Source organism: Nocardia asteroides, assembly GCF_900637185.1.
Taxonomy (GTDB): Bacteria; Actinomycetota; Actinomycetes; order Mycobacteriales; family Mycobacteriaceae; genus Nocardia; species Nocardia asteroides.
In genome coordinates this window covers 3,582,640-3,640,310 of record NZ_LR134352.1, presented here as the reverse complement: position 1 = coordinate 3,640,310, position 57,671 = coordinate 3,582,640, and the positions used below count along the sequence as shown (strand labels likewise).

The window sequence follows — 57,671 nt, the reverse complement described above, 5'->3', positions numbered from 1 at the left end:
AGTCGGCGATATCGGAGCTGATCGGCCGGCGGGTCACCGCGGACTGCCCGAAGTCGCCGGTGGCCGCCTGTTCGACATAGTCGACATACTGCACGGGTAACGGACGATCGAGACCGAGCTCGTGGCGCGTCCGCTCGACGACCTCGGCCGAGGCCCGGTCACCGGCGAACGCTCGCGCGGGATCGACCGGAGAGACCTGTCTGAGCACGAACACGATCGCGACGAGCGCGAGCAGAACCAGGATCGTCGCGCCGCCGCGCCGGGCTGTGACTGCGAGCATTCGACGTCGCTCCCCTGCCGTCAGCGATCGGTGAGACGGTCGCGGATGACGTCGCCGGCGAGGTTCGCGATCGTGGCGAGCACGAAGAGTCCGATCGCGGGCATGATCGGTACCCACCAGGCGTCGAGCAGGTAGGGCAGTCCCCGCGCGCACATCGCGCCCAGTTCGGGTGCGGGCGCGGGAGCTCCGAGTCCGACGAAGGACAGGCCGGACAGCATCAGGATCAAGGCGCCGACATCGAGGCCGGCCGCGATGATGGTCGGCGGCCAGGCGCCGGGAAACAGATGCAGCCGGCCGAGTTCGACGCGGCCCGCGCCGGACAGACGGGCGGCGTCGAGGTGGGGCAGCGATCGGAGCCGGGTCACCTCACCTCGCACGATTCGCGCGTACAGCGGCCACCAGACCAGCGCCGTCGCCGCCAGCGTATGCGCGTACGACGGCCCGATCGCGGCGACGACGGCGATCGCGAGCAACGCGGCGGGCAGGGCGATGACGATATCGGTGACGCGCATCAGGATCCGGTCGACGATCCCGCCGAAGGTACCCGCGACGAGCCCGATCGTGCCGCCGACGGCGATTCCGGAGCCGATCACACAGAGGGCGCCCCACCAGCTGGCGCGCATGCCGATCAGGACGCGGCTCAGGATGTCGCGGCCGACCTCGTCGGTGCCGAGCCAATGCGCCGGGCTCGGTGGGGATGTCGGGGGCCCGACCGGGAGATCCGGGTCGTAGGGGGCGATCCAGGAGGCACCGAGCGTGACGACGATCAGCGTCGCGAGCACACACAGGGTGATCATCTCGCCCGGTTTCACACGTCGACGCAGCGCCACCGGCGCACCGACCGTGACCGCGCCGGCCGACGGCGCCGATGCCGGAACCTTCGTCGTGCCGCGCAGCTGTTCCGGTGCGCTGCCGACTTTCGGCACCGCGGCTACCAGCGACTTGCTGTACGGGTGCGACGGCTCTCGGGCCACCTGTTCGGCGGGACCGATCTCGACGATCTCCCCGCGATACATCACCGCGACACGGTCGGCGATGAAACGCGCCGCGGCCAGATCATGGGTCACGAACACGACCGTCAACCCGAATTCGCGCCGCAGCGTCTGGATCAGATTCAATGTCGACGCCGCCAGCGGTGCGTCCAGGGCCGACGTCGGCTCGTCACACAGCAGGACCGAGGGAACGACGATGGTCGCCCGCGCGAACGCGACGCGCTGACGCTGCCCGGTCGACAGGCCGTCGGCCCGCAGGTCGGCGACAGCCGCCGGGAGGCCCACCCGTTCGAGCGCTGCGATCACCCGCGCGCGGCGCTCGGCCGGTCCGAGCGTCCGGGGTAGCCGTTCACCGACCTGGCGGCCGACTGTCAGCCACGGGGTCAGCGATGCGCTGACGTCTTGGAAGATCATCTGCGTCGACGAGCCCGCCACCTCGACGACGCCGCTGTCGGGCTCGTCCAATCCCGCGATCAGCCGCAGCAGTGTGGATTTGCCCGAGCCGGATTCGCCGACCAGCGCCACGGCCTCGCCGGTTCCGACTTCCAGATCGAGGTCGCGCAGGACCGACAGCACCGAACGCCTGGTCGGACCGGTGCGCTGCCGGAAGCTCTTGCCGACCGCGGTGCAGCGCACCGCGGGTGCCGCGCCCGGCGCAGCGGGCAAGGGCGGAAACGCGGGAGCCGGCTCGCGTCTCTGCGCCCGGTCGACCTCGGGCGGAAGGAGGCACGCCGCGTGACCTGCGTGGGTAGCGGCCGGCGACAAGGGGATCAGCGACTGCGCACAGGCGTCGGTGCGCAGCGCGCAGCGCGGCGCGAACGGACAGCCGGGTGCGGGATCCCGGGGATCCGGCGGCATCCCGGTCAGCACCGGAATGCGGTGGCCCAGCGGCAGGTCGAGATCGAGTCGCGAACCCAGGAGGCCGACCGTGTAGGGGTGCGCGGGTGCGGAGAGCACATCGGCCGTGGCGCCGATCTCGACGAGGCGTCCCCCGTACATGACCGCGACCCGGTCGGCGACCTGCGCGGCGACGCCGATGTCATGGGTGATGAGCAACACCGAGCAGCCGAGCGCCGACCGCAGGTCCGACAGCAATGCCAGGATCTGCGCCTGCACGGTGACATCCAGCGCCGACGTCGGTTCGTCGGCGATGATCAGGTCCGGCCGCGCGGCGACCGCGATCGCGATCATGACCCGTTGCCGCAGACCCGCCGACAGCTCGTGCGGGTACGACCGCAGCCGACGGCCTGCCCGCGCGATGCCGACCAGCTCGAGCAGCCGCTCCGCTTCCGCGGTCGAACCCGCGACTTCCCGCACCTGGTCGCCGATGCGCATCGCCGGATTCAGCGAGGTCATCGGATTCTGGAACACCGCACCCAGATGGGCGCGCCGGACCCTGCGTCGCTCGGCGGGCGGGGCGGCGACCATGTCGACGCCGCAGACCTCCGCTCGTCCGGTGACGACGGCAGGCGGCTCCCCCACCGGCAGTCCGAGCAGGCTCAGCCCCAGAACGCTCTTGCCGGAGCCGGATTCGCCCACCAGGGCGACGATCTCCCCGGCCGCGATCTCGATGCTCACGCCCCGGACGGCACGCACCGCCACGCCCCGGTCGTGGAATGTCACCGCGAGGTCGCTCACCCGTGCCCGGGGCCCGTGGGTGTCTTCGCCACCGGCCGCTTCGTCGCGGAGGACCTTCACCTCGCCGTCACCTTCCGCAGCAGGTTCACCGGCACCATCCCCGTGCCGAGCAGCGTGTGGACGATCTCGCCGATGCCGGAGCTGGTCACGATGACATCGTCGATGTCGCAGAGATTGAGGACCCAGGCCTGACCGATCACGATCTCGGCGCCCTCGACCCAGTGTCTTTCGGCTTCGGCTTTGCCGCGGGATCGTTTTCCGGCGTCCATGACGGCGTCCAGAGCGGGATTCGCATAGTTGAACCAGTTGACGGGCGATGCGCCGGTGCGGAAGAAGATCCGCAGCGTGGTGTCGGCGTTGAGCGCATCGCCGCCGGAGCCGTGGACCAGCAGGTGCGGTTGCCGGTCGATCGGCATCGCCTGCAGTGCGAACACCTGCGCGGTCGGCAGCGCCCGCACCGTCGCGGCCAGCCCCAGCGCGGCCAGCTGTGTCTGGAGGAGTTCGGTGACCCGGGCGTCGGTGGCACCACCGGCCTCGTCGTAGGCCAGGTCGATCCGTTTGTCACCGTCCGGCAGCTTCGCGATCAGTGCCTTCAGTTCGGACACGTCGTGGTCGGGCGCATCCGGCGCCGCACCGTCGGGCAACACTCCGGCGGGATAGAACTGGGTGGATCGCGACACTGTCGACCCGTAGGCAGGCTCGATGAGCGCGGGCACGTCGATCGCCTTGCGCATCGCCCGCCGGAACGCGGTGTCGGCGAACGCGCCCTTCTTCCAGTTCAGGAAGATCGACGACTTGAACGCCGTCGGCCGTTCGGTCACGGTCAGTGCCGGGTTCGCCGACATCGCCTGGACGGCGGCGATCGGCAGACCCTTGGTGATGATGTCCAGCTGCCCCTGCTCGAGCAGCAGACGTTGCGTCGTGACGTCCGGGATGATCTCGATACGCAGCGTGGTGAATTCCGGTGTCGTTCCCCAGTAGCCGTCGTACGCGGTCAGCGTGTAGTGGCTGCTCGGCACGAATTCCGTGATCCGGTAGGGCCCGGTTCCCGCATCGTGCGTACTCAGCCAGCCCTGGGCCAGATCGCCGTTCACCTCGTGGGTCCGCACCGCGGCCGGGCTCACCGCCTTGAGCCCCCACGGGCAGGCGAGGTAGTCCAGGAACGGCTCCACCGGATGGTCGAGCACGATGACGAGAGTGGCGTCGTCGGGTGCCGACATCGAGGCCACGTCCGCGATCAGGTAGGCCGGCGCCTGGCCGACGGCGGCGCGCCGTTCGAAACTCTGGATGATCGTGGCGGCCGTCATCGGCGTGCCGTCGTGGTGGGTGACATCGGTGCGCAACATGAAGGTGTAGGTGAGGCCGTCCGCGGCGATCGTCCACGACTCGGCCAGACCCGGACCGATCTCGGGCGAATCGGGTTCGTAGGCGACCAGACCTTCGTAGACGCTCAGGGTGACCTGCAGCCCCTCCCCCTCGTAGAAGATGTCCGGATCGGGGACCTGCATGTCGGCCAGGAAGCCGAACCGGATGGTGTCACCGACCGGTCCGGTTCCCCCGGCTCCTCCCGAACATGCCGACAACAGCGCCGACATGCCGAGGGCTTGCGTTGCGGCGACGAGCGCCGTGCCCTTCAGGAATGTCCGTCGGTCCGCGGTCGTACGCATATCGCAACCCGCCTTCACCATCGTGGATCGCCAGTGCAGTCTTGTCCGCGCGCCGATACGTAGGTCCGCGCGGGCAACATCTGATTCGTTCGAGGTTTCGCCGTCTACCGTCGTCGCGCATGTTCCGAATCCCCAGTGTCACACAGGACTTCGCCACCTCACGACGAAATCGCCAGTCCCACAGGCAAACTCCCGACGAGCGGTTCATAGGCCTTGACGATCGCGCCACTCTCCGGAAAGACCGAAAGCAGCGCTGCGCACGTCCGACGGAGCTCTTCGGCCGCGGGAGCGAACATCGTTGCGATCGACGGCTATTGACAGTGCAGCTGTCGTGATGCGATGTTGATAACAGCACAGGTCCGCCTCACCTGAGAAGCGGACGGGAATTCGCATCAGCGATCTCGAACGATCCAACTCTGCCTCGAATGCGCATCCGGGCGGCCGGACACAATTCGAGGTATTTTCGCTCGGCAATCGTCGTCCGACAGGGGTGAAGGCGTGAGCAGCAACGAAACCGACGATACGGTATTCGATTTCGCGGTGGCACCCGGTGATCTCGACTACGCCGGGTACACGCTCATCGAGAGCTTTGACGACACATTCGACGACGAATTCCAGCCACCGGTCTGCGACATGGCCGACTTGAACGGCGGTGCGGCCGAGCAAGAGCGCTTCGTCCAGCTCCTGGGCTCAGCCATGGAAGACACCGGGATCGCAATTCTGGTCAACCACGGTATCGGCGCCGAAGAGCTGCGGACCGCCGACGCGCACGCACTGGACGTTTTCACAACGGTACCCGACCAGCGGAAATCGACCTTCGTCTCGACGGACCACGCCTATGGTGAACCCTATTATCTAGGATATGTGCCGCTCCAGGAGAGTATGCCTTCGCTGCCACACGCGGTAGAGGCATGGGAATTCGACAGATCCGCTTTCCGGGTCCCCGGGGAGGATGCGGACGCGGCCGTCGGCTGCTGGCCGGACGAGAAATTCGAGGTTACCTTCCGAAGGTTCTGGCAGGCGTGCGAGGAGCTGACACCACGACTCGGCCGGGCACTGTTCCGGTACCTGGATGTCGATCCCTCGCTCTACGACGAGAAGATCCTGCCCACGAACGACGTGCTGCGGATCAACCACTACCCGCCCGTCCGAGCCGCCGCCGAAGGTCTCGGCTCGCCGGCCCGCGTCCTCGCACACGAGGACTACGGACTCCTCAGTGTGATGCTCGGCAGTCCCGTCGAGGGGCTACAGGTGTATCACCCACGCAGCAAAACGTGGAGCAGGATCAGCACCCCGACCGACGCACTGATCGTGATCAGTGGGCAATGGCTGCGGTACGTCAGCAACGGCCGTTTCCGGGCCTGTACCCATCGCGTCAGCGTGCCACGCGACCCCGCCCAGCGAGCCGTGCCCCGGGTCACGGTCCTGTACACGCTGCATCCGTATGAATCGGCGATTCTCACCGTGCTGCCGGGGCGCCGGGCACATTATCGGCCGACCACCGGCGCGGAATTCATGACGCGCGTAGCGGACAGCCTGTCCGCACGATGCAATTCATCGACAGACAACGGGAACGGGCGGTAGTGATCGTGCTGTATCTTCCTCGGGCCGCGTTGGCCGCACTGTTCGGCCGAGCCCGGTATCGCGCCTTTCAATTCGAAGTGGAAGACGAGCACGTCGTGAGCGACGAACACGAACCGATGCGCCGCTATCTGGCCGGCCTGACCCCCCTCGATCCGGACGATTATCCGGTGCTGTGGAAAGAGTGGGAGGACCTGAGCGACGCGACCACCGCGCGCGGCGTGGCCATGCAGCGTGTCCGGGTCGTCACCGAGCCACTCACCGACTACATCCGCTTCTTGCACGCGGTCACCGACCGCAATCAGGCACACGGTGAGGAAATTCGCTGGCTTCCCCGTCATCGTGTGCGGCCGGACGACTACACCACCGACGAGTGGTGCCTGATCGACGACGACACGCTCGCCTGGACATTGTTCGACGATCAGGATTTCGTGGGCTACGGACTGACCCGAGATCCGATCGAAGTCGGACGCGCGATCGCCGTACGCGACGCACTGTGGAAAATGGCTGTCCCGCACACCGACTACATTCCGGGGGCAGGATAGCCCGCAACCAGGAATGCGGGAGCGGCCCGGCTCATCGGGCCATTTCCCCGCCGCCCTGGCGCCGAAACCGCAGCAGTCCGCGAACCAGTTCCCGCGCCGCCGCGACTCGATGACCGAACGAGCGCGGCGGCAGTGATCGATACACCCGAAGATATGCTTCGACCATACGGTCGGGATGAATTTCTCCGGCCACCGTCGACAGCGCGTCCGCGACGATCCGCGCCCGGATCCGCTCGTCGCGAAGTTCACGCAGACATCGGGGAATCTCGGAGAAGGCTTCGCGGCGGGCGTATTTCAGCCCGTTGACGCCATCGGCGACCATGCCGAAGCCGGGGCTGTCGGGCACGATCACCGGACAGCCGGCGGCCATCGCCTCGAGCACCACCATCGGCATCCCCTCCGCACGCGAGGTCGAGATCAGCGCGCCCCCGCCGGCGGCCACATCGCGATACAACCGCACCAGCGCAGCCTTCGAGCACACGCCGGGCCGGTAGTCCACCCGTCCGGCCAGCCAGTCGTCCAACCCCAGTGTGCGCGCGTTGTCGTCGGAATCGATGACCACGACGTCGAACTCCGCCAGGACACCGGAGGCGACCAGGTACAACAGCCCGTGGATGTCCTTGGAGGGCCAGTCGGTGTCCACCGCGCGCCCCACCCACAACAGCTGCGGACGCGGGCCGGCCCGGCCGGGCCCCGGCGTGCACACCGCCGAGTCCGGGGCATTGCCGATCACCTCCGGCGACGCGGCGGTCCCCGTGATCAACGCCGCGGCCGCCTCGGCCGATACCGCGGTGTACCTGTCGAACCGCACCTCGGTCACCTCGGTCGGGGTGCTGACGTGCGAGGTCACCACCATCGGCGCGAACAGCGCGGCCCACCGCAGCAGCGACCCGAGACCCGGTTCGGCGGGGCACGCCGACGTCGCGTGCACCACCGAGAAATCTCCTCGCGCGAGCCGTGCCGCCACCGGCACGGGCGACCCGATCCACACGCCCAGCGCACACAACGGCCCTACCCGGCCCGGGCCGCCCTGTGGCGCGTACACCCCGCATCGCACACCGCGCGCGGCCAGTCCGCGGATGAGCACCTCCAGGACCGCCTCCACCCCACCGTCCACGATCGTCACGACGAAGAGGACGCGCACCTCGGCGGAGGTCACGTCCGCAGGTCTCCGGTCGTGGGTGCGGAGGGTTCGGGTGTCTCCCAGAGCACAGGGCAGATCTCGGGATCGCTGTAGTCGACATCGCCGTTGGCCAGCTTGCCGCACAGCTGATCGTTGACGTGCGTCCGCAGTTTCCCCGTCTCGTCGTACACCCGTTGATACCGGTTCGCGCCGTCCTGCATGTGCACGATCAGCCCGACCCGCGCACGATCGCTCCGATTCGATCCGCTGCCGTGGATCGTCATACAGCTGTGGAAACTCACCTGCCCTTTGCGTAACAAGAGCGGAACGCGACGGACCGGCATTCCGGTGTGCTCGAGCATGCTGTCCGCCTTGGCCGGGTCCGGCCCGCAGAAGAAGGTGTCGTTGTTGCGAACCGCGCGGATCTGCTCGGTGTCCGGCCAGCGATGGCTCCCATCGATCATGACCACCGGCCCCATGGACTCGTCGCAGTCCTGTAGCGCGATCCACGCGGACAACATGTTCGTGGACGTGCAGCTGTGCCAATGCACTCGGTCGGCATGCCATTCGAGGGTGACTTCGGTGTGCGGGGGCTTGTAGATCAAACTGCTCAACCAGAGCCTCATCTGATCGCTGCGTGCCAGCCGGGCCGCGATGGCGCCGATGATCGGTTGCAGCATGAAACTGCCGAGCCGGTCACTGGTCAGGGCGACATGATCGTTGAACCGGACCTGATGTGCCGAGCCGACGGTCCAGTCGTCCATCTCGTCCAGTGCGACGGGTAGCTTCCGATCGCGTTCACCGTTCTGGTGCATGGCCAGGGCGGCCGACGCGGCGTCCACCTCGTCGTCGGTGAACAACCGCGGCGTGACGAACCAGCCGTGCTCCTGATAGAACTCGACATCGCTGTCCGTCGGCAGCAATTTCTCTTCGGCCGAAGACAATTCGAACACGGTACCTCTTCTCCACGACGGTGTGCTTGCGGGCAGTCGCCGGCCGTCAGTCGTCCCACAGCACGGGACAGATGGTCGGATCGCTGTAGTCGATGTCGCCGTTCGGCAGCCTGCGGCACATACGGTCGTTGGCGGTCGTGTGCAATTCGCCCGCCTGGTCGTAGACCCGTTGGTAGCGGTTCAGGCGGTCTTGCATATCGACGGTGGCGCCGATTCTGGCCCGCTGACTCAGATTGGGTCCGCTGCCGTGGACCGTCAGGCAGCTGTGAAAGCTGATCTGCCCCTTGCGTAGCAAGAGGGGGACGCGCCGCAGCGGCATGCCGGTGTGCTCCAGTCGGTCCTCCAGCATCGCCGGATCGGCGCCGAAGAACGTCCGGCCGAAACGGACCGCACGGATTTCCGGGGTGTCCGGCCAGCGATGACTTCCGTCCAGCATGATCACCGGCCCCATGGATTCGTCGCAGTCCTGCAGCGCGATCCAGGCGGTCAGCATGCTCGTCGAGGTGCAGCTGCGCCAGTAGGCCCGATCGGTGTGCCACCCGATCGTGGTGTCGCCGTCACCCTCTTGCGGCTGCTTGTACACGATGCTGCTCTGCCACAGCCGTATCTGGCTCGTCCGGGCCAGCCGGGCGGCGATCGCCGCGACCACCGGGCGCAGCATGAAGTCGCGCAAGCGCCGATTCGTCAGCGCCACATAGTCGTTGAACCGGATCTGCTGCGCCGCTCCCGGCGCCCAGTCGTACAGTTCATCGATCGCGCCCGGAAGTTCGTAGTCACGTTCGCGCCGGTGATGGGCCTCCAGCGCGGCCAGCGCATCGTCGACCGCTTCGTCGGTGAACACCGGTGGTGCGATGAACCAGCCGTGCTCCTGATAGAACTCGACATCGTCGTCGGACGGCAGCAACTCTCGTTCAGCCTGAGTCAGCTCGAACATCGGGAACCCTTTCTTCACATCGGCTCTACGACTGCCGTTGTCGAGCGGCCCTGCGGTCGACGAGGCGCAGCCGCAGTCCGCCCGGCACCAGGGAGACCGACAGCGGCGGGTGGATACGCCGGCCGCCGGGGATGGTCTGCAACCGCCACCGGCTCGCGATGACGGCCAGGGCCAGCACGGTCTCGGTCATCCCGAACGCCTCCCCGATGCACTTGCGGGCGCCGCCGCCGAAGGGCAGATGCGCGGTGGGCGAGGACATCCGGCGTTCGGGCAGCCACCGGTCGGGGTCGAAACGATCGGGTTCGTCGTAGAGGTCGGCCCGCCGGTGGATGAGGTAGGGACTCAGGGCGACGGTGCAGCCGGCGGGCAGCTCGTAGGGACCGAGCTGGGCCCGGGCGGTGACGACGCGGGTGAAGAACCACGCGGGCGGGTACAGGCGCAGGGTCTCGGTGACGATCCTGCTCGCCAATTCCAGCCGCTCGACGTCACCGTAGCCGGGCGGGCGTCCCGACAGCTCGCGGTCGAGCTCGGCGTGCAGCCGGGCCTCGATATCGGGGTGCCGCGCGAGCAGATACAGCACCCAGGCCAACGCCGAGGACGTGGTCTCGGTTCCCGCGACGAAGAACGTCACGACGGCGTCGCTGACTTCGCCGTCGGCCGTGGCGGCGCGGCCGTTCTCGCGATCGTGGGCCGTCAGCAGGGCCGAGAGCAGATCCCCGTTGTCGATGCCGCTCGCGCGCCGGTCGGCGATGATCCCGTTCATCGTCCTGCGCAGCCGGCGATTCGCCTGGTCGTAGCGTCGAGTGCCCGGTATCGGCAGCCGGCTGATCGGCTCGGGCAGCAGCGTGCGTCGAAAGGTGCCGTCGAAGGTCGCGGTGAGATCGCTGATCACCTCGTTCAGCACCGCGGCCGGGAGGGTACTGGAGAACATGGTGGCGCCGAACACCCTGGAGGTGATGGTGAACATCTCCGCGCACACGTCGAGAACCTGGCCGGACTGCCAGCCGTCGACGACGGAGCGGATGTGCGTGGTCATGGTGTCCGCGTAGCCGGCGACCCGTTGCGTGTGGAAGGCGGGCTGGGCCAGACGGCGCTTGCGCCGGTGCTCGCTGTGTGGACAGGTGGCGACGCTGTCGCCGAGCCACTCCCGCTCCCGTTCCAGAAACAGACCGCCCTTGTCGAAGGTCCGGTCGTCGACCAGGACCTTGCGGGTCAGCCCGGGATCACAGATCACGACAGCCGACTTCGGACCGAGCCGGATCCGCACGGCATCACCGTGTTCGGGGAGCTGGGCCAGAAAGGCGAAGGGCTGCTTCAGGAATGGCAACAGGTGACCGAGCACGGGCCGCGCGCCCGGCGCGGTCGATATCGGGCGGGAGAGCGCCGTCACCAGACGTCCCGATCCGCCGCGTCGACCTGGCGGAGCCAGCCGTACCAATCCTCGAGTCCCCAGGACCGGACGACGAGTCCGTCGGCGATCTCGTGGAATTCGTGGATCCGGATCCGGGCGGCTTTTCCGGTCGCGGGAATTCCGAGCCACTCACCCTCGTGGACGCCGCGCATCTCGCCCCGCACGGCGACCATTCCGTTGCCGTCCGCGCCCCGGCCGTCGACGATGGCCTGCACGACGATCGTGAAATGCGAGAAGGCGAGATTGACGGCGGCGACGAGCCGTTCGATCTCGGCACGTCCCGACGCCGGTCCGGGTGGGTCGTCGCCCCAGCCGGGTGCCATGACGTCGTCCAGCAGGCTGATTTCGCCGCTCAGACCGCGGTAGAGGGTATTGATCACGTCGTCGACCGATCGCATCGCCCACGAACTCCTTCCGCTTCTACTGTTGTTCGTGCGCGGCAGCGAGGAGCTTGTTGACGTATTGGAGTGCGAGCCGCGGGGTTCGGAGAATCTCCACTGTTTCGTTGGGTAGCAGCATCGGGATGCGGACGTGCCATTCCCGCTGAATCCGCTCGGCCAATTCGATCGTGGCCAGCGAGTCCAGTCCGAGCTCGGCGAAGGGTTCGTCGAGTGTCTTGTCGGTGAGGTCGACGTCTGCTCCCTCACATGCCCGGTACAGTCTGCTCAGGTCGTCGAGTTCGAAATCTCTCATCGGTGCTCCTTGTCGGAAAGCAGCTGTCTACCGGCCATCGGTTTCATGGCACGTGCACGCGGTACGGCGGTCGAGGTGTGCGAGATGGAGAATGTGCCGGGCCGCCACCTGCGCGACGCACAGCGCGACATGCTTGTAGGTGCCGAAGAATCCGCTCAGCAGGATGCTGGCCGAGTGGTTGTGGACCTCGTGCCACCAGTGCTCGGGCACGTACAGCACGTCACCGGCCGCGAGGTCGATTTCGTACACGCGCTCCTCTGGATTCACCGATTCGGTGCGTATCCCGGTCAAGGGCAGGGCCGACAGACGGGCCCACGGATCGTATTTCGTGGACAACGCGTCGGCCTTCTCGACGAACCCGGGAGGCGCCAGGCGGAAACGCTTGTGCCCTCGAATCACAATGGCGATATTTCCCAGCAGGTCGTAATGGGCGCCGGTGCGCGCCCCTGCCGGACCGACCCAGACTCCGGGAGGTGGGGCGACCACCCGCGGTGGGAAGAGCCCCTTTCGGGCGGATATATCGGCCCGGAGCTGGGGGAACCTGCGCACGAGGTTGAATTCTTTGAGGTAGAGGGTCTCCGCGGCGGCGTCGTCGCGAGCGAGAGACTCCATGTAGGTACCCAGCGTCGACTCGGTGAAATGTGTCGCGGCGCTCTCCCGGTCTCCTCGAACCAGTTCGATGGGCATATTCGGGCGCAGTCCTGCGAGAAAACCGAAATCCCATCGGTGCACGGCCGGCCAGTCGGCGGCGAGCCCGGGAAACAAGCCGGGCTGCCTGGCGGCGATGTATTCGCGCAGCGGTGCTGTCGCCGGTCGTAGCCGCAGCAATTTCTCACCTCTCCCTCGGCTCGCCTGCGGTGCTATCGCAGCCGCCGGTGAATGACGGCCCCGTAGTCCAGCGACTGCGGGTGGGGAAAGTAATGGGGTTTGATCGAGACGATCGTGGTGAAGCCGTTCAGGTAGTAGTAGCGCAGCTGCCGGTCCAGCGGTGTGCCGTCGTCGTTCGTCGCCCGCACATAGGCGGTGGGCGAGCCGTCCGGATTGGCCTTGATCCATTCGCGGAGGCCGGGCACGGTCGATCCGCCGTACAGGTGGCGATAGCCCAGGTCCGCCAGCTGCGGCAGGAAGGACCGGAACAGAGCCTCCGCCGCGCCGGCGCTGATGCTGGTCAGGCTCACCCCGAACAGGCAATCGGTGCTGCCTCGTGCGGGCAGCGGTGCGTAGGCGCACGCCTTCCAGTTGTCCGCGGCGCGCACCGTTTCCCCCGTGACAGGTCGAGCGAACATCGACGCGAGGAGCCTGTTCTCGTCCCGGGCGAAGGCCCCTGCGGAGTGTTCGGGCAGCTGTTCGATGCGGTCGAACAGTTCTTCCGCCGTAGCGGCCTGTTCGTGGTCCCACTTGGCGCGTTCCATGTCCACCAGTTGGTCCAGATCGGACAGCCGTAGGTTTCGGACCTCGATGGCGTTTGCGGCGTCGCCGCGGGCGGCGCGGTGTGAGACGTCTTCGTCTGTCGGCATGTGTTCATCCCTTCGAAAGCGTCGTCTCGGCTACGAGAGCCCGCGGTCGGCGATCGTGATCGAGAGCCTCGTCGAGGTAGACGGCGAGTCGGGTCGGCGTGGGGTGGGCCAGAATGTCGGCGACCGTGAGACGGACGCCGATGGCGCTGGTGAGGCGAGTCCGCAGCTCCACGTTGGACAGTGAGTCGAACCCGGCGTCGCGGAAGGTCCGGTCCGTGGCGACGGCGTCGGGATCGCGATGGCCGAGGACGAGTGCCGCGTGCGTACGGATGAAGGCGGTCAGCGCTTTGACCCGTTCGGCGGACGACATCCGCAGGAGTTCCCGGCGCAGGGAGTCGCGCACGCCGGAGCCGGAATCCCCATCGGCCTGCGTGGGGGTGGCTGGCCTGGTCAGTTCGGACACTATCGCGGCCGACGGAGTACCGGGGTCGGCCGGCTCCAGAGCCGTCGCGGCGAGCAGCGGCTCATCCAGTTCGAGTGCCGTGTCGAAAATGGCCAGTGCGCTCGCGGTGTCGAGTGGAGCGATGCCGTGCCGGGCCAGTCGCGCTCGGTCGAGGTCGTCGAGGTTCGAGGTCAACGCGCTGGACTGCTGCCACAGTCCCCACGCGATGGAGGTCGCGGGCAGACCGAGACCGTGCCGATGGTGCGCCAGCGCGTCGAGGAAGGCGTTCGCCGCCGCGTAGTTCGCTTGTCCGGCCGTGCCGACCACGTTGGCGATCGAGGAGAACAGGACGAAGGCGCGCAGGTGCAGGTGCGCGGTGAGCTCGTGGAGATAACGAGCGCCGATCGCTTTCGACGACAGCACCCGCTGGAGCCGATCGACGGTCAGGTCGGTGAACAGGCCGTCGTCGAGTACGCCCGCGGCGTGCACGACCGCGCCCAGCGGGTGCCCCGGCCCGATGCCGCTGATCACCGAGGACAGCGCGGCCCGGTCCGCGACATCACAGGCGACCAGGGTGACCTCCGCTCCCGTCTCGCGAAGTTCCGCGGCCCACTTCCGGACCTCGGCCGACTGATCACCGCGCCGGCCGAGCAGGACGAGATGGCGGCAACCGTGCGCGGTGACGAGGTGGCGCGCCAGCACTCGACCGAGACTTCCCGTACCGCCGGTGATCAAGACGGTCTCGTCGGGCGCGAGCGCGGTGGGCTGGGTCAGGACGAGCTTGCCGGTGCTGTGTCCCTGACTGAGGTGTCGCAGCACTTCCCGGGCGTGACCGACATTCCAGGTCTGAACCGGCAGCGGACCCAGGACGCGGTCGGCGAACAGCGTCCGGAGCTGACCGAGGATGGTTCCCACCCGAGACATCGGCAGTTCCGCGATCGTGAGGTGGTCGTAGGTGATCTCGGGGTACCCGCGCGTGGCGGTGGCGGGATCTCTGAGGTCGGTCCTGCCCATCTCCAGGTAGATCCCACCGGGCCGCAGGAGCCGCAACGAAGCGTCCACCGCGGCGCCGGACAGGCTGCCGAGGACGACATCGACACCGGTGGCGCCGGTGACTTCGGCGATGTGATGTTCGAACCCGAGGGTGCGGGAGTCGGCGATGCGCTCGCGCGGGATCCCCATCGCCGCGACGATCTCCCGCTTGGAATGGCTTGCGGTCGCGTAGATCTCCGCGCCGAGCATCGTGGCGATCTGGATCGCGGCCATGCCCACTCCCCCGGCGGCCGAGTGGATCAGCACGCGCGTGCCCGGTTTCACCTCGGCGAGTTCGACCAGGGCGTGGTACGCGGTGAGGAAGACGATGGGCACGCCCGCTGCCTGGGCGTGGCTCCAGTGCGCGGGCACGGTGAGGACGGCACGGCGGTCGACGACCACGACGGGACCGTAGCCCCCCGGGCGCGCGCCCGCGTGCAGGACGACCGCGGCGACCCGAGCGCCGAGCGCCACATCGTCGACCCCTTCGCCGACCTCGACCACGTCGCCGACCACTTCGAAACCGAGCGCGGTTTCGTCGAGCATGCCGAGCGCGACGAGCGGATCACGGAAGTTCACGCCGGTGGCCAGAACCCGGATCCGCACCTGGTCCGGCTCGAGCGGCAGCGTGACATCGGGTGCCGGCGCGGCCGCCACGCTGTCCAGCGTCTTGTCCGGGCCGGGCACCAGCCGCCATGGCTGCTCGACGGCAGGCGGGCGGAGCAGGTCGTCCGCGGCCGGTACGAGCCGCGGGACGAAAAGCCTCCCGTCGCGCAGAGCCAGCTGCGGATGACCTGCGGCGATCGCGTCGATCAGCGACCGGTGATCGACGGGGCCGGTGCCGACATCGATCAGCCGCAGCCTGCCCGGGTTCTCGGTCTGGGCCGAGCGCATCATGGCCGCGCAGGCCGCCGCGACGGCATCCAGTTCGCGCTCGGCGACGCTCGTGCTGTGGGCGCGGCGCGTGACGCACACGATCAGCGATTCCTGGAGCAGATCGTCGGACAGCAGCTTCTGCGCATCAACCAGCAGACGCGAAAGCTGGTCGAGCAGTGCGGCTTCGCTCGGCAGCTCACCGTGTCGAGTCGACGAACGAAGATCGAGCAGGACTACTTCCGGCACACCTCGCCCGTTCCGGAGCGCGCGGGACAGCGCGTCGGCAACGGGATGGGCATCCGCGCCGGGGAGGTCGCTCGACGGGCCGACCACCGCCCATCGCGCACCGTCGCCTTCCGCGCCGGTGCCCACGTCCACCGGCCGCCACCGGAGCCGGAACGCCTGGCGTGCGCCGGTGGCGAGCATGCTGCGCAGCCCCCGCGTCGTCACCGGGCGTAGGTGCAGATCCGCGAAGTCCGCGACGAGGTTGCCCGCGGGATCGGTGACCCGAACGTGGTACCCGTCCTGTCCGGCCGGGCGGATGGTGGCACGCAGCTCATCGGCCTCGCGCGGCAGGATCCGCGCGGAGCCGATGGCGTACGGCAGCGCGGTGCCGTGCTCGGATCCGCTCAGCAGCAGTGCGTGCAGAATCGAGTCGACCAGGGCGGGGTGGACGGCGAAGTCCTCGGTGCTCGCGCGCTGTCGCTGCCGGACTTCGACGTACAGCGTGTCGTCCGCGCGCCAGGCGGCCGTCAGGTTCCGGAAGGCGGTTCCGTAGTCGTAACCCCGGTCCCGGAGGGCGTCATAGCAGCGGTCGACGGATACCCCGCGACTGCCGTGGGGTGGCCAGTCTCGTTCCGGTAGAACGATTTCGGCGTCGTCCGGGCCGGTGGCCGTCGTCGCCTCGCCGTGGCAGCGCCACGGGCCCGTGTCGCCGCGGTCGCGGGAGTGCAGGGTGACCCGTCGTGCCCCGTCCCTTCCCGCGGGCCCGCACAACACCTGGATGTCGACGGCGGTGTCCGACAGCGGCAGCGGCGAGCTCAGGACGAGGCCGCGCACCCGGTCGGCGCCCACTCGCGTGGCGCACCAGGTGAGTATCTCGACCGTCACCGTGGCGGGCACGATCACCCGATCGAATACCGTGTGGTCGGCCAGCCACGCGTGTTCTGTCAGGTCGAGACGACCGGCGCAGACCACGCTGCCGTCGGCGAGGTCGGTGGTCGCGGTGATCAGCGGATGGTCGGCGATGTCGAACGATCCCGGCCGCGGATTCCGGGACGGCGTGGTCGCGGGAAGCCAGTAGGTCCGGCGTTGCAGCGCGTATGTGGGCAGATCGACCTCGTGGGCACCGGGATACAGTGCCGCCCAGTTCACCTCGGCGCCGTGGGCATGCGCGTCGGCTACCGCAGCGAGGAAGTCCGCACCTGATCCTCGCCCGCGGTGCAGCGTGCCGGTGACCCCGGCGTCGATGTCGACCGCGGCGGCGATCTCGGCGATGGCGCCGGTCAACACGGGATGCGGTGACACTTCGACGAATTGCCGATATCCCGCGGTCAGCGCACACCGGACCGACTTGTCGAAATGTACTGTCCGGCGCAGGTTCTCGAACCAGTACGCGGCATCCAAGCTCGTCGGATCGACGATCTCGCCGGTGGTCGAGGAGATGATGGGCACCGTCGCCGCGTGGGAAGCGATGCCGGCCAGGTCGGCATGGACGCGATCGCGCAGCACCTCCATGTGCGCGCTGTGGGACGCGTAGTCCACCGGAAGCACACAGCTTTCGACACCGGCTGTGTCGCAGTGCCGCAGAAATTCCGTCATCGCTCCGGCGTCGCCGGCGACCACGGTCGTCGACGGTCCGTTGATCACCGCCACCTCGAGCCGGTCGCTCCACCGGCACGACAACTCTCGCGCACGCTCCGCGGGCGCCACCAGCGCGGCCATCGCTCCGCGTCGCTCGACCTCCCGGAGGGCGGCGCTGCGCAGCGCGACCACGCGCGCGGCCTGGTCGAGGGTGAGCGCGCCGGCGACATGGGCGGCGGCGATCTCGCCCTGGCTGTGCCCGATGACGGCGGCGGGTGTGATGCCGAGGCTGCGCCACAGTTCGGCCAGCGACACGTACATCGCGAACAGCAGCGGTTGGATCACCTCGGCCCGGTCGACCTGCGCACTGCGTTCTCCGCGCAGCACTCCCATGACGTCGAAGCTCACGTGGGGTCGCAGCGCCTCGGCGCACCGGCCCATCGCCCGGGCGAAAACCGGTGAGTCGGTCAGCAGCCGGTCGGCCATCCCGACCCACTGCGCGCCCTGGCCCGGAAAGACGAAGACCGGGCCAGGCCCGTGCCGCACCTTCCCCACGGCGACACCGAGCGGACCAGATGCCGTCTCCGCGGCGAAGTCGTCCAACCTGGCGAGCAGTTCCGCGGTGCCGTCTCCGGTGACCACCGCCCGATACGCCAGCGCACTCCGGGTGGTCGCCAGCGACCAGCTCAGATCCACCGCCGAGACATCGCTGTGCGACCGGACGTGCGCGGCCAGCGCCGCGGCCTGGGCGACCAGGGCGGACGGTGACGCCGCGGACAGCGGCCACATCGGCAGCTGCCGCCGCAGCGGCGACGGCTCGGAATGGCGCGGCGGCCGAGGCCTGGCAGCGGTGGGCTCGGGCGCTTCCTCGAGGATCACGTGGGCGTTGGTGCCGGTGATCCCGTACGACAGGACACCAGCGCGACGCGGTTCGCCGGCTCGCGGCCAGGGGCGAGCCTGGTGCAGCAGCCGCATGCCTCCGGTCGACCAGTCGACACCGGGGAGGGGGTTCTCCACATGCAGCGTGGCGGGGAGCAGCTCGTGCTGCAGCGCGAGCACCATCTTGATGAGACCGGCCAGCCCGGCCGCCGCGAGGGTGTGGCCGATGTTCGATTTGACCGAGCCCACCCACAGCGGGTCGTCCGGAGAGTGGTGCCGGGCGTAACCGGCCTGCAGGGTCGCCGCCTCGGTCGCGTCGCCGAGCGGAGTGCCAGGGCCGTGCGCTTCGATGGCGCCGATGTGGCGGGGAAGCAACCCCGCGTCGTCGAGCGCGGCGGCGATCACCGCCTGCTGGGCCCGCCCGTTCGGCGCCTGCAGGGTGGCACTGGCGCCGTCCTCGTTGACCGCGCTGCCGCGGATCACCGCCAGCACCGGCTTCCCCAGGAGCCGGGCCCGCGCCAACGGCATGAGGATCAACGAGGCGACCCCCTCCGCGGGCGCGAAACCGTTGCCGTCGGCCGAGAATCCGCGGGAGCGGCCATCCACGGACAGCACCCGGTGCCGCGAATAGCGCGCCAGCATCGACGGATCCGAGATCGCGGTGGCGCTGCCGACGATCGCGACCTCGCAGTCACCCGACCGCAGTGCGCGTACCGCCAGGTGCACGGCGACCAGCGCCGACGAGCAGGCGGTGTCCACGGTGATGGCGGGCCCGTTCAAGCCGAGCGCATAGGCGATCCGTCCTGAGGTCGCGCTCAGCATCGTGCCCATCAGCAGATGCCTTTCCAGGCCCGGAATCCGGGAACCCGCCAGGCCGTAGTAGCTGTCGGTCGCGCCGACATACACCCCGGAGCGCACCGCGCTCAGCGACCGTGGGCTCGAACGCGCACGTTCCAGCGCCAGCCAGGAGCTTTCCAGCAGCATGCGCTGTTGCGGATCCATGGTGGTGGCCTCACGCGGACCGATCCCGAACAAGCCGGCGTCGAAGTCGCCGAGGTCGCGCAGGAAGCCACCCTGCCGGATGTAGGTGGTCCCCTCGACGGACGGGTCCTCGTTGTACACGCGGCCGAGGTCCCACCCACGATCCGTCGGAAGTCCGGAGGAGACATGCCGCCCTTCGGCGAGAACGCGCCAATACCCGTCCGGATCATCGGCTCCGGGAAAACGGCAGTCCAGACCGACGATCGCTATCGACTCGTTCGGCCCGGAGCCTCGGTGGTTGATCATCGCACCATTCATTCGTCGCGGGTACACACAGGATCGGAGCCGAATGCCGGAAAGAAGCTCAGGCGCAGCGCGTCTAGTCGTCGTAGTCCACGTACTTCCCGGCCAGCTTCGCCATGAAATCCATGGCGCCGATCGGGCGGTACTTGGGGGTGCAGCCGGGCCAGACCTCGAGTACCGACGCCTCGCGGGGAAGAACGAGATAGGGCACAGAGATCCGCGACACCGCCCGGTCCGCCGAATCTCGCGGCGCGCACACCCGATGCGAACACGAACGGAACCGATCGTTGCTGACCATCTGGAGCCAGTCGCCGCTGTTCAGGATCAGGGACCCGGGTGGCGCCGTGATCCTGCTCCAGGTCTTGCGCTCCGGGTGGAAGACCTGCAATCCCTCGATCGGGTTGGCGGGCAACAGGGTGATCAAGCCGTAGTCTTCGTGAGTCATGAACCGGCCCGTGTTCTCGATGTCGCCGGTTCCGGCCGGGAAGGCCGGGTAGTGGTTGATCCGCAGTACCCCGTACGGCGGCGAGAGTTCCTCGTCGTAGAGGGAAGGATCGATGCCCAGATACTCGAGCAGGGCCCGCACGAGCGGCAATGTCAAGTCCTCGCACGCCTGCCAATACGGCCGCAGCGCGGCTTCGAACTTCTCGTCCGGCCAGAACGTCAGCGCCTTGTCGTGATCCTCGCCGGTGACGCGGAAGGAATCGCGAAAGAACTCCCAGGCTTCCACCGCATTGGGGCGTGTCGGTGTCCACTGCTGGACAGCGAAGTATCCGCGACGGAACGCGCCCCCGTACACGTAATCGGTTGCGGCGAAAGCCAGCTTCCGCTGCTCGGGGACCGAGGTGAAGAGTTCCAGCGCGCTCGCATCCGTGGCCTGTAGCGAGGCGGCATCGATGCCATGATTGATCAGGATCGCGAGCCCGGTATCCGCCATGGCGCTGCCGAGTGTCTCGATGAAACGTTTTCGCGCGGTCGCGCTGCCCGTGAGATCGGAGACATCGCAGACCGGCGGCTCGAAACTGTCGTCGAATACGTCGTCGATACCTTCTTCGAGTGAATAGTCGAGATCCTTGTCCACCACACCGAATTTGCCGAGCGCCTTTTTGGCATTGCTGGTACCCACGTTGTCACCTCTGAGAAGATTCCCGCCGTCGGCGAGCGAATTCGAACCGAACAGGGCCGACGTCAGCGATCCAGATACCTGGCCGCGAGCCTGGTCATGAAATCCCGGCCGCTGATCGGTTGATACTTCGGTTCGAAGCCGGGCAGCACTTCCACGACCGATGTCTCGTGCGGGTGCACCACGTATGGAATGGTGAGCCGGGGCACCGCGCGCTGGGCGGGATCGCGCGGCACACTGACGCGATGGGTGCAGGAATGGAAATGGTCGTTGCTGATCATCTTCAGCCAGTCGCCGCTGTTCAGCACGAAGGACCCGGCCGGCGCGTCGACCCTGCTCCAGGTCTTGCGCCGGGGATGGAAGAGCTGCAGCCCTTCCACCGGCGTAGCGGGCAGGAGGGTGATCAAGCCGTAGTCCTCGTGCGCGATGACGCGGCCGGTCTTCCCGGACTCGGCCACGGCATCGGCGATCGGCGGATAGTGGTTGAACCTCAGCACGCTGTTCGGCGGGGACAGTTCGTCGTCGTACAACGACGGCTCGACGCCCAGGTATCGGAACATCGAGTGCACGAGCGGGAGCACCAGCCGCTCACACGCCTGCCAATACGGTCGCAGCGCGACCTCGAATCGCTCGTCCGGCCAGAAGGCGAGAGCCTTGTCCGCGTCTTCTCCGGGCAGGCGGAAGGCGGCTTTGTCGAGCTCCCACGCTTCTACCGAATTCGGTAGCGACGGCGTGCTCTCCTGCAGCGGAATGTATCCCATCTGCAGCGGCTCGCCGAAGGTGCAGTCCGTCGCGACGAACTTCAGCTTTTCCTCGAGGGGTGTCTTCGTGAACATCCGCAGCGCCGCGTCGGCGGCGGCCGGCAGCACCGCCTCGGCTCCGTGGTTGATCAAGATGGCGAGCCCGACATCCGCCATGGCGGCGCCGAGCCGGTCGATGAATCGATGCCGCGCCGCCGTATCACCGCCGAGGTCCGCCAGGTCACAGACGACCGGCTCGAAACTGTCGTCGAAAATGTCATCGGGACTTTCGATCAGCGAATATTCCAAACTATCGAGATCGTTCTCGACCACCTGGAATTCTGTGTGCTCCGCATCGGTGGTATTTGCGCTCACGCCGGCCCCCTACATAATAGTGATCTGGCGTCCGGGCATCGATCAACTCGACGTCTGGATCAACTCGAGAAGGATCGAATAGGCCGAAACTACTGCGTGAATCAAGATTGCCCCACTGCCGGTGGAACTGTCAACAGCCGTTCCGAGAACTGCCAGACGGAACCGAGTCCACCCATCGATAGCTAAATTTCGGCAATCCGACGGGGGTGTTTGCCGGAAACCTCCCGTCCGGTTCGCAATATTAGTTTGGCAAATTTTTGCACGATGACTGACGCAATCAGCGGGCGAATAACATTCTTCGGCACGTGGCACGGCGTTTTGCGCGTCGCCGGCATGCACACCGACGACCGTCGAGTTACCGGACCGCTGTTCTCCTCCCGGAGGACACGCGCCGATCGCGGAGCCGGGAACGACCCCGCCCGCCCACGAGTGCCCGGCGCATCGGGGATGCTACGGCGATACCCGTTGCGAGCGCAGCCGTTTCGGCGACCGGGACCCGACCTCGGTCGAAGCTGAAATACCCTGCAACACAATAGTTTCCGTCTCCGACGCCCCGCCCCTAGCGCTCGCCGACCTGGTACGTCGCAGCATCGGTGGTGAATTCGGCATGGCCGAGCCGCACCAAGTACCTGTCGATCTTGCGCACCAGGCTCGCATCGGCGGCCGCGCGCGTGACGGGTAGCCGGAGCAGGACGCGGTAGCCGAACTGGCGGCCGAAGGCGAACGCGAATGTCGTTGCCGCGCGGATCTTGTCGGCGACCGTGAGTGGGATACCCATGGCGGAGGCCTGCTCCTCGTCACCGGCCAGGGCGGCCTTGACGAAGAAGACTTTGGCGGTGCTGCGTTCCAGGTGATCGCGCAGGCGGCTGAGGCGGCTGCGATCGGGTTCGGTGTAGGCCCGCATAGTGGCGCGGACCAGCGCGCCGCAGGTCGCGTCGTCGTAGGACTTGCGCAACGTGGCCTGCCGGGTGCCCATGACGTCGACGATCGCGCCGGGGGTCGCGGGCAGCAGATCCTCGGGCAGTCCGAGTAGATGGCAGCGGTAGCGCGCGAATTCGACCTGGGCCTGTTCGTCGGGAGTGAAGTGGTCGCGGCCCTGTTCCAGTACCCGTAGAGCGAGCAGCAGGGTCGGGATGAGGCCGGCGGGCATCTGATCCGACTGTGGGATGGGGATGCCGTACACCGCCGAGTCCCAATCGCGGCGCAGGATATTGAAGCGGACCATCGAGTGCATGAGCCGGACCTTGGCCGCGGCCTTGAACCCGACACCGTGCCGGTCCAGCGCGCCGGGCAGGGTGGTGCAGGCGAAGAAGGAGGCGGTTTCCTTCATCCGCCGTCCCGCGGTCTCGGTGCCGAGGGAGCCGGTGATGGCCATCGGCAACGCCGCGTAGGCGTTGAGGAAGGTGCCGACGAAGGCTCCGCGGATCACGAACGGCATGAGGTGCGCGACCATGTTCCGTTCGATCCGGGCGCCCTTCTCGACCAGGTCCCGGTCGAGCCAGCCGGGGACGCGCTCCATGTCGGCGAGGAATGCCACCAGCTCGGCCGGCGGGTTCTCGACACTGTCGATCCCGCCCGCGCAGGCCTGGTCGAGCATCTCGACCAGGCGCCGGAATCCGTACTCGGGCATGAGTGCCGCGTAGGCGTCGGCGACGAGATCGCCGAGCATCGTGTAGGCCTCGATCATGGCGACGCGGTCGCGATCGGCGAGCAGGCGCGGGCGCAACACCGCGAGTTCGGCGCGGATCGCGCTCTCGGCGTCGGGTGCGTCGGTGAATCGTTCCGGGCGCCGGGTGAAATCGACGGCGCCGTACATGTCGGGCAGCAGGTGCTGCTGGAGGGCGATCCGTTCACGGATGCCGGCCAGGGAGGTGGTCATGGTCGATGGCCTTTCGCAGTGGTTGGTACGGCGGTCACAGGGTGAGTGAGTATCCGCCGTTGACGGGGATGGTTTGGCCGGTGATCCATCCGGCGAGGTCGGAGGCCAGGAAGAGGATCATGTGCGCGGCGTCGTCGGGCTCGCCGAATCGCCGGATCAGATACCCGGACAGCACTTTCGCGGCGAAGTCGGGGTCGGCGATCGCGTCCGCGATCGCGGGTGTCCGGGTGGCGCCCAGCGCGACGCAATTGGCGGTGACGCCGATGCGGCCGCCCAGTCGCGCGATCGACCTGGTGAACCCGGCGGCGCCGGCCTTCGCACCGGAATAGGCTTCCATGCCGTTGATTTCGCCGACCCGGCCCGCGTCGGAGATCACGGTGATCACCCGGCCGTAGCCGCCGGCCCGCATCAGCGGCAAGACGTGCCGTGTCGCGGTCATCACGCCGTGCAGATTGACGTGGAGGTACAGCGCCCAGTCGCCGGGGCCCTGCTCCCAGAACGGCCGCCGCACCTGCGGGGCGAGGTCGGCGCCACGGTTGCCCGCGTTGTTCACCAGGATGTCTATTGTGCCCAGTTCGGCTGCGGCGCTGCGGATCACGGCGCCGAGCCGGTCGAAATCGCCGACATCGGCCACCGCCGCGATCGCTACCGCACCGGTCGCGCGCAGCCGGTCGACGAGCTCGTCGGCGCGGCCCTGGTCGACGTCGTTGACGATCACCGCCGCACCGCGGGCGGCGGCCAGTTCGGCGACGCGGCGGCCGACACCCTGGCCCGCGCCGGTGATCAGCGCGGTGCGGTTGGTCAGCGTCAACGGATCGTCCGCTGTCGTCATCGGTGGTCGCTCCGCAGACGGCGCACCGGCTACTCCCCCGCTCGCAGGATGTGCACGGCGCAGACAGCGCCGAGGCCGACCATGTGCGCCAGCCCGGTCCGCGCGCCACGATGCTGGCGGGGGCCTGCCTCGCCCCGGAGCTGGGTGGTGATCTCCCCGATCTGGCCGACGCCGGTGGGCCCGATCGGATGCCCCGATCCCAACAGGCCCCCGGAGGTGCTGATCGCGACCCGGCCGCCGAGATCGAACTCGCCTCGTTCCAGCGCGGCCGCGGCCTTACCCTCCTCGGCCAGCCCCATCGCCTCGACGTACTGGAGTTCCTCGATGGTGAAGGCGTCGTGGAGCTCCACCACATCGAGATCGTCGGGCCCGATTCCGGCCTGGCGGTAGGCCGCCCACGCCGTTGCCCGGGTGAGCTCGGCATCGAAACTCCGTGCGCCGTAGAGCTCTTCGCTGCGCAGCACCGAGGACAGCACCCGTACGCAGCGCGAGCGATCCAGTCCCAGCGAATCGATCGCGTCGTCGGAGACGACGATCGCCGCCGCCGCGCCCTCACCGAGCGGACAGCACTGCAGTCGCGTCAGCGGACCCGCCAGTGGCGGACCGGCCAGGACCTCCTCGATGGTGCGTGCACGCGGCCGCTGCGCGTTCGGATTCCACGCCGCGTTCGCGTAGTTCTTCACCGCGACGGCGGCCAGCTGATCCGGGGTCGCGCCGTAGCGGTCGAGGTACTCCGATGCCAGCAGCGCGAAGTGCGCCATCGGCGGCACGTAGGCGGCCGCCGGAGTCGGAACACCGGTCGAGGCGGGCGCCCCGCCCGCGCCCGGGAGCTTGTCGACCCCGAGCACCAGCGAGATGTCGCTCGTCCCGGCGGCCACATCGTGGCAAGCCAGGCGAAAGGCGGTGGACCCGGACGCCGAGGCGTTCTCCACCTGCATCATCGGTATCCCGGTCACGCCGAGATGCTTGAACAGCGGCCGCGACGCCGCCATTCCCAGCAGCGCGGTCGCGGTGTACGCGCTGTCGACGGCAGCCCACCCGATGCCCGCGTCACCGAGCGCTTCCCGGACCGCGGTCAGTCCCAACCGGACGTAGGGCGTGTCGCCGGGCTTCTGATAACGATGCCAGCCGACGCCCGCGACGTACACCGGTCGCTGCTGCGCGAGGGTGATCTTCACCTGTCCCCCTGTGTGATCGGTGTGAATCGCAGCTCGGCGACCTGGACGCTGTCGCGCTCGAGCGTCACGGTCACGGCCCGCACCCGGGTATCGATCCCGGCGTCGCGGCCATCGATCAGTACCGAGCGCACCATCGGCCCCTCGTCGAGCACGATCGAGGCCAGCGTGTAGGGCGCGCCGACACGATGATTCGGCGCGAGATGGATGTCCGTGACGGCCGTGACCGTGCCTCTGCCCGCCAGCGCGATCCGCCGCACCCGGTCACCGTGGTCGCCGTTGTTCTCGGAGCCGTATTCCTGGAACGGATAGGACACGAATCCGTCGGAGTCACGCAGCCCGAACAGCCGGGGCACTCCGTCCTCGTCCACCTCGTAGAGGGCGGGCTCGGCCGAGATCGCGGTCATGCCGTGGCGCCCTTGTCCGCGACGTAGGCGGCGCGCAGTACCCGTTTGAGCGTCTTGCCCATCGAGTTGATCGGAATCTCGTCGACGAACTCGATCACCCTGGGCCACTTGTATTTCGCGAGTTTGCCGTCACAGTGGGCCAGGATCTCGGCCGTGGTCAGGGTCGCGCCGGGAACGGTCTGGACGAAGGCCATCGGTTGTTCGCCGTGGTCGTCGTGGGGCACTCCGATGACCGCGACATTGATCACCTCGGGGTGTGTCACGATCACGGCTTCGCTCTCGGCGGGATAGATGTTCACCCCACCGGAGATGATCATGTCGGTGATCCGGTCGGACAGGAACAGCACACCTTCGTCGTCGAGGTAGCCGACGTCGCCGGTGTAGTAGTAGCCGTCGGCGTCGATCTTCTCCTCCCCCAGTGGCCCACGTCCGATGTAGCCGCTGATGACGGCGGGAGTCTTGACGGTGATCTCCCCGGCGGTTCCGGCGGGCACGGGGCGGCGCGACTCGTCGACGATACGGACCCGTACCTGCCGGAACGGGAAGCCGGTCGCGGCGGGCTTGCGCCGCAACAGTTCCGGGGTCGCGCCCGCGATCATGCCCGCCTCGGTCGCGCCGTAGACCTCGTAGACGACATCGCCGAAGGCGTCGATGGCCTGTTGCTTGAGCTGCGCGCTGAACGGCGCCGCGCCGCCGCCGAGGAACCGCAGCGTCGAGGTGTCGTAGCGAGCGCGGAGCTCGGTGGGCAGTTTGAGGATGCGGTGCAGCATGGTCGGCACCGACACCCAGTGGGTCACCCCGTGTTCGGCGATCAGCGCCAGCACCTGCTCGGCGTCGAAGCGGCGCTGGAAGACCACCGTGCCGCCGGTCGCCAGGGCGTATTCGGTGTAGGACGGACCCACGCCGTGATGCATCGGCAGATTGATCAACGTCGTATTGCCGGGACCGCCCACGGCGAGGTCGAACTGCACCGAGGTCCGGTAGTCGCGCAGCACCCCCTCGTCGACATCGGTCAGGAAGCTCGCCAGCGGCGCGCCTTTGGGTGCGCCGGTCGTGCCCGAGGAGTAGATGATGAGCGGCGCCAGCGACAGGGCCACCCGGTCGCGCTCGGCGCCCTCGGCGATCAGGTCGGCCAGCAGTTCGGTCCCGTCGGCGGCGACGTCGACCGACACGATCACCTTCAACTCGAGCGCGCCCCAGGCCTCGACGACGGCCGAGGGCTCCGCGTCGTCGACGATGGCGGCCTTCACTTCGCAATCGGCGGCGATGTACCGGGTTTCCGGCGGCGAGAGCCGATAATTCACCGCGACGATGACCGCCTGCAGTTTGGCCAGCGCCAGCGAGACGATCAGCCATTCCAGGCGGGTGTGCATCCGGACCGCGACGCGGTCGCCCTCGGTCACCCCGCGCCGGGCCAGCGAGTCGGCGAGCCGGTCGGCTTGCGAGTTCCACGCGCGCCAGGTCAGGGTGCGGTCACCTTCGGTGGCGCAGACGGCGTCGAGATTCGCCGGCGCGTAGGCGGGCGACGGGGTCAGCGGGTGTGGGGACATGGTTGCTCCTCTTCGAGCGGTGTCGAGCGGTCGGGCGGGGTCAGGACAGGCCGCCGCGGGCGCCGCCGCTGACGGGGACGACCTGGCCGGTCACGAAATCGGACAGTGGGGAGGCGAGCCAGAGGATGGCGTCGGCGGCCTCCCGGATGGTTCCGGTGCGGCCCAGCGCCGCACCGAACATCGGTCGCGGTGCGAACAGGTCGCGTTCCTCGGCCGGGTCGAAACCCATTGCCGCGAGGGTCTTGTCGGGGACGCCGAGCGCCACTTCGCGGCCGTCGACGGTGATGGTCTGCCCGGCCGATCGCGGTGCGCCGAACCGGGTCTGGATCACGCCGAACGCGACGGCGTTGACGTTGACATTGGCGGCGCCCCACTCGGTGGCGAGCGTTTTGGTCAGGCCGATCAGACCCGCCTTCGCCGCGGCGTAGTTGGCGGCCCCGGCATTGCCGAAACTGGCGGCCAGGGAGGTGACATTGACGATCTTGCGATGCCGGACGACGCCGTTCTCCGCCTCCGCGCGGCCGGCGTCGCGGAAGTAGGGCGCGGCGGCGCGGCAGATGCGGAACGGTGCCAGCAGGTGGATGTCGAGCATCGCCTGGAACTGCTCGTCGGTCATCCGGTGCACCGGCGCGTCCCAGAAGTAGCCCGCGCTGTTGACGATGATGTCGATGCCGCGCCCGGCCGCGGCGACGGATGCGATGAGCTCGTCCGGCATGGCAGCGTCGGTCAGGTCGCCGGCGAAGGGCACCGAATCGTTGCCGATCTCGGCGGCGACCTCGGTGGCGAGCTCGGCGTCGAGATCGACGACGACCACCCGGGCGCCGTTGGCGGCCAGCGCCTCGGCGGTCGCGCGGCCGATGCCGTTGCCCGCGCCGGTGACGATGGCGGTTCTGCCTGCCAGCAAGGTGCTGCTGAGGGTGGGGGTGGTCAGCATGTCAGCGGCCTTTCCATTGCGGCGCGCGCTTCTCGATGAACGCGCGAATTCCTTCTCTGGTGTCGTCGGACCGGATCGCCGGGCCCGCGAACGCCATCTGGTGCTGCCAGGCCTCCGCGTCGGACCACTCGAAGCTGTGCGCCACGATGGCCTTGCTCGCCACCACGGCCAGCGGTCCCGCCGCCACGATCTGCTCGGCCAGCTCCGTCGCGGCCGCGACCGCCTGCCCCACCGGCACCAGCCGGTTGACAAGGCCCATCCGATGGAAGTCCGCCGCGGGCAACGGTTTTCCGGTGAGCGCCAGTTCCATGGCGATGTTGACCGGGATCCTGCGCGGCAGCCGGAACAGCCCGCCGCCGACCGCGACCAGCGCCCTGGCCGCCTCGGGCAGGCCCATCCGTGTCGCCTCGGTGGCGACGATCAGGTCACACGCCAGGCACAGCTCGAACCCACCGGCGAGCGCGTCCCCTTCCACCGCGGCGATCAGCGGCTTGACCGGCGGCTTCGCCATGACCCCGAAGCCGCCGCGACGTGCGGTCACCGCCATGTCCCCGTCCGCGGCGGCTTTGAGGTCCTGCCCGGCCGAGAAGGTCGGCCCGGCGCCGGTGATGATCGCGACCCGCAGCGTGTCGTCGGCCTCGTAGTCGTCGATGACCGCTTCCAGCGCCCGTGCGGTCGCGCTGTCGAAGGCGTTGCGGCGCTCGACCCGGTCGATCGTGATCAGCAGCACCCGGCCGCCGGATCGGCGCTCGGTGCGGATGACGCCCTCGGCGCTGTCGGTCATATGTCGTTCCTTCGTGGTTGTTCCCGGACACCGTGCTCGGCGTCACAGTCAGGCCAACCATAGTTACTTGCTGACCATCTAGCAAGTAACTATTCCGATGGCTGCCCGAATGCCGGAACCTCTTGCCGAACGGTCAGCAAGTACGCTGCTACGGTTTCGCCATGTCCGGAAGTCAGTCGAAGACCGCCACCGATCCATCGGCCGGCGCCGCCCGCACCCCGCGCCGCACCCAGCAGGAACGCACCGCGCAGGCGGAACGGGCCCTCCTGGACGCCGCGGCGGTGCTGTTCGCGCGGCGCGGCGTGGAGCGGACCTCGCTCGCCGACGTCGGCGTCGAGGCGGGCTACAGCCGGGGACTGGTCAATCACCATTTCGGCAGCAAGGCCGCGCTGATCGACCGATTGGCGCGCGACATCCAGACCCGGTTCGCCGCCGGGATCGTCGCCAGGATGACCGAATCCGGCGACGACGCGATCGAGACCGTGGTGAACCTGGTGCGGGATTACCTGTCGGCACTGGTGTCCCTGCCCGAGACGGGCCGGGCGTTCTTCGTCATGTGGTCGTCCGCGATCCCGGCCGACGCGGCCCTGCGCTCGGTCTTCGCCTCCGACGACGCGCTGTTCCGGGTGGGCGTCGAGGCCGTCGTGCGCGCGGGACAGCAGGAGGCGAGCGTGGACGGCGAGCTCGATCCGGCGGCGACCGCGGTCATGCTCGTCGGAATGCTGCGCGGAGTGGGCGCGCAGTACCTCATCGCGCCGGACGCCTTCGATCTGGCGGCGGCGATCGACACCGGACAGCGCATGGTCCGGCAGAGCCTGACCCCGCGGACTCGGAAATAGCCTGGACCGCAATGATTCCGGTGGCTTGCGACCACCGGAATATTCAGGGTTTCCGCGGGCATGCGCAGGTGCACCGATGAATTCTCGGTCGATCCATCGTCGACATCTCTGGATACACCACCGATGGTGGATTCAGTAGAGCAATCGACCCGGACAGTGGTTCCGCGGGTGATCTGGAGGCGCAGTGGGCGAGACCAGGGTGTTGGTGGCGGGAGCGAGCATCGCGGGGCCGGCGCTGGCCCACTGGTTGCATCGGTGGGGAGCCACGGTGACCGTGGTGGAGCGGGCCGCCGCACTGCGGCCCGGCGGCCAGGCCGTGGACGCGCGCGGAGTGACCAAGGAGGTCATCCGGCGCATGGGACTGGATCCCGCGGTGCGCGCCGCCTGCACCCAGACCATCGGCGCGCACACCGTGGACGCGGACGGCACCGTACTGGAGACGTTCCGGGTGGACGACGACGGTGGCGACGGGTTCATCGCCGAGATCGAGATCCTGCGCGGTGACTTGTCGCAGGTGCTCTACGACGACACCCGCGACCATGTCGAGTACCTCTTCGGCGACCGGATCGCCGAACTCTCCCAGGACGCCGCTGGCGTCGAGGTGGTCTTCGCGAGTGGCAACCGGCGGCGGTTCGAGCTGGTCGTCGGCGCCGACGGACTGCATTCAGGTTTGCGCGCACTGGTTTTCGGTCCGCACGAGCAGTTCGTCCGCCACCTCGGGCACGCGCTGGCCTTCTTCAGCGTGCCCAACGAGTTCGGGCTCGACAAGTGGCTGCTCGACTATCAGGAATCCGGGCGTTCGTCCGGGCTGCGGCCGATCCAGGACGCCACCCGGGCGATGGCCATGTTCTCCTTCCCGGCCGCCGACATCGACATCGACTACCGCGACGTCGAGGCCCAGAAGCGACTGCTGCGGGAGCGGATGGACGGCATGGGCTGGCTGACCCCGCGCATTCTGGCGCATCTGGACGACACCCCGGACTTCTACCTCGACCAGGTCGCCCAGGTCGTGCTGGATCGCTGGTCGCGGGGGCGGGTGGGGCTGCTCGGCGACGCGGCGTTCAGCTCCTCCCCCATGTCGGGCCAGGGCACCGGGCTGGCCCTGGTCGGCGCCTATGTGCTCGCCGGCGAACTGGCCGCCGCCGAGTGGAACCCCGACCTGGGTTTCGCCCGTTACGAGGCGCGGATGCGCTCGTTCGTCGAGGCGAATCAGGAGATCGCCCAACTGAACGCCCGCACTCGCGAGGTTCCCGGACCGGAGTCCGAGCCCGTCCCGGATTTCACCGGCGAGTGGTTCGCCGAGCTGGTGGAGCGTGCGATCAACGGGGTCGAACTGCCCGACTACACCGGAGTGCCGGACACGTCGACGGCCGACGCGGCGCTGTCAGACGGAGATCAGCGGCGGCGGACGACGATGTCGGGTGGGTCGGCCAGCGACCGCCCGACGACGCAGTAGCGCTCGGTCACCTTCGCGAGGCGGTCCAGGGCCGCATCCTCCGCGTCGGTGTCGACGAGGAAGGTGACGACCACGTTCTGCACCCCGATCGGCGCTTCCCGGTCGACACCGAGGGTTCCGCGAGCGTCGAAGAATCCTTCGGCTGTCCCCTCCACGTTGCGCAGCGGGATCCCGGTCGCTGTCGCCACCGAGTTCAGCGTGACCCCGGCGCAGGCGAGCAGCGCTTCGAGCAGCATGTCGCCCGAGCAGGCATCCGTTCCGTCACCTCCGGTGGCGCGGTGCAACCCGGCGCGACTCACGCCGGCGAACTGATCGACGTCGAAGGTGACCCCCGGTGACCCGATCCGGCCGGCCGCGCGCAGCGGGGTCAGCGCCGAATCGGGGTCCTGGCGATACTGCTCCTTCAACGGCGCCTGGGCGGCACGCAACCGGGTCGGGTCCATGATCTGACGCTAGTCCCGCACCGCCCGGATTTCGAGAACTGACAATGCGCGGTGCCCGTGACGCACTCGCTATGGTCGCGGTCGGTGCGGCGGGGGCACCCCGTCCATGATCTCGGTCCACCAGGTGTCCAGGGGGCTGGGTTCGGGCCAGTGGATCACGACCGGCTCGACAGCCGCGGGCGTGTCGGCGACGACGTTGTCAGTGGGCATGGAGCTACCTCGTAGTTGATCGGAAAGACGGTCAGGCGGCTCGCGCGCGGCAGTGGATCCGGCGTGACCGCGGTGACTGCGGGCGGACCCCGTCCAGCGGCGTCGGATCGGCGGCGGGCTCGTCGTAGGTCAGGATCCGGATGGCTTCGGGCCCGCGGCCGTTGTCGCCGGCGGCGAAGACCACGCGCTGCCCGGCGCGCAGGGTCTTGTAGCCCGGCGCGTCGATGGCGGTGAAGTCGCAGAACACCGCGGGCCCGCCGCGGTCGGGGATCAGGAACCCGAAACCCTTCTCGGCGTCGAACCAGTCGACCCGGCCGGGATGCCACGCCGGCGAGTCGGCGCAGGCATGGCGATGGGGATCCAGCTCGGCGGGAAGGTCAGTAGGCGAGGCAGGACAGATCGTCGTCGGCACTGGGAACACTCCATGCTTGATCGATACGGTCGGACAGGTCAGCGGTGTCGATGCTGTGCTCGGACGCACCGGCGTGCACCGCGGCGGCATCGAGGCCCAGCTCGCGGTCGGCGTCGGAGACGAAGGTCTGCTGGTCGGCGCGGTCGGCCGACGAGGCGGTCGGTAAGACGGTCATCGGGTCCTCCTGGACAACTCTGCCGGACGGGCTGTGCACGGTGGCCGAACCCGATCGGGTCCGGCCACCGTGTTCACTGGAGTCGAATCGAGCTCACTGGAAGAGTTTTCGGGGATCGGTCGATACCCATCACCTCGCTTTCGATACCGGGACGGTCGAAACCGGTGCGCACACCTCTCCGCTGAGCGGCGGAGGGCTGCGCTGGGTGGCGACCATCGCAGCCTCAGGCGTCGATGGCAGCCGGTTCGCGGTCGTGCGCGATTTCGATCTTGCGGGGTTTCGCCTTTTCCGCGACCGGGATCGACAGGCGGAGCACGCCGTTGCGGTAGTCGGCGCGGATACGGTCGGTATCGAGGCTCTCACCGAGGAACAATTGACGGCTGAACACTCCGCGCGGGCGTTCCGCGGCGATCATCGACCGGTTCGCGTCCAGGCCCTGCCGTGACGCACGCACCGTCACCACATTGCGTTCGACATCCAGGTCGAGGGAGTCCGGGTCGATTCCCGGCAGGTCGAACTCGACGAAGAACTCGTCGCCGTCGCGCCAGGCGTCCATCGGCATGGCCGCGGGCTGTGCTGCTGTGCCGAACGCCTGCTGGGTCCACCGGTCCAGATCACGGAAGGGATCGGTGCGCATCAACATGGTCGCCACCTCCAACTACTCCATTCTCGAAAGGATCATCAACAGATAACCTCTGTCGACTGACACAGATATTATTTAGCACTCGACCCAGAAGAGTGCAAGTGTCAGCGCTAAATAATCTGAGGGCGGCACATCACCCGCGCTGGACCGCTAGACGCGGCTTCGACCGGTGACCAGTCCCACCAGGAACAACAGGACGACCGCGCCGCCGAGGCAGGTGAAGAAGCTGAACCAGAGGCCGCCGCCCTCGACGTCCACGCCGAACAGTCGCAGCAGGAATCCACCGAGCAGGCCGCCGACGATCCCGACCACGATGTTGAGCAGGATGCCCTGCTGCGCATCGGTCTTCATGATCTTGCTCGCGATCCAGCCGGCCAGTCCGCCGATGATGATCCAACCCAGGATTCCGAGACCAAGCATCATGCTCTCCTATCTATGCCTGCGGTGTGCACCTCGTGTGCGTTCCGCTCGGCGACCGCATACCCCGGCTCCGGAGGCTCAATCACCACCGGACGGGTCCAGGCACCTCGTTCGGAACACTGCCGCTTCGGTTTCCGGGCAGACGGGCGGGGTATGTCCGAGCCGACCATCATCGGCCGAGACATCTCGTCCGTCGCCCGCGCGCACTCTGCGCATCGCCTCAGTGCCCGCTTCGCATGTCTACGTCCGTCATCTGTCGGCGCTCGACGGCGGTGACGCGGTGGTCCGGCTGACCGATCCGCCACCGGCCGACGGCCGAACGGTGCCGGGAGGATGGTGGCCGCCGGTGATGCTCGATCCCACCTGGATCCGCCGCAATCACCACCGTTTCGATGTCTTCCACGTGCATTTCGGTTTCGACACGGTGAGTCCGCGGACCCTCGGCGACATCATCGGTGAACTGCGCAGCCACGACAAGCCCCTGGTCTACACGGTGCACGACCTGCGCAATCCGCACCAGCCGGATCCGGCGGGACATCGCGAGCAGTTGGACGTCCTCATCGATGGCGCCGACGAACTGATCACCCTCACCAGCGGCGCCGCCGCGGAGATCGCGCATCGGTGGGGCCGGCGCTGCCAGGTGCTGGGTCACCCCCACGTGGTCGAGCGGGACCTCGTCACCGCACCGCGACCGCACGACCGGATGTTCACCGTGGGCGTGCACGTCAAGAGTCTGCGCGCCAACATGGACCCCTTCCCCGTCCTCGACGTCCTGGCCGACACCGTCGCGGACCTGCCGGACACCATCGTGCGTCTCGACCTGCACGACGAGCTGTTCGACAAGGGCAACCACTGGTACGACCCGGACACCGGCCGTCGCCTCCTCGACTACCGGCATCGGTCCGGCGTCGAGGTATACGTCCACCCCTACTTCTCCGATGCCGAACTGTGGCAATACCTTTCGTCGCTGTCGGTATCGGTGCTGCCCTACCGGTTCGGCACCCACTCGGGCTGGCTGGAGGCCTGCTACGACCTCGGCACCGGGGTGATCGCCCCCAGCTGCGGGTACTACGGCGAGCAGAAGCCGTGCGAGGTCTTCGAATTCGACGAAACACACTTCGATCCCGGCTCGCTGGCCCGCGCGCTCCGTGCCTGCCGGCACGCAGCGGCCGCCCCGCGGGCACGCTGGTCGGCGCGAGCCGAGGAACGCGCGGGTCTCGCGGCGGCGCATCGGGCGATCTACGAGAAGGCGCTGTCCCGATGAGCGACCGGCGCCGGCTGTCGATCGCGCTGATCGCCTCCAACCGGTATCCGATCAGGCAACCCTTCGCCGGTGGATTGGAGGCGCACGTCTGGCATCTGGCACGCGCGCTGCGCCGCCGAGGCCATCGGGTGACCCTGTTCGCCGCCGACGGCAGCGACCCCGACGCGACCGACGCGAACGTGCGCGTGCAGCCTTTCGACCCGAGCGCGGCCGCGAACGCGGATCCGTCGACGGCGCCGCGTCGATTCCTGGCCGATCATCACGCCTATCTGACCTTGATGACCGACCTCGCCGCGACCGGGCCGGACTCCTTCGACGTGGTGCACAATCACAGCCTGCACTATCTCCCGGTGGCGATGGCGCCCGCGCTCGAGATCCCGATGCTCACCACCCTGCACACGCCGCCGACACCGTGGCTGGAGTCCGCACTCGGTGTCAGCATGGGCGTCGGCAGCGACTTCGTCGCGGTCAGCCGGCACACCGCGACAGCCTGGCAACCGATCGTCCGCGATATCGACGTCATCGCCAACGGGATCGATCTGACCTGCTGGCCCGTCGGCCGCGGCGGCCCCGATCTGGTCTGGTTCGGGCGGCTGACGCCGGAGAAGGGCGCTCACCTGGCGATCGCCGCGGCCCGGCGGGTCGGCCGGCGCCTGCATCTGGCGGGCCCGATCAGCGACCGCCGCTACTTCGAGAACACCGTGGTGCCGTCGCTCGGCGACGACACGCTCTACCACGGTCATCTCGACCAGCCCACCCTCGCCCGGCTCACCGGTTCCTGCGCGGCGGCGCTGGTCACACCGCTGGGGGACGAACCGTACGGGCTGGTGGTCGCGGAGGCACTGGCCTGTGCGACTCCGGTGGCCGGGTTCCGGCGGGGCGGGGTTCCCGAGATCGTCGACACCGAGTCGGGGCGTCTGGCCGCACCGGGCGACCCGGACGCCTTGGCGCAGGCCGTGACCGAGGCGGTCGGGCTCGACCGCGGCGCCGCACGCCGGCGCGCGGTGTCGCACTGCGGCCACGACGCGATGGTCGAGTCCTACCTGCGCCGCTACCGTCATCTGATCGCCGCCGGCATCGCCGCACAACCGGCGAAGGCCGCGACATGATCGGCTACTACATCCACCACCAGGGTTCGGGTCATCTGGCGCGGGCGCAGAGTATCTGCGCGCGGATGGACGCGCCTGTGACCGCGCTGAGTTCGCTGCCGATCGCGCAATCCTCGTTCGACAGTGTGGTGCGGCTGCCGTCCGATGATCTCGCGGCCGAGCCGGTCGACCCTACCGCCTCCGGCATCCTGCACTGGGTTCCGCTGGGCGACAGCGGCTTACGGGAGCGGATGGCCGCGGTGGCGCGGTGGATCGATCGGGAGAATCCCGCGGCCCTCGTCGTCGATGTCTCGGTGGAGATCGCGCTGCTGGCTCGGCTGCACGGCGTTCCGGTCATCGCGATGGTGCTGCCCGGGCAGCGTATCGACACTCCCCACCGACTCGTGCACCGAGTCGCCGATGCGCTGATCGCGGCCTGGCCGCGCGAGGTGTACGACCCGGTGTGGCTGCGCGAGTATCGGGGCAAGACCCACTACGTGGGTGGCATCTCCCGCTTCGCCGACCGCCCTGCGGCACCGCGCCGATCCGAGACGGACCGGCCCACGGTGCTGGTACTCGCCGGTGGCGGCGGCAGCGGCTTCACCTCGGCGGCCGTCGAGGACTGCGCCGACCGGCATCGCCGATACCGTTGGCGTACAGCGGGTGTCACGGACTGGATCGACGATCCGTGGCCGCTGATGTGCGAGGCCGACGTCATCGTTTCCCACGCCGGACAGGGCGCCGTGGCCGATATCGCCGCCGCCGCGAAACCTGCCGTGCTCGTCCCCGCGGCACGACCTTTCGGCGAACAGCACGCCACCGCGACCGCACTGGCCGAGGCCGGCATGGCGGTGATCGCGGAGGATCTTCCCGCCCTCGACGAGTGGCCGGCGCTGCTCGACCGGGCCCGTCACCTCGACCACGATCAGTGGCTGCGCTGGTGCGTCGACGGTGCGACCACACGCGCCGCGGCGGTCATCGCCGATGCCGCAGGGAAGCGCAGGGCGGCATGAGAACTGCCGTCATCACGGTGGCCGCAGGGCGTATCGAGCACCTGCGCAACCAGATTCGGTCCTTGCGCCGCCATCGCACCGACTGCGATCAGGTCGTCGTGTCGATGGGCGATCCGGAAGTAACCGAGCTCGCGCGCCGCAGCCGGGTGCATACCGTGGCTCTCGACGTCTTCGGACCGCTCCCCCTCGCCGCCGCACGAAATCTCGGAGCACGCACCGCTCTCGCCCGGGGTGCCGATCTCCTGGTGTTCCTCGATGTCGACTGCCTTCCCGACGATCGGCTGCTCGACCGCTATCGAGCGGCCGCCGGTGCCGACCCGGACGCCCGGGTCCTGCTGTGTGGACCCGTCACCTACCTGTCTCCCCCGCCACCGGACGGCTACGATCTGCGCGCCCTGCGGCACTACCGCCGTCCACACCCGGCCCGACCGGCACCCGACGATCACGTCCTGCTCGACAGCGCCGACGTAGACCTGTTCTGGTCGCTGTCGTTCGCCGTCACCGCCTCCACGTGGCGAAGTATCGGAGGCTTCTGCACCCGCTATCGCGGCTACGGCGGCGAGGACACAGATTTCGCACGTAAAGCCGCCGCCGTCGGCGCGCACATCCGGTGGGTCGGCGGCGCCGACGCCTACCACCAGTACCACCCCGTATCCGACCCGCCGGTCGAACATCTCGACGACATTCTGGTCAACGCACGCACCTTTCATCGCCGATGGGGCAGCTGGCCGATGCGTGGCTGGCTCGACAGCTTCGCCGAGCAGGGCCTCGTGCACTACGACACCGCCGCGCACGAGTGGCACGACATCCGACCGAAGGCTCAGCCCGAGTTCACCTCCGCCGGCGCCGGCTCGTTACGCAACCGACATTGACCTTCAGCAATTATCTCGCAACCATGAATTATGGCGATCGAAGAGGAAAAACATATCGACGAAGTCGTCGCACGGCTGGGTCGGCGCTACCCCGGTGTCGACGCCATCACCATCAGCACTGTTGTCCACGACGCGTGGACACACTTCGAATCGGCGCGTGTCCGCGAGTTCGTTCCGCTGCTCGTCGAACGCAACGCCAGCCAAGCTCTGGAAGGGACGGCACCCTGACCTGGGACTCCACACCACAGTGTTACCTCGCAGCTATCCGCCGAGTCGCCGCCTGACAGACGGGTGATCGATACCCTGGCCGTCCGGTGTCACGATGAAGACATCCTGGTTCCGGGTGATCCGACTGTCGCTGTTTGCCGCGGAACCGGGTGCGCCGTCGCCTCGGCCTCAATGCCCCGGGGCGCGCGGGCAACTGGAGGCGTGAGGATCACACGGTGGCGTAGTTGTGTAGCGGCAGTGTCGCCGCCCACTGCTTGGCCAGATCCTTGGGCTTGATCTCGGTCGAGGCGTCATGGCGGGCGTGGTCGCCGACCTGTTGGGCGCCGCGCTCGGTCAGCTTCTCGGCGGCGATCTCCCCGCCTCGGTTGAAGGTGTCGCCGTAGACGCTGTCGCCGAGGCCGAAGACCGCGAAGCGCAGCCCGGTGAGATCGGGACGGGTGGCGTCGAGTGCGTCGAAGAACGGTTCGGCGCCGGTGGGCAGGTCACCGTCGCCGTAGGTGGAGCAGACGACGATGTGGAAGTCCGCCACGTCCAGGTCGCCCGGGTCGAAATCGGTCATGTCGTAGACCGAGACCTCATGGCTCGACAGCTCGTCGGCCAGGCAGTCCGCCACCGATTCGGATGTGCCCAGCTCCGATCCGAAGAGGATGACCACACGCACCAGGAGACCTCGCTCTCTCATCAGGTTATGTATGGCTAACCTAACATTCTGGCCCGGATCGTGGCCACCGCCGTCGAACAGCCCGCCCACGACTGCTGTTTCTATCGGGGTGCGGTCGTCTTCGACGCGGTAGGTGGGTGCGCGATCGACGGTGTCGGGCGCGCCGGCCGCGTCGAGTTCGGAGCGCTCGTCGTCGGCCGCGGCGCCGTGGGACTCGCGGATCGTGTCGAGGTGGATGGTGGCGCGGATGAGGTGGATCTTCTCGGCGGCGTCGATGCCGTAGTCGGACTCGCCGGATTTGCTGTCGTGGTTCTGGTGGGCATTGTTGCCGTGGCAGAGGAAGTGACGGGCGCGGTCGACGGATCCCCCGTCACCGTGCTCGGATCCCCCGTCGGTGCGCTCGGGTCGGACGTCGGCGCGTTCGGGACGGACGTCGCCGTGGGTGTGGCCGTGGCCGTGCCTGGATCGGTTGTCCCCGTGGCTGTCGGCGGCAGCGTGACAGTCACCGTCGATGTGGAGGTCGGGGCGCCCCGGCTCGGTATCCGCGCACGCGGGTCCTGGACCGGAAAGCTCACCGTGGCCGAAAAGCTCGCGCTGACCGAGATCTCGATCGAGTTCGGCGGCGCGGCATCCGTTGTCACGGTCGCAGACGTCTCCGGAACGGAGGTTTCGGTCGTGGAATCCGCAGGCGGCGGGGTGGGCTCGGTATCGGTGGGCGTCTCCGCGGACGGTAGGGCCGGTCCCGTATCGGTCGTCTCGACCACTGCCGGTGCGGGCCAAGGATCGGTGGGCATCTGGTCGACCGCGACCTCGGCCGGTGCGGGTGCCTCGATCGGCGGATCCGCAGGCACGTTCAGGTTCGTCGCGCCGAGCCGGCTGGGCACGGCGCCGCAGTCGCAAGTCTGCGCCGTGGGTTCGCCGGAAAGCGTATCCGTGCTGTTCGCGCGAACCGGCGGGACCGAATCCGCCCGTACCATGATCGCCAGCCCGATCGCCGTGGTCACCAGGGCGGCGACCACACCGGCACGCGACAGTGCTTGCGCGCAGCGATCGGCGGTCGACGCCGCAGCCGGTGGATCGCACGGCCGCGGAATCCGGGGGCGAATCCCTCTGCCGGGGTTCGTTGCCGGATCTTCGCTGTTGTCGACAGGGTGCATCGAACATCTGCTTTCTCGCGCGAACTATGTCGACCGTCAGGAACAGCGTCACCCGAATTCACGGTCGCGGATAGGGGTCTACGTCCCGAAGCCGCTGCCGGTGGACTCGTTGCAGTTCACCGGCGCGGGTGAGAAAGTCGGCGATGATTTCGAGTTCCGCTGTGTCGTAATAGCTCAGCAGCATCTTGTAGCTTTCGACGATCATCGGGACGACGAGTTCCTGCACGCGATGGGCCGCGAGTTCGGTGGCCATCACGATCACGCGGCGACGATCCGTGGGATGCAGCGAGCGGGCGATGTAACCCTGCTTCTCCAGTCGGTTGAGCATGATCGTGACACCGGCCGCAGTGAGGCCGAGCCGCTCGGCCAGCAATCCCGGCGTGGTCGACTTCTCGTCCTCGAGCAGGACGATCTCCAGCGCTCGCCGGTCCGTCTCGTTCACTCCGAGCACCCGGATCAGTTCACGGACCAGATCTTCGACACTTCCGTGATAGAACTCCAGCGCTCGTTTGAGCTCGACCGAGATCCGGGCGGGTTCGCTTGTCGTCGGGCACACAGGCTTTCCCCTCGATCACTTCGACACAGACGACCGCTCAGCGGCAGTCACCGCGGCGGTGTGCCCGACGGTCGAACAGCAGGGGTAGCGGGCGGGCCTTCGAAGCGGGCATGGGGGCTCCTGTCACTCGATCGACCAGCAGCCTGGACCGCAGCTGACGAACCTCACGGAACCGGCACCGCTCCGGTTGCCGAAACGGCCGTAGTTGTGCCGGACATGCACTGTACGACACAGCAGGCGGTGCGATACCGCGCATCGAAATATTCGGACGAGCGACTTCAGTTCCCCAAACACAATGCGGGGCAAGCACTATCAGGGAACGCGGGCACCCGGTGCGTCCCGCCGCCCACCGGACCGGGTTGCTCTCACAACCCGGCCGGGGGTCACCCGGCCGACGGCGCGGACTTCCCGCCGTCGACCGCCGACGGACTTAAGTGACGGTGGTGGTGGTCAGGGTCGGGGACGGATTCGGGTAGCACGCGGTCGCGACATTGCCGACGAAGGAAACGTTGGTCGTCATGGTCATGCCGGGATTCGTGTAACTGGTCCCCGCGTACTTACTGGTGATCGACGTTCCGGCGGCGCCCGCGGTGACATTGAGGGTCACCGCAGGTGGCGTGAAACTGGTGCCGCCGGCGATCGGACCCGGCACGGTGAGAACGGCATTGCCGCCCGAGACGGCCACGGTGCCGGCAACCGTACCGCCGGACGCGGTGGCCGAGACCAACGTCGAATTCGCGGGCGTCGGAATGGTCATCTTCAGGTTGCTGATGTTGTTCACCGTGAACCCGGAAGCCGAACTGGGCACCGAGGAAGCACCCGGCGTAATGGTGATGGCCACCGCCGAACCCGATGCCGCCGAGGCGGGCGCGGTGCCGGTGACGGTGGTGTTCATACTCGAGGTCTGACCGATACCGAGCACTGTGCCCCGGCAGCTCCAGTTCACACTGACGGGTGCGGCATTTACCGGTGCGGCCAGACAAAATACGGTAGCGACTGCCACCGGAGCCAGAAAGCTGGCGCGAAAGAGGGAAGAGGTCGAGCTCATGGCGATCTCCAGAATTATCGAGCAGCGGTGTGACGGATTGTCGGACCGCAATATTGGTGTTCAAGAAATATAGCGTCTCCACATCTATCCGTGGCCGGAAATCGATAATTCCATCGGGACGGAATATCGCTTTTCACTATTAATTATCTACTGCGAATAGTTAATTCCGGAAAGGTTTCCGTCGCCGGCGGACGGCCGGAACACGTCGGTGGCACGTTCTACGATCCCGGCACACCCAGCCAGTGGCCGACGCCGCTCGAGTGCAGCCGCCGACCGATACCCGAAGGACACAGCACCCGTGGCGATCTTCAACGCCTTCAACAACGACGAGTCCCGGTTCACCCGGCTTCTCGACACCATCGCCCACCTGATGCTGTACGGGCTCGCAGCCATCGCGGCAGCACGTGTCGCCACCTACTTCGGATACACCGGCACGCTGATCGAGCTCACGATCCTGCTCGGAAACCTCGTGCTGTTCATCGGATTCATGCACAACGACTTCCGGCGGTTGTGCGTGCAGTGCATGCGGGAAGTGCCCGCCGATGCCGGCGTGCGGGCCGAGCGCAGCCAGGGGCTGCTGTGGCTGCGGCATTCGGTGTCCACCGCGCCCCGGATGCTGCTGGTGCTGGTGGCGCTCAGTGTGCCGGTGTATCTCGTCCACGTCGCCGGTTGGCCGCGGGTGGTGTCGTTGCCGGTCGACGCGCTCTGGGCGACGTTCATGTACTCGATCTGGTTGCACCACCGGCTGCGCCCGTGGTGCCCCTACTGCCGGGACTGGGACGAGGAGGGGGAACGCGAGCCTTCGCCCGATCCGGTGACGAAGGCCGCGTTGTGACCCGGCCGGCTCAGCCCGCGGATACCTCGCTGCGGTCACCGCTCCACAGCGTGTGGTACTTGCCGTCGGCGTCGATGCGCTCGTAGGTGTGCGCACCGAAGAAGTCGCGCTGGCCCTGGGTCAGGGCGGCGGGCAGGCGCTCGGCGCGCAGGGCGTCGTAGTAGGACAGCGAGGACGCGAACGCGGGCACCGGGATTCCGAGCAGGGTGGCGGTGGACACCACGCGCCGCCAGCTGTCGATCGCCGTCTCGATCGCCTCCCGGAAGTACGGGGCGAGGATCAGGCTCGGCAGGGCCGGGTCCTGCTCGTAGGCTTCCTTGATCCGGTTCAGGAACCGGGCCCGGATGATGCAGCCGCCGCGCCAGATCGTCGCCAGGTCACCGGGGTGCAGGTCCCAGCCGTACTCGGCGCTGCCCGCGGCGATCTGGTCGAAACCCTGCGCGTAGGCGACGACCTTGGAGGCGTAGAGCGCCTGCCGGATGTCCTCGGTGAACTGCTCGACGTCGGTGGGCTTGTCGGCGAGGACGCCCGACGCCAGGCCCACCGCGGCCTTGCGCTGGGCACGGGAGCCGGACAGCGCCCTGGCGAAGACCGCCTCCGCGATTCCGGTCACCGGCACGCCGAGATCGAGCGCGGACTTGACCGTCCAGCGACCGGTGCCCTTCTGCTCGGCGGCGTCGACGATGACGTCGACCAGGGGCTTGCCGGTCTTGGCGTCGACCTGCGCGAGGACCTCCGCGGTGATCTCGACCAGGTAGCTCTCCAGGTCCCCGGAGTTCCACTGGGTGAACACCTCCGCGATCTGCCCGGCGTCGAAACCGAGTGCGTCACGGAACAGGTGATAGGCCTCGCCGATCAGCTGCATGTCGGCGTATTCGATGCCGTTGTGCACCATCTTGACGAAGTGCCCGGAACCGTCGGGGCCGATGTGGGTGCAGCACGGTGTGCCGTCGACCTGCGCCGCGATCGACTCCAGCAGCGGGCCGAGCGACTCGTAGGACTCCTTCGGTCCGCCCGGCATGATCGCGGGACCGTTGAGCGCCCCCTCCTCACCGCCGGAGATGCCGGCGCCCACGAAGTTCAGCCCGCGCTCGCGCAGGGCGGCCTCGCGACGGATGGTGTCGGTGTAGAGGGCGTTGCCGCCGTCGATGATGATGTCGCCCGGCTCCATGGCGGCGGCCAGTTCCTCGATGACGGTGTCGGTCGCGTCGCCCGCCTTGACCATGATCAGCACCCGGCGCGGCTTCTCCAGCGCGGCGACGAATTCCTCGACGGTCTCGGTGCGGACGAAATCGCCGTCACCGCCGTGCTCGGCGAGCAACGCGTCGGTCTTGGCCACGGAGCGGTTGTGCAGAGCGACGGTGTAGCCGTGCTTGGCGAAGTTGCGGGCGATGTTGCTGCCCATCACGGCCAGGCCGGTGACACCGATCTGCGCACGCGCGGTAGAGGTCGACATTGATCAGCTCTCTTCGTTCGGCGGGTCCGACGGGTGCGGAGGACAGCGTCCCCGGCAGCCAAGCTACCGGGTGCCGATCCGCGGCCGTACACGTACCACCGTCACCGGGCCCGCACGCGGAACCGGGCATCGCCCGCGTGTCGGTGGTCGCTGCTAGGGTCGGTCGAGTTCCGACACGGGGTGTCTCGCGACCGCGAGGCTGAGAACAGACCCGCTGAACCTGTTCAGGTAATGCTGACGAAGGGATGTCACGGTGTTGCGCGCCCACACCACGAATACCGGCTTGTTCACCGATCACCTCTGGGACCGGACCAAGGTCCTGCGGAGTGCGATCGACGACCTGGAATTCCTGCGCCACCTCGGCGCGGGCACGTTGCCGCTCGAGGTGTTCCGCACCTACATCGAGCAGGATTCGCTGTATCTCGCGGGGTACTCGAAGGCGCTGGCGATCCTCGCCGCCAAGTCGCCGGACCCGCAGACCGCGGCGTTCTGGGCGACGTCGTCGGCGAATGCCGCCGCGGTCGAGTCCGCGATGCACGATCAGCTGCTCACCGGCGGCGTGCTGCCCCCGCGGCAGGGTGAGCCGGAGCCTTCGCAGACCTGCCTGGCCTACGTGTCCTACCTGATCGCCGCGGCCGCCACCGAGTCCTACGCCGTCGCCGCGGCGGCCGCGCTGCCGTGCTTCTGGGTCTACGCCGAGGTGGGCCGCGACCTGGCCGCGAGCGCCGCGCAGGTGATCGCCGCCGATCCAACGCATCCGTACGCCCAGTGGGTCACCACGTACGGCGCCGCGGAGTTCCAGCAGTCCGCGGCCGCCGCTCGGGCGCTGGTCGACGCCGCCGCCGAGTCGGCCGGCGAGCGGGAGCGGGCCGCGATGGAGAAGGCGTTCACGGTCGCCGTGCGCTACGAGTTGCTGTTCTGGGACACCGCCCTGCATCCGCAGCCCTGGCCCGCCGCATGAACGGGCGTCTGCGCCGCGCGCTCGCGGTCCTGGCGACCACCGTCGCGACCCTGTCGCTGCTCACCGCGTGCGGTTCCGGCGGCGGCTCCGGTGACACCATCCGGTTCGCGCTGGACTGGACACCGAACACCAACCACGTCGGGCTCTATGTCGCCGCGCAGCGCGGGTACTTCGCCGACGCCGGTCTGGATGTGCAGATCCTGCCGTACAACAACACCTCCGTCGACACCGTGATCGACGCCGGGAACGCGGAATTCGGGATCAGTACCCACAATTCGTCGACGTTCGCCCAGGCCTCGGGCGCCCAGGTGACGTCGGTGCTCGCCCCGCTGCAGCACTGGGCGACGGGTATCGGCGTGCGCGCTGATCGCGCCGACCTCGCGAGCCCGAAGGATCTCGACGGTAAGACCTACGCCGGATTCGGCGATCCGGGTGAGAAGGAAGCACTCCAGCAGGTCATCCGCAACGACGGTGGCACCGGCGATTTCACCTCCGTGGTGCTGGGTTCGTCGGCATACGAGGCGGTCTACTCGGGCAAGGCCGACTTCACCGTCTCGTACCTGGCGTGGGAAGGGATCGAGGCCGAGCACCACGGCACCCCGATGCGCTACTTCCGGTACACCGATTTCGGTTTCCCGGACGCCTACGCGATCGTGGTCGACGCCAACAAGGGCTGGCTGGCCCAGAATCCGGATCGCGCCGCGAAATTCGTGCGAGCGCTGCAGCGCGGCTACCAGTTCGCCGCGGACAATCCGGACGCGGCGGCGCAGGATCTCATCGATGCCAATCCGGGCGCGTTCAACGACACCGCGCTGGTGTTCGAGAGTCAGCGCATGCTGGCCGCGCAGTTCATGAAGAACGCCGCGGGCAAGGTGGGTCCCCAGACCGTGCAGCAGTGGTCGGCCAATTCCGGCTTCCTGTACCGGGGCGGCCTGCTGACCGGTCCCGACGGCAAGCCGCTGACCACCGAGCCCGACTGGTCGACCTATTTCACCGATGAGTACCTCGACACCCCGTGAGCCGTCCGTAGCCGCGCCGCCGCGGGCCCCCGCGAGTGGCGGCGCGGCGGGCCGCTGGGCCGGGATCCGGTGGGCGGTGCCGTCGTTCGTCACGGTGGCGGTACTCGTCGTGATCTGGCAGGTCTACGTCACGAGCAGTGGTGTACGTCCGCAGGTGCTGCCGTCGCCGCTGCGGGTGGTCCAGCAGGGCTGGGCACACCGGGCCGAGATCGGCACCCATGCGACGGCCACCCTGCAGGTGACGCTGGTGGGGTTCGCGGTGTCGCTGGTCCTGGCGTGGACGCTGGCGGTGATCGTGGACTTCTCGCCGTGGCTGCGGCGGGCGCTGGTGCCGCTGTTCGTCGCGTCGCAGACCGTGCCGATCGTGGCGATCGCGCCGTTGATGATCATCTGGTTCGGATTCGGTCTGCTGCCGAAGGTGCTGGTGGTCGCGCTGGTCACCTTCTTCCCCATGGCGGTCGGGCTGATCGAGGGATTCGCCGCCGCCGACCGGGACGCGGGCGCGCTGCTGCGCAGCATGGGTGCCTCCCGGCTCCAGGAGTTCCGGTATGTACGTCTGCCGTCCGCGCTGCCGCGGTTCTTCACGGCGCTGCGGATCGGCATCACCTACGCGGTCGTCGGGGCGGTGTTCGCCGAATATGTCGGCGCGAGCGTCGGTCTCGGGATCTATATGAGCCTGCAGAAGAACTCGTTCCGCACCGATCTGGTCCTGGCGGCGGTGCTGGTCACGGCGCTGCTGAGCATCACGCTCTACCTGTCGACGTTCGCGATCGAACGCCTCGTCGCACCGTGGGCACGCGCGGAGAACAGGAGCCGACGTGACTGACGCCGCCGACGACCGCATCGTCGTCGACCAGCTCACCAAATCGTTCCCCCAGCCGGGCCGGGGCACCCCGGACCTCGAGGTACTGGGCGGGGTCTCGTTCACCGTCCGGTCGGGCGAGTTCGTCACGGTCATCGGCCCGAGCGGGTGCGGCAAGAGCACCGTGTTCAACATGCTGGCCGGCCTCGAATCCCCCGACTCCGGCAGCGTCGGTTTCCGCGCGGCCGACGGCGAGGACACCGCATCGCACTGCGCCTACATGCCGCAGAAGGACCTGCTCTTCCCCTGGCGAACGGTCCTCGACAACACCATCCTCGGCCTGCGGGTCCAGGGTGTGGCGAAGGCGGAGGCCCGGCGCCGGGCCCGCGCCCTGTTCCCCGTCTTCGGTCTGTCCGGCTTCGAGGATGCCCGCCCGTTCCAGCTGTCGGGCGGCATGCGGCAGCGCGCGGCACTGCTGCGGACCGTTGTCCAGGAGCGCGAACTGCTGCTCCTCGACGAGCCCTTCGGCGCACTCGACTCGCTGACCCGCACCGAGATGCAGTCCTGGCTGCAGGAGGTGTGGCAGCGGTATCGCTGGATGGTCCTGATGATCACCCACGACGTCCGGGAAGCGGTGTACCTGTCGGACCGGGTGATCGTCCTGTCGGCGCGCCCGGCCACCGTGCGCTACGAACTGCGCGTCGACCTGCCACGACCGCGCGGGTTGTCGATGATCACCTCGCCCGAGTTCGCCGCGCTGGAGGAGAAACTCCTCACGGTCCTGCACGAGGAATCGCGCCGGGCGCTCGCCGAGCAGCGGTAGCGCGCCGTTTCTACTCCTTCGCACCGCCGCGAACGACCCTTCGCCTCGCCGTGCGCGGATCTCTGGCCGCCCGCAAGCAGTGCGTCGACCATGGATGCGGAGATTCGTATGTCGCCACCCATCGACCCGAGGACGCCGCCATGACCGTCACCGACGAATATCTCGGCAACAACGCCGCGTACGCCGCGCAGTTCAGCGGCCCGCTGCCGCTGCCGCCCAGCAAGCACGTCGCCGTGGTGGCGTGCATGGACGCCCGTCTCGACGTCTACCGCATCCTGGGCTTGCAGGACGGTGAAGCGCACGTCATCCGGAACGCGGGTGGCGTGGTCACCGACGACGAGATCCGCTCGCTGGCCATCAGTCAGCGGCTGCTCGGCACCACCGAGATCATCCTGATCCACCACACCGACTGCGGCATGCTCACCTTCACCGACGACGACTTCAAACGCGGCATCCAGGACGAGATCGGCATCAAGCCGACCTGGTCCGCCGAAGCGTTCGGCGATCTCGACGAGGACGTCCGCAACTCGCTGCGCCGCATCGAGCGCAGCCCGTTCATCACCCGCACCACCTCCCTGCGCGGATTCGTCTTCGACGTCGCGACCGGGAAACTGAACGAAGTCCTGGACTGAGGGCCCAGCGGACATCGCCGTTCTCGAAGACGGTGAGATCGGTACCGCCCTCGGCGGTGACGTCGCCGCCGATCTTCGGACCGGGCAGGCCGTCGATGGCGACGCGGCCGTTGTCGACGCACTGGGTGGGCACGCGTAGTCGGCTACCCCAGGGACTCGCGCGCTGCCGCGGAATCGGGCACTGCCCGGTCCGAATGAGCAGCGAAACGGTCTGGTGACCGAGCAATCATCTGCCCGAACCTCACACCATCATCGAGATCACAGGAGGTTCGTGATGGTTCGCCGAGGTGAGCACGCCGTGGTGCTGGGCGCGAGTATGGCGGGGCTGCTCGCCGCCAGGGTTCTGTCGGATTCGTATGACCGGGTGACGGTGGTGGAGCGGGATCGGCTCGACGACGGTCACAGTCCGCGGCGCGGGGTGCCGCAGGGCAAGCATGTGCACGCGCTGCTGCCCAGCGGTTCCGAGGCGTTGGAGAGCTTGTTCCCCGGTCTGCTCGACGAACTGGTCGGCGCGGGGGCCAAGGCCATCGACGACTACACCGGGTTCTACTTCTCCGTCGCGGGCAACCGTCTCTCGGCTGCCGTGCAGCCGCAGGTGACGACGTATCTGCCGACCAGGCTGCGATTGGAAGCGCGAGTGCGCGAACGGGTCCGGGCGCTGCCCTCGGTGCACTTCGCGGACGGCCGCGATGCCGTGGGCCTGATTCCGGCGGAGGCCGAAGATCGGGTCACCGGTGTCCGGATCATCGCGCGCACGCTCGGCAGCGCGGCGGAAGCGCTCACGGCCGACCTCGTCGTGGACGCGATGGGCCGCGGCACCCGCACACCGGCCTGGCTGACCGAACTCGGCTACAAAACACCGCCCGAGGAGACGGTGTCGGTCCATATCGGCTATTCGAGCCTGTCGCTGCGCTTGGCGCCCGGCACGGAACCGGAGAACCTGGTGTTGATCGGGCCTGCCCCGGACCGGCCGATCGGGATGGCGTTGTTCGCCACCGAGGACGACAGCTGGCTGTTCACCGCCACCGGCTACCGCGATCATCACCCCGGCACGACTTTCGACGACCTGGTCGACTTCGTCGCACCGTTCGCGCCGCCCCATGTGCTCGACGCGCTGCGCCGCGCGGAGCCGCAGTCGACGGTGGTGACCTACCGGTACGACGCCAATCGACGGCGACGCTACGACCTGGCCGACCGCTTCCCCCGTGGGCTGATCGCGCTGGGCGACGCGATGTGTGGTTTCAACCCCATCTACGCGCAGGGCATGTCGATCGCCGCGTTGCAGGCCGTGGCGCTGCGCGAGTGTCTGCGCACCGCAGGCGACGACCTGGAGCGCCGCTTCTTCCGTTCCGCCGCGGTTCCGGTGGGTGTCGCGTGGGAGCTGGCCGTGGGTGCTGATCTGACCCAGCCGCTGGTGCCGGGGCGGCGGACGGCCCGGATCCGGCTGGTCAACGGCTATGTCCGCCGATTGCTCGAAGTCGGCAGGCACGATCCGATCGTGGCGGCGCGGTTCCTGCGGGTGTCGGCGTTGCTCGATCACCCGGGGCGGCTGCTGACGCCGACTACTATCGCGCGGGTGATGATCGGCATGCGCCGAGCACCGGGGATCGGTGCCTGATGGACCACACGCGATGACCGACCCGACGACCACCGTGGCCGCGCGGCTCCGTTCGGCGCGACGACGGCGGTTCGTAGGGCGCACCGCCGAAGTCGAGTTGTTCCGGTCGGCGCTCGCGGCGACGGAACTTCCGTTCGCGGTGCTGTACCTCTACGGGCCCGGCGGCGTCGGCAAGACCACGCTGCTCACCGAACTCGCCGAGGTGGCCGCGGGCGCCGGCGCGAGCACCGTCCGGGTGGACGGGCGGGCGATCGAGCCATCGCCCGAGGCTTTCGCGGGGGCCGTCACGGAGCCGCCGTCCGCGCAGCCGCGATCGGTGCTCCTCGTCGACACCTTCGAACACCTTGCGCCGCTGGAGGATTGGCTGTGCCAGACCTTCCTGCCGGGGTTGACCACGAACGTTCTGGTGGTGATCGCTTCGCGTCAGCCGCCCGCGCGCCGCTGGTCCGACGACCCCGGCTGGCGGGATCTGCTACGCGTGGTCTCCCTGCGCAATCTCGCCCCCGACGATGTCCGGACCTACCTCCGGATCGCCGAAGTGCCCGTGGCGCACCACGACCGCATGCTCGCGCTCACCCATGGTCATCCGCTGGCCCTGGCCCTGCTGGCCGATGTGCTGGCTCAGACCGACGGTGCATTGCCGACCAGCTTGGTCGACACCCCCGACGCGGTGCGCGCGCTGCTGGCCCGCTTCCTCGATTCGGTGCCGAGCAAGCGTCACCGGGCCGCGCTGGAGGTGTGCGCGCATGTCCGGTTCACCACCGAAGCCCTGCTGCGAGCGGCGCTGGACGAACCGGACTGCGGCGATGTCTTCGCCTGGCTGCGCGGGCTCGCGATCATCGAACCCGGCCCATCGGGACTCGCGCCCCACGAGATCGCCCGTGACGTCCTGGACGCCGACCTGCGCTGGCGCGACCCCGAGTCCTACCTCGCGGTGCACCGCCGGGTGCGCGCACACCTGCTCGAGGTCCTCGACGTCACGGCGGCGCACGGCCGTCGGTCGGTCGCCGACCTGGTCTTCCTGCACCGCCACAACCCGGCCATCTCGGCGTACTGGGACTGGTCGAGTTACGGCCGGGCCTTCCCCGACCGGTACCGGCCGGTGCATCGCGAGTCCATCCTGGCGATGACCACACGGCATCAGGGTCCGGAACAGGCCGAGCTGGTGGACTTCTGGCTGACGCGACAGCCCGAACAGTTCGTGGTGATCGTGGGCTCGGGCGGCACCCCGATCGGGTACTTCGGCCGGCTGGCGCTGCACGACGCGACCGAGGCCGACCTGTCGGCCGATCCGGGCACCCGCGCCATGTGGGACTACGCCGCCCGATACGGCCGGCCCCGTCCCGGCGAGCCGGTGTACGCGGGCCGCTTCCTCGTCGATGCGGAGCACAACCAGGGCCCCTCCCCGACCATCAATGTGGTCACGGCCTGCTCGACCCATTTCTGGCTGTCCCAGCCGGGCCTGACTTGGGATTTCATCGGCGCGTTCGAGGACGCCGAGGCGTGGGAGCCCTTTCTGAACCACATCGATTTCCATCGTGCGAGCGATGCCGACTTCGTGGTGGGCGGGCGCCGCTACGCGGTGTACGCGCACGACTGGCGGCGGGTCGGCGTCCCGGAATGGCTGGAGCTGACCAGTGATCGGGTCGTCGGCGCGGTGACGACGCGACCCGAAGCGCCCACCCCCGAGCTGGTGCTGTCCCAGCCCGAGTTCGCCGACGCGGTCCGGTCGGGACTGCGCGGACTGGGGCGCGGCGGCGGTCTCGACCGGAATCCGCTGTTGCGGTCGAAAGTCGTACGCGGCCGGTCCGGATCAGCGACCGGCGCGACGCTCGGTGAGCTGCTCGTCGCGACGGTCGAATCGGTGCGCGAGGACGCCCGCGGCGAGAAGCTCTACCGCGTCCTGGACCGCACCTTCCTGCGTCCGGCACCGACGCAGGAACGGGCCGCCGCGCTTCTCGGACTGCCGTTTTCGACCTACCGGCGCCAGCTCACCCAGGGCATCGAGCGGGTGATCGCCAAGCTGTGGCACCTCGAGCTCTACGGACCGGAACGCGAGCACGAACGATAGCGGCGTCTCACGCGGGCCGCTTCGCTTCGGTCACCCGGGCTGCGCCGTAGGCCAGCGCGCACACGGTCACCGTTCCGTCGGCGCCGACCGCCTCGATGCGGGCACTGCACGTGGCCTGGCCCCGGTCGTGGTGATCGACGACCGCGCTGGTGCGGAGTCTGCCGTCGCGAGCGGCGCGCAGGTATTTGACGGTCACGTCCGTGGTGAGGATGCCCGCCCCGAGCACGGTGCCCGCCGCGAAGGTGAGGGCGTTGTCGGCGCAGTAGGCCAGGACTCCCCCGTGGACCAGCCCGAACTGCTGCCGGTGCCGATCCGCGATGTCGAGCTCGAGGACGGCTTCGCCCGCACCGAACGCGACCAGTCGCGCGCCCACCACGTCGTTGAAGGGCTGGGCCGCCAGGACCTGCTTAACCACTACTCATTCCACCGAGGCGCTCCTCGCCGCCGCCGTCGGATTGTTCGCCTCCGGCGGGGCGCGAGCGCTCACGATGCGGGCGGTGGCCCGCACGGCCAACGCGCCGAGCGGGTCTGTGTACCACCGGTTTCCCGATCGTCCCGCCCTGCTGGCCGCAGTCTGGCTGCACACGGTGCGGGAGTTCCACGACGGCTATCGGCGGGCACTCGGCGCGACGCCCACGCCGGCGGACGGCGTGCGCGCCGCGGAATGGATGGTGAGCTGGTGCCGCCGCAATCCGGCATCGGCGGCCGTGATGCAAGCGGGCGCGCCCGCGTTCGAGCCCGAATCCTGGTCCGCCGAGTCGCGGCGCGAGCACGAGGAGTTGCAGCAGGAGCAGACGCGGGAGATCAAGGCCGTGGTGGCCACGATCGCGGCGCAGACCGGCCTGCCCAAGGATCAGACCTTGTTCGCGCTCTTCGACCTGCCACTCGCCGCCGTGCGGCCCTACCTCATCGCCGGTGAGGTACCGCCACCGAAGGTGCGCGGCATGGTGCGCGCGCTCACCACCAAGATCCTGTGCGAAGGCGCGGGATCGGACGGCTAGCGGTCCTGCGCGCGCATCAGCCCGTGCGAATCCACGGAGGCCACCAGTTCGCCTCCGGCCGTGAATATCTGGATCCGCGCGAACATGCGGCCCGCGCCCGCGAACGGGCTCTCGCAGCGCAGCAGCAGCCAGTCGTGCACGGTGAAGGGCCGGTGGAAGGTGATGGTCTGGGTGAGCATGGCCGACCTGCCGCGGCCGCCGAGGCGCGCGATCTCGGCCTGTGGGTACGGGCGCAGGGCGGCCGGTCCCAGGAAACCCTCGCTCCCATGGGCAAGCAGTGCCCGCGACAGCATCGGCAGGTCGGGGGCCTTGTCACAACGCATCCACACGTCCAGCGTGGGTGGTCCCGCCAGGTCGAGTGCCAGGGCGTCGGCGCCGCCGGGCGTCCGAACCTCCCACGGGAGCAGGGCGCACGGCAGGTCGGCGCAGTCGCCGGGTCCCGGTACGTCGGCGGGCAGTACGGCGTGATGGTCGAGGAAGTCCGGTTCGTCGACGCTGAGCATGGCCAGCACCCGGGCGTGTTCGCGCTCGTCCTGCCGGAAGGACACCTGCACGGTCGCCAGCGCGCGCCCCGACTGGACCACCTCGACGTGCACCTCGACCGTGCGGTCGGCGTACCCACCGCGCGGGAACACCCCGTGCAGCGATTGCACCGCCATGTGCGGGACGGTGCGCTCGGCCGCCACCACGGCCTGCGCCAGCGTCTGGCTGCCCAGTGTCGTCGGCAGCGTCGATGTCACGTTCCGCGCGCGGAATCGTCCGGGCGCGATCTCGGCGAGATCGAGCACGTCGAGGAGGTCGGCCAGGTCGACGACCGGCCAATTATCGGTTCCACCAGCCACGGCGGAATGCTCGCACACCTTTCGGCCGTCGGCGTAGTCACGGCGCGCTCAGTGGGACGTTCTCGCGATGCGGACCGACCGAGGTGATCGGTCGCCGTCGTCGCGCGGCGAGGCGACGACGGCGACGACGGCGACCGGACGTGCTGTCAGGCCCTGCTGAGGGCCGCGCCGTACTCGGAGCGGGCGAAGCGGCCCGCGGGCTGGAAGCGGGCGAGCAGGTCGGCTGCGGGAGTGCCGGTCACCTCCTCGATGTACGCGGCGGCCTGGTCGGGGGTTTCGATGGGAAGGAAGGGTTGCGGGTGGTGCAGCAGGCCGACCAGGGCACTCGCGAAACGGGGGTCGACCGCGGCGGTGGCGAAGAACTGGCCGCCGATGTCGGCGAAGGCGGGGTCGCTGAGGAACAGGCGGGTCACCTTGGCGGCGGCGTCGCTGCGGGTGGCGAGGAATTCCGCGTAGCGAGCGGCGATCCATGCCTCGTCGAAGGCACCGTCGTGCACGGCGGCCGCGGCGACCAGACGCTGCGCCTGGATCAGGCCGCTCTGGGCGCCCTGGCCCGCGATCGGGTCGTAGGCGACGGAGGTGTCGCCGAGGGAGGCCACCGGATGGCCGCTCGCGGTCGTGCCCACCCCGGCGCGGACCACGGGCCGCACGGCGCCCTTCAGCCAGGAATGCGGGTCGTCCTCGATGACCTCGGTGGACAGCACCTCGGGCAGGTCCCAGTCGACGTAGTCGCGGTAGAGCTCGGTGACGACGCGGTGCGCCGACGCGGCGGAGTCGGCCGCGGCGAAACGGCGTTCGAAATCACTGCCGGGGCGCGCCCAGCCCAGGAACGCCCAGCTGGGACCCGCGTCCTTGTGCAGGTAGGGCCCCCACCAGCCTTCGCCCTGGTCGGCGAAGATGGAGAAGCCGCTGTGCGCGCCACCGGCGGGGCTGCGGTGGGCGAACACGTCGGGACCGTGGCCGAGGCCGGTGACCGTGACGGTGAGCAGCGACCGTTGCGGCGCGTCGTAGACGGTGCGTGCGGTGTCGACGGGGAACAGGTCGGACAGCCCGCCGCGGCCGGTCGCGACCAGGGTGAGGTCGTGCCCGGCGGCGATGCCGTCCAGGCTTTCCGGGGTGACCTGCTCGACGACGAACCGCCCACCGCGTTCCAGGAACGCGCTGAGCCGTTCGTCGGCCTTGAGCCGGGTGTCGACCGCGACGCCGACGTATCCGTCGAAGACGCCGTCGAAGGCGATCAGTTCGTTGCGGTCGGGATCGGCGATGCGGACGCTGAGCCCGGTGTGGCGGGGCGCCCGGGCGGTGTACGGGTCCAGGCCGAGGGCGAGCTCGGCCTGTTGCGTCACACCGAATTCCAGGGCGGTGCCGGTGGCGGACACGTCGTCGCGGAGTGCCCGCTGATCTCGGTCGCTGTAGAGCGTGACCTCGAAGCCGGCGTCGAGCAGACCTAGCGCCGCGGAGACGCCGGTCTGTCCGGCGCCGACGATCGCGGCCGAACGCGTGGAACGTGAAACGGGATTCTGCGATGTCATATCCGTATGGTGCTCGATTCGGTTCCGTCGCAGCAGGGTTGGGATCAGCGGGAATCGATCGCGACGGCACCCGGCCGCGACTGCGCCTCCGGCAGCACGGTCGAATTGGCCCCGCCCACCCGGTAGCTCGCACCGCGATGCTGCGCAGGCAGCCGGTCACCGGCGCCGAACAGCGCGTGCCGCAGCGTTCCCGGCTCGTACTCCGGGGCGTAGACACCGCGGGCGGTCAGCACGGGCACCACGTGGCGCACGATGTCCTCGAAACTGCCCGGGGTGATGGCGTAGGCGAGGTTGAACCCGTCCAGGTCGGTCTCGGCCACCCATTCCTGGAGGCGGTCGGCGACCGTCTCCCCCGATCCGACGAACACCGGGCCCATGCCGCCGATCCCGGCCCAGCGGCCGATGTCGCGCACGGTCCAGGCGCGTCCGTCGTCGTCGAATTCCTGGAACGCGGCGACGGCGGAACGGATCGCGTTGCTCTCGACATCGCCGATGGGGTCGTCGAGGTCGTAGCGCGACAGATCGATCCCCAGCCAGCCGGACATGAACACCAGGCCGCCCTCGACGCTGGCGTAGGACAGGTACTCCTCGTGTTTGGCGTGCGCGGCCGCGTCGGTGGCATCGGTGACGATGGTCGCCAGCGCGTAGATCCGGGCCGCGTACCGATCCCGCCCGGCGGCCTCGAGCGCGTCACGGATGCGCGACACCGTCTGGGCGAGTACCCGTTTCGACGGCGCGGCCACGAAGATCGCCTCGGCGTTCTCGGCGGCGAATCGCACACCGCGCGGGGACGCGCCCGCCTGGTAGATCACCGGGGTGCGCTGCGGCGACGGTTCGGACAGGTGGATGCCCGGCACGGTGAAATGCCGCCCGCGATGGCCGATGTGGTGCACTTTGGCCGGGTCGACATAGACGCCGCTGGTGGCGTCGCGCACCACCGCGTCGTCCTCCCACGACCCCTCCCACAGCTTGTAGAGCACCTCGAGGTACTCGTCGGCCTGGTCGTAGCGAGCATCGTGGTCGAGCTGGTCGGCGGCGCCGAGATTGCGGGCGGCCGAGGGCAGGTAACCGGTGACCACGTTCCAGCCGATGCGGCCGCCGGTGAGGTGGTCGAGGGTGGACAGGCGCCGGGCGAACGGGAAGGGATGCTCGAATCCGGTCCCGGTGGTGACGCCGAAGCCGAGGTGTTCGGTGACCGCGGCCATCGCCGTCACCAGCAGCAGCGGGTCGGCCACCGGGATCTGGGCGCCGTGGCGCAGCGCGGCGATGTCGTTGCCGCCGTACACGTCGTAGGTGCCGAGGACGTCGGCGATGAAGAGGCCGTCGAAGCGGCCGCGTTCGAGCAGCTGGGCCAGCTCGGTCCAGTAGCTCAGCTCCTTGTAGCGGTGCGACTGGTCCTCGGGGTGGCGCCACAGCCCGGGCGACTGGTGCGCCACACAGTTCATGTCGAAGGCGTTGAACCGGATGCGGCGGGCCATCAGGCCTCCCCCGCGGCCGGAACCCGCTCGCCCGCGCTCCAGCCGAACGGCAGGTCCGTCCCGTTGAGCAGATGGTCGCCCACCACCCTGGCCTTCTGGATGGCCGGGTTGTGCACGGAGATGGTGCGCGCGTTGCGCCAGTGCCGGTCCAGGCGCAGTCCTTCGGAGACGATGGAGGCGCCGCCGACCTCGAACAGCAGGCTCGTCGCGGGCAGCACGATATCGATCACCGCGAGCTGGGCCTGCGCGGCGGCGAGTTCGACGGCGGTGAGCGCGTCCTCGTCGCTCGCTCCGGCGTCGAGCACCGCGTCGAGGAGTTCGGCCACCGCGAGCACGGTCGCGCGGGCGGCGAACGCGGCCGCGGACAGCTTGCCGATCACCTGCTGCACCAGCGGGTCGTGCCGGGGCAGGTCGGCGGCGGAGTGCGTGTAGCCGCGAGTACGCCGCGAAACCCATTCGCGCACATCCGATTCCGCGCGCTGCGCGATTCCGGCCAGCACCGCGAGCTGCACGAGCTGCAGGTAGGCGGTCGCGTAGGTCGGGCCGGGGACACCGTAGCCGGGGCCCAGGATCTGGTCGTCGGTCACCCGGACGGCGGTGAATTCGGTGGTGCCGCTGGCGGTGAGCCGCTGACCGAAGCCGTCCCAGTCGTCGTGCTGACGCACGCCGTCGGCCCGCGCGCCGACCAGCACCCCCACCCGCTCGCCGTCGCGGTCGGCCGCGACCA

At 68.7% G+C, this 57,671-nt stretch carries 54 protein-coding genes and 1 riboswitch (2 of these 55 only partly in view); of the genes, 18 read left to right on the top strand and 36 right to left on the bottom strand.

Annotated features, from left to right (window positions below; translation table 11 throughout):
- The 3 genes in view from EL493_RS17150 to EL493_RS17140 are tightly spaced (at most 20 nt apart) and all read right to left on the bottom strand, a layout consistent with a single transcriptional unit that may run on beyond the window.
- Window positions 1-280, bottom strand: the 5' portion of a protein-coding gene (locus tag EL493_RS17150) for an ABC transporter permease (RefSeq protein WP_019050621.1). 725 nt of this gene lie to the left of the window's left edge; 280 of the gene's 1,005 nt are visible here — the first part of the coding sequence; it begins with the start codon at window positions 278-280; the stop codon falls past the left edge of the window.
- Between the two features lie 20 nt (window positions 281-300).
- Complete coding sequence (locus EL493_RS17145; RefSeq protein ID WP_019050620.1) at window positions 301-2,970, bottom strand: oligopeptide/dipeptide ABC transporter ATP-binding protein; 2,670 nt, start codon at window positions 2,968-2,970, stop codon at window positions 301-303.
- Window positions 2,967-4,577: an ABC transporter substrate-binding protein gene (locus EL493_RS17140; protein ID WP_022565656.1), complete on the bottom strand. Its 1,611-nt coding sequence runs from the start codon at window positions 4,575-4,577 to the stop codon at window positions 2,967-2,969. Before EL493_RS17140 ends, EL493_RS17145 begins: the two co-directional genes overlap by 4 nt.
- A 498-nt stretch (window positions 4,578-5,075) precedes the next feature.
- On the opposite strand from EL493_RS17140, the gene EL493_RS17135 reads away from it, so the two are divergent.
- On the top strand, window positions 5,076-6,161 hold the full coding sequence (locus EL493_RS17135) for a 2OG-Fe(II) oxygenase family protein (RefSeq protein WP_019050618.1): 1,086 nt from the start codon (window positions 5,076-5,078) through the stop codon (window positions 6,159-6,161).
- Entirely contained in the window at window positions 6,125-6,703 is a 579-nt protein-coding gene (locus EL493_RS17130; RefSeq protein ID WP_022565657.1) for a DUF6879 family protein, read from the top strand. The genes EL493_RS17135 and EL493_RS17130 overlap by 37 nt, the downstream gene beginning before the upstream one ends.
- 31 nt (window positions 6,704-6,734) lie before the next feature.
- On the opposite strand, the gene EL493_RS17125 is transcribed toward EL493_RS17130, so the two are convergent.
- The 18 genes from EL493_RS17125 to EL493_RS17045 form a co-directional block, all read right to left on the bottom strand.
- Entirely contained in the window at window positions 6,735-7,862 is a 1,128-nt protein-coding gene (locus EL493_RS17125; protein WP_019050616.1) for a glycosyltransferase family 4 protein, read from the bottom strand.
- Window positions 7,859-8,779 carry a phytanoyl-CoA dioxygenase family protein gene (locus EL493_RS17120; RefSeq protein ID WP_019050615.1) on the bottom strand — a complete coding sequence of 307 codons (921 nt, stop codon included), beginning with the start codon at window positions 8,777-8,779 and terminating at the stop codon, window positions 7,859-7,861. The genes EL493_RS17125 and EL493_RS17120 overlap by 4 nt, the downstream gene beginning before the upstream one ends.
- A 46-nt stretch (window positions 8,780-8,825) precedes the next feature.
- Entirely contained in the window at window positions 8,826-9,713 is an 888-nt protein-coding gene (locus tag EL493_RS17115) for a phytanoyl-CoA dioxygenase family protein (protein WP_019050614.1), read from the bottom strand.
- Between the two features lie 25 nt (window positions 9,714-9,738).
- Window positions 9,739-11,103: a cytochrome P450 gene (locus tag EL493_RS17110; protein WP_022565658.1), complete on the bottom strand. Its 1,365-nt coding sequence runs from the start codon at window positions 11,101-11,103 to the stop codon at window positions 9,739-9,741.
- Window positions 11,100-11,522 (bottom strand): ester cyclase, encoded by a 423-nt coding sequence (locus tag EL493_RS17105; RefSeq protein WP_019050612.1) that lies wholly within the window; start codon window positions 11,520-11,522, stop codon window positions 11,100-11,102. The genes EL493_RS17110 and EL493_RS17105 overlap by 4 nt, the downstream gene beginning before the upstream one ends.
- Window positions 11,523-11,544: 22 nt before the next feature.
- Window positions 11,545-11,817: an acyl carrier protein gene (locus tag EL493_RS17100; RefSeq protein ID WP_019050611.1), complete on the bottom strand. Its 273-nt coding sequence runs from the start codon at window positions 11,815-11,817 to the stop codon at window positions 11,545-11,547.
- Between the two features lie 27 nt (window positions 11,818-11,844).
- Entirely contained in the window at window positions 11,845-12,645 is an 801-nt protein-coding gene (locus EL493_RS17095; protein WP_022565659.1) for a cupin-like domain-containing protein, read from the bottom strand.
- Between the two features lie 32 nt (window positions 12,646-12,677).
- On the bottom strand, window positions 12,678-13,334 hold the full coding sequence (locus EL493_RS32385) for a hypothetical protein (protein ID WP_019050609.1): 657 nt from the start codon (window positions 13,332-13,334) through the stop codon (window positions 12,678-12,680).
- 4 nt (window positions 13,335-13,338) lie between these two features.
- Window positions 13,339-19,593, bottom strand: coding sequence for a type I polyketide synthase (locus EL493_RS17090; protein ID WP_022565660.1), 6,255 nt, complete (start codon window positions 19,591-19,593; stop codon window positions 13,339-13,341).
- 73 nt (window positions 19,594-19,666) lie between these two features.
- The gene (locus EL493_RS17085) at window positions 19,667-20,716 is read right to left on the bottom strand and encodes a 2OG-Fe(II) oxygenase family protein (RefSeq protein ID WP_019050607.1); all 1,050 of its coding nucleotides are present in this window, start codon (window positions 20,714-20,716) and stop codon (window positions 19,667-19,669) included.
- Between the two features lie 62 nt (window positions 20,717-20,778).
- Window positions 20,779-21,786, bottom strand: coding sequence for a 2OG-Fe(II) oxygenase family protein (locus EL493_RS17080; protein ID WP_019050606.1), 1,008 nt, complete (start codon window positions 21,784-21,786; stop codon window positions 20,779-20,781).
- A 601-nt stretch (window positions 21,787-22,387) separates the two neighbouring features.
- Window positions 22,388-23,707: an oxygenase MpaB family protein gene (locus EL493_RS17075; protein WP_019050605.1), complete on the bottom strand. Its 1,320-nt coding sequence runs from the start codon at window positions 23,705-23,707 to the stop codon at window positions 22,388-22,390.
- A 34-nt stretch (window positions 23,708-23,741) separates the two neighbouring features.
- Complete coding sequence (locus tag EL493_RS17070) at window positions 23,742-24,539, bottom strand: SDR family NAD(P)-dependent oxidoreductase (protein WP_022565662.1); 798 nt, start codon at window positions 24,537-24,539, stop codon at window positions 23,742-23,744.
- Between the two features lie 29 nt (window positions 24,540-24,568).
- Complete coding sequence (locus tag EL493_RS17065) at window positions 24,569-25,717, bottom strand: thiolase family protein (protein ID WP_019050603.1); 1,149 nt, start codon at window positions 25,715-25,717, stop codon at window positions 24,569-24,571.
- Window positions 25,714-26,121, bottom strand: coding sequence for an OB-fold domain-containing protein (locus EL493_RS17060; protein ID WP_019050602.1), 408 nt, complete (start codon window positions 26,119-26,121; stop codon window positions 25,714-25,716). The genes EL493_RS17065 and EL493_RS17060 overlap by 4 nt, the downstream gene beginning before the upstream one ends.
- Window positions 26,118-27,671: a class I adenylate-forming enzyme family protein gene (locus EL493_RS17055; RefSeq protein WP_019050601.1), complete on the bottom strand. Its 1,554-nt coding sequence runs from the start codon at window positions 27,669-27,671 to the stop codon at window positions 26,118-26,120. The genes EL493_RS17060 and EL493_RS17055 overlap by 4 nt, the downstream gene beginning before the upstream one ends.
- A gap of 40 nt (window positions 27,672-27,711) precedes the next feature.
- Complete coding sequence (locus tag EL493_RS17050) at window positions 27,712-28,605, bottom strand: SDR family NAD(P)-dependent oxidoreductase (RefSeq protein ID WP_019050600.1); 894 nt, start codon at window positions 28,603-28,605, stop codon at window positions 27,712-27,714.
- A 1-nt stretch (window position 28,606) separates the two neighbouring features.
- Window positions 28,607-29,389, bottom strand: coding sequence for a crotonase/enoyl-CoA hydratase family protein (locus EL493_RS17045; protein WP_019050599.1), 783 nt, complete (start codon window positions 29,387-29,389; stop codon window positions 28,607-28,609).
- A 161-nt stretch (window positions 29,390-29,550) separates the two neighbouring features.
- Here EL493_RS17045 and EL493_RS17040 point away from each other — a divergent pair, with 161 nt between their 5' ends.
- Both EL493_RS17040 and EL493_RS17035 read left to right on the top strand, forming a co-directional pair.
- Window positions 29,551-30,228: a TetR/AcrR family transcriptional regulator gene (locus EL493_RS17040; RefSeq protein WP_019050598.1), complete on the top strand. Its 678-nt coding sequence runs from the start codon at window positions 29,551-29,553 to the stop codon at window positions 30,226-30,228.
- A 184-nt stretch (window positions 30,229-30,412) separates the two neighbouring features.
- Window positions 30,413-31,684 carry an FAD-dependent monooxygenase gene (locus tag EL493_RS17035; protein WP_022565663.1) on the top strand — a complete coding sequence of 424 codons (1,272 nt, stop codon included), beginning with the start codon at window positions 30,413-30,415 and terminating at the stop codon, window positions 31,682-31,684.
- On the opposite strand, the gene EL493_RS17030 is transcribed toward EL493_RS17035, so the two are convergent.
- From EL493_RS17030 to EL493_RS17015, 6 genes are all read right to left on the bottom strand, one after another.
- Window positions 31,624-32,127, bottom strand: coding sequence for an OsmC family protein (locus tag EL493_RS17030; protein ID WP_019050596.1), 504 nt, complete (start codon window positions 32,125-32,127; stop codon window positions 31,624-31,626). The two genes, EL493_RS17035 and EL493_RS17030, sit on opposite strands and share 61 nt — an antisense overlap.
- A gap of 69 nt (window positions 32,128-32,196) precedes the next feature.
- A complete protein-coding gene (locus tag EL493_RS32380) occupies window positions 32,197-32,337 on the bottom strand; it encodes a hypothetical protein (protein ID WP_019050595.1) in 141 nt (46 codons plus the stop codon).
- Between the two features lie 31 nt (window positions 32,338-32,368).
- A complete protein-coding gene (locus EL493_RS33590) occupies window positions 32,369-32,749 on the bottom strand; it encodes a cold-shock protein (protein ID WP_019050594.1) in 381 nt (126 codons plus the stop codon).
- Window positions 32,715-32,924, bottom strand: coding sequence for a hypothetical protein (locus tag EL493_RS33155; protein WP_019050593.1), 210 nt, complete (start codon window positions 32,922-32,924; stop codon window positions 32,715-32,717). The genes EL493_RS33590 and EL493_RS33155 overlap by 35 nt, the downstream gene beginning before the upstream one ends.
- 223 nt (window positions 32,925-33,147) lie before the next feature.
- Window positions 33,148-33,567 carry an Hsp20/alpha crystallin family protein gene (locus EL493_RS17020; protein WP_022565664.1) on the bottom strand — a complete coding sequence of 140 codons (420 nt, stop codon included), beginning with the start codon at window positions 33,565-33,567 and terminating at the stop codon, window positions 33,148-33,150.
- A 150-nt stretch (window positions 33,568-33,717) separates the two neighbouring features.
- Window positions 33,718-33,987, bottom strand: coding sequence for a GlsB/YeaQ/YmgE family stress response membrane protein (locus tag EL493_RS17015; RefSeq protein ID WP_022565665.1), 270 nt, complete (start codon window positions 33,985-33,987; stop codon window positions 33,718-33,720).
- Between the two features lie 223 nt (window positions 33,988-34,210).
- Here EL493_RS17015 and EL493_RS17010 point away from each other — a divergent pair, with 223 nt between their 5' ends.
- From EL493_RS17010 to EL493_RS16990, 5 genes are read left to right on the top strand one after another with little or no spacing between them, the layout of a single operon-like run.
- Complete coding sequence (locus tag EL493_RS17010; protein ID WP_019050590.1) at window positions 34,211-35,251, top strand: glycosyltransferase family protein; 1,041 nt, start codon at window positions 34,211-34,213, stop codon at window positions 35,249-35,251.
- Window positions 35,248-36,360 (top strand): glycosyltransferase, encoded by a 1,113-nt coding sequence (locus tag EL493_RS17005; protein ID WP_019050589.1) that lies wholly within the window; start codon window positions 35,248-35,250, stop codon window positions 36,358-36,360. Before EL493_RS17010 ends, EL493_RS17005 begins: the two co-directional genes overlap by 4 nt.
- Window positions 36,357-37,352: a glycosyltransferase gene (locus EL493_RS17000; protein ID WP_019050588.1), complete on the top strand. Its 996-nt coding sequence runs from the start codon at window positions 36,357-36,359 to the stop codon at window positions 37,350-37,352. The genes EL493_RS17005 and EL493_RS17000 overlap by 4 nt, the downstream gene beginning before the upstream one ends.
- Window positions 37,349-38,224: a glycosyltransferase family 2 protein gene (locus EL493_RS16995; protein ID WP_019050587.1), complete on the top strand. Its 876-nt coding sequence runs from the start codon at window positions 37,349-37,351 to the stop codon at window positions 38,222-38,224. The genes EL493_RS17000 and EL493_RS16995 overlap by 4 nt, the downstream gene beginning before the upstream one ends.
- A gap of 30 nt (window positions 38,225-38,254) precedes the next feature.
- A complete protein-coding gene (locus EL493_RS16990) occupies window positions 38,255-38,452 on the top strand; it encodes a three-helix bundle dimerization domain-containing protein (RefSeq protein ID WP_019050586.1) in 198 nt (65 codons plus the stop codon).
- A gap of 208 nt (window positions 38,453-38,660) precedes the next feature.
- On the opposite strand, the gene EL493_RS16985 is transcribed toward EL493_RS16990, so the two are convergent.
- From EL493_RS16985 to EL493_RS33150, 3 genes are all read right to left on the bottom strand, one after another.
- Window positions 38,661-39,113: a flavodoxin domain-containing protein gene (locus tag EL493_RS16985; protein WP_030203032.1), complete on the bottom strand. Its 453-nt coding sequence runs from the start codon at window positions 39,111-39,113 to the stop codon at window positions 38,661-38,663.
- Between the two features lie 1,215 nt (window positions 39,114-40,328).
- Entirely contained in the window at window positions 40,329-40,712 is a 384-nt protein-coding gene (locus tag EL493_RS16980; RefSeq protein ID WP_232017330.1) for a MarR family winged helix-turn-helix transcriptional regulator, read from the bottom strand.
- Between the two features lie 544 nt (window positions 40,713-41,256).
- Window positions 41,257-41,874 (bottom strand): hypothetical protein, encoded by a 618-nt coding sequence (locus EL493_RS33150; RefSeq protein WP_022565666.1) that lies wholly within the window; start codon window positions 41,872-41,874, stop codon window positions 41,257-41,259.
- 298 nt (window positions 41,875-42,172) lie between these two features.
- On the opposite strand from EL493_RS33150, the gene EL493_RS16970 reads away from it, so the two are divergent.
- Window positions 42,173-42,709 (top strand): hypothetical protein, encoded by a 537-nt coding sequence (locus tag EL493_RS16970; protein WP_019050581.1) that lies wholly within the window; start codon window positions 42,173-42,175, stop codon window positions 42,707-42,709.
- A 10-nt stretch (window positions 42,710-42,719) separates the two neighbouring features.
- Here the strand turns inward: EL493_RS16970 and gndA are convergent, their stop codons facing one another.
- Window positions 42,720-44,165, bottom strand: coding sequence for an NADP-dependent phosphogluconate dehydrogenase (gndA, locus tag EL493_RS16965; RefSeq protein WP_019050580.1), 1,446 nt, complete (start codon window positions 44,163-44,165; stop codon window positions 42,720-42,722).
- 166 nt (window positions 44,166-44,331) lie between these two features.
- Window positions 44,332-44,428, top strand: a riboswitch (TPP riboswitch).
- Between gndA and EL493_RS16960 the strand changes: the two genes are divergently transcribed.
- The 7 genes from EL493_RS16960 (at window position 44,419) to EL493_RS16930 (ending at window position 52,091) form a co-directional block, all read left to right on the top strand.
- The gene (locus EL493_RS16960) at window positions 44,419-45,126 is read left to right on the top strand and encodes a TenA family protein (protein WP_019050579.1); all 708 of its coding nucleotides are present in this window, start codon (window positions 44,419-44,421) and stop codon (window positions 45,124-45,126) included. (Overlaps the previous riboswitch by 10 nt.)
- The gene (locus tag EL493_RS16955; RefSeq protein ID WP_019050578.1) at window positions 45,123-46,145 is read left to right on the top strand and encodes an ABC transporter substrate-binding protein; all 1,023 of its coding nucleotides are present in this window, start codon (window positions 45,123-45,125) and stop codon (window positions 46,143-46,145) included. The genes EL493_RS16960 and EL493_RS16955 overlap by 4 nt, the downstream gene beginning before the upstream one ends.
- Window positions 46,123-46,971 carry an ABC transporter permease gene (locus EL493_RS16950; RefSeq protein WP_030203035.1) on the top strand — a complete coding sequence of 283 codons (849 nt, stop codon included), beginning with the start codon at window positions 46,123-46,125 and terminating at the stop codon, window positions 46,969-46,971. The genes EL493_RS16955 and EL493_RS16950 overlap by 23 nt, the downstream gene beginning before the upstream one ends.
- Window positions 46,964-47,770 carry an ABC transporter ATP-binding protein gene (locus EL493_RS16945; protein WP_019050576.1) on the top strand — a complete coding sequence of 269 codons (807 nt, stop codon included), beginning with the start codon at window positions 46,964-46,966 and terminating at the stop codon, window positions 47,768-47,770. Before EL493_RS16950 ends, EL493_RS16945 begins: the two co-directional genes overlap by 8 nt.
- A 140-nt stretch (window positions 47,771-47,910) precedes the next feature.
- Window positions 47,911-48,402: a beta-class carbonic anhydrase gene (locus tag EL493_RS16940; RefSeq protein WP_019050575.1), complete on the top strand. Its 492-nt coding sequence runs from the start codon at window positions 47,911-47,913 to the stop codon at window positions 48,400-48,402.
- Window positions 48,403-48,676: 274 nt separating this feature from the next.
- Window positions 48,677-50,020, top strand: a complete 1,344-nt coding sequence (locus tag EL493_RS16935; protein WP_019050574.1) for an FAD-dependent oxidoreductase — start codon at window positions 48,677-48,679, stop codon at window positions 50,018-50,020.
- A 13-nt stretch (window positions 50,021-50,033) separates the two neighbouring features.
- A complete protein-coding gene (locus EL493_RS16930) occupies window positions 50,034-52,091 on the top strand; it encodes an ATP-binding protein (protein WP_019050573.1) in 2,058 nt (685 codons plus the stop codon).
- 7 nt (window positions 52,092-52,098) lie between these two features.
- Here EL493_RS16930 and EL493_RS16925 read toward each other — a convergent pair whose 3' ends face one another.
- Complete coding sequence (locus EL493_RS16925) at window positions 52,099-52,506, bottom strand: PaaI family thioesterase (protein WP_019050572.1); 408 nt, start codon at window positions 52,504-52,506, stop codon at window positions 52,099-52,101.
- A 73-nt stretch (window positions 52,507-52,579) separates the two neighbouring features.
- On the opposite strand from EL493_RS16925, the gene EL493_RS16920 reads away from it, so the two are divergent.
- The gene (locus EL493_RS16920; protein ID WP_019050571.1) at window positions 52,580-53,092 is read left to right on the top strand and encodes a TetR/AcrR family transcriptional regulator; all 513 of its coding nucleotides are present in this window, start codon (window positions 52,580-52,582) and stop codon (window positions 53,090-53,092) included.
- Here EL493_RS16920 and EL493_RS16915 read toward each other — a convergent pair.
- The 4 genes from EL493_RS16915 to EL493_RS16900 form a co-directional block, all read right to left on the bottom strand.
- Window positions 53,089-53,934 (bottom strand): acyl-CoA thioesterase, encoded by an 846-nt coding sequence (locus tag EL493_RS16915; RefSeq protein WP_019050570.1) that lies wholly within the window; start codon window positions 53,932-53,934, stop codon window positions 53,089-53,091. The two genes, EL493_RS16920 and EL493_RS16915, sit on opposite strands and share 4 nt — an antisense overlap.
- A 146-nt stretch (window positions 53,935-54,080) precedes the next feature.
- On the bottom strand, window positions 54,081-55,466 hold the full coding sequence (locus EL493_RS16910) for a styrene monooxygenase/indole monooxygenase family protein (protein WP_019050569.1): 1,386 nt from the start codon (window positions 55,464-55,466) through the stop codon (window positions 54,081-54,083).
- 44 nt (window positions 55,467-55,510) lie between these two features.
- Window positions 55,511-56,944: an LLM class flavin-dependent oxidoreductase gene (locus EL493_RS16905; protein ID WP_019050568.1), complete on the bottom strand. Its 1,434-nt coding sequence runs from the start codon at window positions 56,942-56,944 to the stop codon at window positions 55,511-55,513.
- Window positions 56,944-57,671: the 3' portion of an acyl-CoA dehydrogenase family protein gene (locus EL493_RS16900; RefSeq protein WP_019050567.1), read on the bottom strand. Its footprint extends 493 nt past the window's final position; the window shows 728 of its 1,221 coding nt (coding positions 494-1,221); its start codon lies beyond the right edge, outside the window; the stop codon is at window positions 56,944-56,946. The genes EL493_RS16905 and EL493_RS16900 overlap by 1 nt, the downstream gene beginning before the upstream one ends.

Bases quoted from the DNA above. Each gene is read 5' to 3' on its own strand.
- EL493_RS17000 (WP_019050588.1), top strand. From the start codon at position 36,357: ATGATCGGCTACTACATCCACCACCAGGGTTCGGGTCATCTGGCGCGG.
- EL493_RS17040 (WP_019050598.1), top strand. From the start codon at position 29,551: ATGTCCGGAAGTCAGTCGAAGACCGCCACCGATCCATCGGCCGGCGCC.
- EL493_RS17140 (WP_022565656.1), bottom strand. From the start codon at position 4,577: ATGCGTACGACCGCGGACCGACGGACATTCCTGAAGGGCACGGCGCTC.
- EL493_RS16920 (WP_019050571.1), top strand. From the start codon at position 52,580: ATGCGGGCGGTGGCCCGCACGGCCAACGCGCCGAGCGGGTCTGTGTAC.
- EL493_RS17060 (WP_019050602.1), bottom strand. From the start codon at position 26,121: ATGACCGCGATCTCGGCCGAGCCCGCCCTCTACGAGGTGGACGAGGAC.
- EL493_RS32385 (WP_019050609.1), bottom strand. From the start codon at position 13,334: ATGCCGACAGACGAAGACGTCTCACACCGCGCCGCCCGCGGCGACGCC.
- EL493_RS17115 (WP_019050614.1), bottom strand. From the start codon at position 9,713: ATGTTCGAGCTGACTCAGGCTGAACGAGAGTTGCTGCCGTCCGACGAC.
- EL493_RS33155 (WP_019050593.1), bottom strand. From the start codon at position 32,924: ATGACCGTCTTACCGACCGCCTCGTCGGCCGACCGCGCCGACCAGCAG.
- EL493_RS16940 (WP_019050575.1), top strand. From the start codon at position 47,911: ATGACCGTCACCGACGAATATCTCGGCAACAACGCCGCGTACGCCGCG.
- gndA (WP_019050580.1), bottom strand. From the start codon at position 44,165: ATGTCGACCTCTACCGCGCGTGCGCAGATCGGTGTCACCGGCCTGGCC.
- EL493_RS16905 (WP_019050568.1), bottom strand. From the start codon at position 56,944: ATGGCCCGCCGCATCCGGTTCAACGCCTTCGACATGAACTGTGTGGCG.
- EL493_RS17030 (WP_019050596.1), bottom strand. From the start codon at position 32,127: ATGGACCCGACCCGGTTGCGTGCCGCCCAGGCGCCGTTGAAGGAGCAG.
- EL493_RS17090 (WP_022565660.1), bottom strand. From the start codon at position 19,593: ATGATCAACCACCGAGGCTCCGGGCCGAACGAGTCGATAGCGATCGTC.
- EL493_RS17055 (WP_019050601.1), bottom strand. From the start codon at position 27,671: ATGTCCCCACACCCGCTGACCCCGTCGCCCGCCTACGCGCCGGCGAAT.
- EL493_RS16910 (WP_019050569.1), bottom strand. From the start codon at position 55,466: ATGACATCGCAGAATCCCGTTTCACGTTCCACGCGTTCGGCCGCGATC.
- EL493_RS17070 (WP_022565662.1), bottom strand. From the start codon at position 24,539: ATGACGACAGCGGACGATCCGTTGACGCTGACCAACCGCACCGCGCTG.
- EL493_RS16995 (WP_019050587.1), top strand. From the start codon at position 37,349: ATGAGAACTGCCGTCATCACGGTGGCCGCAGGGCGTATCGAGCACCTG.
- EL493_RS33150 (WP_022565666.1), bottom strand. From the start codon at position 41,874: ATGAGCTCGACCTCTTCCCTCTTTCGCGCCAGCTTTCTGGCTCCGGTG.
- EL493_RS16990 (WP_019050586.1), top strand. From the start codon at position 38,255: ATGGCGATCGAAGAGGAAAAACATATCGACGAAGTCGTCGCACGGCTG.
- EL493_RS17075 (WP_019050605.1), bottom strand. From the start codon at position 23,707: ATGACCACCTCCCTGGCCGGCATCCGTGAACGGATCGCCCTCCAGCAG.
- EL493_RS16950 (WP_030203035.1), top strand. From the start codon at position 46,123: ATGAGTACCTCGACACCCCGTGAGCCGTCCGTAGCCGCGCCGCCGCGG.
- EL493_RS16935 (WP_019050574.1), top strand. From the start codon at position 48,677: ATGGTTCGCCGAGGTGAGCACGCCGTGGTGCTGGGCGCGAGTATGGCG.
- EL493_RS17045 (WP_019050599.1), bottom strand. From the start codon at position 29,389: ATGACCGACAGCGCCGAGGGCGTCATCCGCACCGAGCGCCGATCCGGC.
- EL493_RS17105 (WP_019050612.1), bottom strand. From the start codon at position 11,522: ATGCGATCGGTCGACGACGTGATCAATACCCTCTACCGCGGTCTGAGC.
- EL493_RS17015 (WP_022565665.1), bottom strand. From the start codon at position 33,987: ATGCTTGGTCTCGGAATCCTGGGTTGGATCATCATCGGCGGACTGGCC.
- EL493_RS32380 (WP_019050595.1), bottom strand. From the start codon at position 32,337: ATGCCCACTGACAACGTCGTCGCCGACACGCCCGCGGCTGTCGAGCCG.
- EL493_RS16955 (WP_019050578.1), top strand. From the start codon at position 45,123: ATGAACGGGCGTCTGCGCCGCGCGCTCGCGGTCCTGGCGACCACCGTC.
- EL493_RS17050 (WP_019050600.1), bottom strand. From the start codon at position 28,605: ATGCTGACCACCCCCACCCTCAGCAGCACCTTGCTGGCAGGCAGAACC.
- EL493_RS16930 (WP_019050573.1), top strand. From the start codon at position 50,034: ATGACCGACCCGACGACCACCGTGGCCGCGCGGCTCCGTTCGGCGCGA.
- EL493_RS17130 (WP_022565657.1), top strand. From the start codon at position 6,125: ATGCAATTCATCGACAGACAACGGGAACGGGCGGTAGTGATCGTGCTG.
- EL493_RS17100 (WP_019050611.1), bottom strand. From the start codon at position 11,817: ATGAGAGATTTCGAACTCGACGACCTGAGCAGACTGTACCGGGCATGT.
- EL493_RS17005 (WP_019050589.1), top strand. From the start codon at position 35,248: ATGAGCGACCGGCGCCGGCTGTCGATCGCGCTGATCGCCTCCAACCGG.
- EL493_RS17020 (WP_022565664.1), bottom strand. From the start codon at position 33,567: ATGTTGATGCGCACCGATCCCTTCCGTGATCTGGACCGGTGGACCCAG.